This is a genomic window from Thioalkalivibrio sp. ALE10 (assembly GCF_000381385.1).
GTDB lineage: Bacteria > Pseudomonadota > Gammaproteobacteria > Ectothiorhodospirales > Ectothiorhodospiraceae > Thioalkalivibrio.
In genome coordinates, this window is record NZ_KB906453.1 from 52,825 (window position 1) to 110,035 (window position 57,211).

47 protein-coding genes and 1 tRNA gene (2 of these 48 running past the window's edge) are annotated in these 57,211 nt (G+C 67.9%); 20 read left to right on the plus strand and 28 right to left on the minus strand.

Translation table 11 applies throughout. The features are described 5' to 3' along the window. The 3 genes in view from mutM to F788_RS0108410 are tightly spaced (each overlapping or abutting the next) and all read right to left on the minus strand, a layout consistent with a single transcriptional unit that may run on beyond the window. Positions 1 to 509, minus strand: partial view of a bifunctional DNA-formamidopyrimidine glycosylase/DNA-(apurinic or apyrimidinic site) lyase gene (gene mutM, locus F788_RS0108400; protein WP_019589876.1) — the 5' portion only. Its footprint begins 319 nt before the window's first position; 509 of the gene's 828 nt are visible here — the first part of the coding sequence; it begins with the start codon at positions 507 to 509; its stop codon lies off the left edge, out of view. Beyond that, on the minus strand, positions 502 to 1,458 hold the full coding sequence (locus F788_RS0108405; RefSeq protein ID WP_019589877.1) for a hypothetical protein: 957 nt from the start codon (positions 1,456 to 1,458) through the stop codon (positions 502 to 504). The genes mutM and F788_RS0108405 overlap by 8 nt, the downstream gene beginning before the upstream one ends. Continuing rightward, positions 1,455 to 2,678 carry an EAL and HDOD domain-containing protein gene (locus F788_RS0108410; protein ID WP_019570623.1) on the minus strand — a complete coding sequence of 408 codons (1,224 nt, stop codon included), beginning with the start codon at positions 2,676 to 2,678 and terminating at the stop codon, positions 1,455 to 1,457. The genes F788_RS0108405 and F788_RS0108410 overlap by 4 nt, the downstream gene beginning before the upstream one ends. A gap of 71 nt (positions 2,679 to 2,749) precedes the next feature. Between F788_RS0108410 and F788_RS0108415 the strand changes: the two genes are divergently transcribed. Next, on the plus strand, positions 2,750 to 2,956 hold the full coding sequence (locus tag F788_RS0108415) for a hypothetical protein (RefSeq protein WP_019021560.1): 207 nt from the start codon (positions 2,750 to 2,752) through the stop codon (positions 2,954 to 2,956). 75 nt (positions 2,957 to 3,031) lie between these two features. Here F788_RS0108415 and rpmG read toward each other — a convergent pair whose 3' ends face one another. Beyond that, positions 3,032 to 3,205, minus strand: a complete 174-nt coding sequence (rpmG, locus tag F788_RS0108420) for a 50S ribosomal protein L33 (RefSeq protein WP_018869042.1) — start codon at positions 3,203 to 3,205, stop codon at positions 3,032 to 3,034. Between the two features lie 12 nt (positions 3,206 to 3,217). Continuing rightward, positions 3,218 to 3,454: a 50S ribosomal protein L28 gene (gene rpmB / locus F788_RS0108425; protein WP_024329587.1), complete on the minus strand. Its 237-nt coding sequence runs from the start codon at positions 3,452 to 3,454 to the stop codon at positions 3,218 to 3,220. Positions 3,455 to 3,627: 173 nt separating this feature from the next. Here rpmB and F788_RS0108430 point away from each other — a divergent pair, with 173 nt between their 5' ends. Continuing rightward, positions 3,628 to 4,497, plus strand: a complete 870-nt coding sequence (locus F788_RS0108430) for a dienelactone hydrolase family protein (protein WP_019589878.1) — start codon at positions 3,628 to 3,630, stop codon at positions 4,495 to 4,497. A gap of 113 nt (positions 4,498 to 4,610) precedes the next feature. Beyond that, positions 4,611 to 6,731: a TonB-dependent receptor gene (locus tag F788_RS0108435; RefSeq protein WP_019589879.1), complete on the plus strand. Its 2,121-nt coding sequence runs from the start codon at positions 4,611 to 4,613 to the stop codon at positions 6,729 to 6,731. Here F788_RS0108435 and F788_RS0108440 read toward each other — a convergent pair. The 12 genes from F788_RS0108440 to F788_RS0108495 form a co-directional block, all read right to left on the minus strand. Continuing rightward, positions 6,728 to 7,498 carry a rhomboid family intramembrane serine protease gene (locus tag F788_RS0108440; protein ID WP_019589880.1) on the minus strand — a complete coding sequence of 257 codons (771 nt, stop codon included), beginning with the start codon at positions 7,496 to 7,498 and terminating at the stop codon, positions 6,728 to 6,730. The genes F788_RS0108435 and F788_RS0108440 overlap by 4 nt on opposite strands. A gap of 113 nt (positions 7,499 to 7,611) precedes the next feature. After that, a complete protein-coding gene (locus tag F788_RS0108445; protein WP_019589881.1) occupies positions 7,612 to 9,627 on the minus strand; it encodes a methyl-accepting chemotaxis protein in 2,016 nt (671 codons plus the stop codon). Positions 9,628 to 9,839: 212 nt separating this feature from the next. Beyond that, complete coding sequence (locus tag F788_RS0108450) at positions 9,840 to 11,756, minus strand: ATP-binding cassette domain-containing protein (protein WP_019589882.1); 1,917 nt, start codon at positions 11,754 to 11,756, stop codon at positions 9,840 to 9,842. A 19-nt stretch (positions 11,757 to 11,775) separates the two neighbouring features. Beyond that, the gene (locus F788_RS0108455) at positions 11,776 to 13,110 is read right to left on the minus strand and encodes an MFS transporter (RefSeq protein ID WP_019589883.1); all 1,335 of its coding nucleotides are present in this window, start codon (positions 13,108 to 13,110) and stop codon (positions 11,776 to 11,778) included. Positions 13,111 to 13,343: 233 nt separating this feature from the next. Further along, positions 13,344 to 14,414, minus strand: coding sequence for a homoserine O-succinyltransferase (locus tag F788_RS0108460; protein ID WP_018869053.1), 1,071 nt, complete (start codon positions 14,412 to 14,414; stop codon positions 13,344 to 13,346). Next, positions 14,414 to 15,265, minus strand: coding sequence for a hypothetical protein (locus F788_RS0108465; RefSeq protein WP_018869054.1), 852 nt, complete (start codon positions 15,263 to 15,265; stop codon positions 14,414 to 14,416). Before F788_RS0108465 ends, F788_RS0108460 begins: the two co-directional genes overlap by 1 nt. A gap of 15 nt (positions 15,266 to 15,280) precedes the next feature. Further along, positions 15,281 to 15,421: a hypothetical protein gene (locus F788_RS14055; protein ID WP_196800566.1), complete on the minus strand. Its 141-nt coding sequence runs from the start codon at positions 15,419 to 15,421 to the stop codon at positions 15,281 to 15,283. 7 nt (positions 15,422 to 15,428) lie between these two features. Continuing rightward, positions 15,429 to 16,010 (minus strand): isochorismatase family protein, encoded by a 582-nt coding sequence (locus F788_RS0108475; RefSeq protein ID WP_018869056.1) that lies wholly within the window; start codon positions 16,008 to 16,010, stop codon positions 15,429 to 15,431. Next, positions 16,010 to 17,344 carry a TolC family outer membrane protein gene (locus F788_RS0108480; RefSeq protein ID WP_018869057.1) on the minus strand — a complete coding sequence of 445 codons (1,335 nt, stop codon included), beginning with the start codon at positions 17,342 to 17,344 and terminating at the stop codon, positions 16,010 to 16,012. Before F788_RS0108480 ends, F788_RS0108475 begins: the two co-directional genes overlap by 1 nt. A 94-nt stretch (positions 17,345 to 17,438) precedes the next feature. Beyond that, on the minus strand, positions 17,439 to 18,095 hold the full coding sequence (locus F788_RS0108485) for a protein-L-isoaspartate O-methyltransferase (protein ID WP_019021572.1): 657 nt from the start codon (positions 18,093 to 18,095) through the stop codon (positions 17,439 to 17,441). Between the two features lie 73 nt (positions 18,096 to 18,168). Next, positions 18,169 to 19,392 carry a multifunctional CCA addition/repair protein gene (locus F788_RS0108490; RefSeq protein ID WP_019589884.1) on the minus strand — a complete coding sequence of 408 codons (1,224 nt, stop codon included), beginning with the start codon at positions 19,390 to 19,392 and terminating at the stop codon, positions 18,169 to 18,171. Positions 19,393 to 19,408: 16 nt separating this feature from the next. Then, the gene (locus F788_RS0108495; RefSeq protein ID WP_019021574.1) at positions 19,409 to 20,362 is read right to left on the minus strand and encodes a complex I NDUFA9 subunit family protein; all 954 of its coding nucleotides are present in this window, start codon (positions 20,360 to 20,362) and stop codon (positions 19,409 to 19,411) included. A 116-nt stretch (positions 20,363 to 20,478) separates the two neighbouring features. On the opposite strand from F788_RS0108495, the gene F788_RS0108500 reads away from it, so the two are divergent. Continuing rightward, positions 20,479 to 21,846, plus strand: coding sequence for an NAD-dependent succinate-semialdehyde dehydrogenase (locus F788_RS0108500; RefSeq protein ID WP_019589885.1), 1,368 nt, complete (start codon positions 20,479 to 20,481; stop codon positions 21,844 to 21,846). Between the two features lies 1 nt (position 21,847). Here F788_RS0108500 and moaA read toward each other — a convergent pair whose 3' ends face one another. Continuing rightward, entirely contained in the window at positions 21,848 to 22,837 is a 990-nt protein-coding gene (gene moaA, locus F788_RS0108505) for a GTP 3',8-cyclase MoaA (protein WP_019021576.1), read from the minus strand. Between the two features lie 223 nt (positions 22,838 to 23,060). Between moaA and F788_RS0108510 the strand changes: the two genes are divergently transcribed. The 3 genes from F788_RS0108510 to F788_RS0108520 all read left to right on the plus strand — a co-directional run bounded on the left by F788_RS0108510 (position 23,061) and on the right by F788_RS0108520 (position 27,704). Further along, positions 23,061 to 25,970, plus strand: a complete 2,910-nt coding sequence (locus tag F788_RS0108510; protein ID WP_019589886.1) for a molybdopterin oxidoreductase family protein — start codon at positions 23,061 to 23,063, stop codon at positions 25,968 to 25,970. A gap of 73 nt (positions 25,971 to 26,043) precedes the next feature. After that, positions 26,044 to 26,739, plus strand: a complete 696-nt coding sequence (locus tag F788_RS0108515; RefSeq protein WP_018869064.1) for a 4Fe-4S dicluster domain-containing protein — start codon at positions 26,044 to 26,046, stop codon at positions 26,737 to 26,739. A 26-nt stretch (positions 26,740 to 26,765) separates the two neighbouring features. Continuing rightward, positions 26,766 to 27,704 (plus strand): DmsC/YnfH family molybdoenzyme membrane anchor subunit, encoded by a 939-nt coding sequence (locus F788_RS0108520; protein ID WP_019021578.1) that lies wholly within the window; start codon positions 26,766 to 26,768, stop codon positions 27,702 to 27,704. Positions 27,705 to 27,832: 128 nt separating this feature from the next. Here the strand turns inward: F788_RS0108520 and F788_RS14250 are convergent, their stop codons facing one another. The 5 genes from F788_RS14250 to F788_RS0108545 form a co-directional block, all read right to left on the minus strand. Continuing rightward, positions 27,833 to 27,967, minus strand: coding sequence for a hypothetical protein (locus F788_RS14250; protein ID WP_018869066.1), 135 nt, complete (start codon positions 27,965 to 27,967; stop codon positions 27,833 to 27,835). Positions 27,968 to 28,042: 75 nt separating this feature from the next. After that, positions 28,043 to 29,905: a diguanylate cyclase domain-containing protein gene (locus F788_RS0108530; protein WP_019589887.1), complete on the minus strand. Its 1,863-nt coding sequence runs from the start codon at positions 29,903 to 29,905 to the stop codon at positions 28,043 to 28,045. 22 nt (positions 29,906 to 29,927) lie between these two features. Beyond that, a complete protein-coding gene (locus F788_RS0108535) occupies positions 29,928 to 33,800 on the minus strand; it encodes a PAS domain-containing protein (RefSeq protein WP_019589888.1) in 3,873 nt (1,290 codons plus the stop codon). Continuing rightward, positions 33,797 to 34,768 carry an ABC transporter substrate-binding protein gene (locus F788_RS0108540; protein WP_026332749.1) on the minus strand — a complete coding sequence of 324 codons (972 nt, stop codon included), beginning with the start codon at positions 34,766 to 34,768 and terminating at the stop codon, positions 33,797 to 33,799. The genes F788_RS0108535 and F788_RS0108540 overlap by 4 nt, the downstream gene beginning before the upstream one ends. Before the next feature lie 7 nt (positions 34,769 to 34,775). After that, a complete protein-coding gene (locus F788_RS0108545) occupies positions 34,776 to 38,354 on the minus strand; it encodes an EAL domain-containing protein (protein ID WP_019589890.1) in 3,579 nt (1,192 codons plus the stop codon). 398 nt (positions 38,355 to 38,752) lie between these two features. Between F788_RS0108545 and F788_RS0108550 the strand changes: the two genes are divergently transcribed. Beyond that, a complete protein-coding gene (locus F788_RS0108550) occupies positions 38,753 to 39,787 on the plus strand; it encodes an Rpn family recombination-promoting nuclease/putative transposase (RefSeq protein WP_019589891.1) in 1,035 nt (344 codons plus the stop codon). Between the two features lie 193 nt (positions 39,788 to 39,980). Here the strand turns inward: F788_RS0108550 and F788_RS0108555 are convergent. Further along, positions 39,981 to 40,057, minus strand: a tRNA-Arg gene (locus tag F788_RS0108555). Between the two features lie 203 nt (positions 40,058 to 40,260). On the opposite strand from F788_RS0108555, the gene F788_RS0108560 reads away from it, so the two are divergent. Beyond that, positions 40,261 to 41,151 carry a c-type cytochrome gene (locus F788_RS0108560; RefSeq protein WP_018947093.1) on the plus strand — a complete coding sequence of 297 codons (891 nt, stop codon included), beginning with the start codon at positions 40,261 to 40,263 and terminating at the stop codon, positions 41,149 to 41,151. Positions 41,152 to 41,206: 55 nt separating this feature from the next. Here the strand turns inward: F788_RS0108560 and F788_RS0108565 are convergent, their stop codons facing one another. The 3 genes from F788_RS0108565 to F788_RS0108575 form a co-directional block, all read right to left on the minus strand. Continuing rightward, positions 41,207 to 42,718, minus strand: a complete 1,512-nt coding sequence (locus F788_RS0108565) for a YifB family Mg chelatase-like AAA ATPase (RefSeq protein ID WP_019589892.1) — start codon at positions 42,716 to 42,718, stop codon at positions 41,207 to 41,209. Between the two features lie 90 nt (positions 42,719 to 42,808). Continuing rightward, positions 42,809 to 43,078, minus strand: coding sequence for an accessory factor UbiK family protein (locus F788_RS0108570; protein WP_018869073.1), 270 nt, complete (start codon positions 43,076 to 43,078; stop codon positions 42,809 to 42,811). Positions 43,079 to 43,126: 48 nt separating this feature from the next. Next, on the minus strand, positions 43,127 to 43,849 hold the full coding sequence (locus F788_RS0108575) for a pteridine reductase (RefSeq protein ID WP_038037657.1): 723 nt from the start codon (positions 43,847 to 43,849) through the stop codon (positions 43,127 to 43,129). Between the two features lie 93 nt (positions 43,850 to 43,942). Here F788_RS0108575 and F788_RS0108580 point away from each other — a divergent pair, with 93 nt between their 5' ends. Further along, the gene (locus F788_RS0108580; RefSeq protein WP_019589894.1) at positions 43,943 to 45,133 is read left to right on the plus strand and encodes a class I SAM-dependent methyltransferase; all 1,191 of its coding nucleotides are present in this window, start codon (positions 43,943 to 43,945) and stop codon (positions 45,131 to 45,133) included. Positions 45,134 to 45,194: 61 nt separating this feature from the next. Beyond that, positions 45,195 to 46,214, plus strand: coding sequence for a tRNA (adenosine(37)-N6)-threonylcarbamoyltransferase complex transferase subunit TsaD (tsaD, locus tag F788_RS0108585; RefSeq protein ID WP_019589895.1), 1,020 nt, complete (start codon positions 45,195 to 45,197; stop codon positions 46,212 to 46,214). A gap of 18 nt (positions 46,215 to 46,232) precedes the next feature. Here tsaD and plsY read toward each other — a convergent pair whose 3' ends face one another. Then, the gene (gene plsY / locus F788_RS0108590; RefSeq protein ID WP_019589896.1) at positions 46,233 to 46,877 is read right to left on the minus strand and encodes a glycerol-3-phosphate 1-O-acyltransferase PlsY; all 645 of its coding nucleotides are present in this window, start codon (positions 46,875 to 46,877) and stop codon (positions 46,233 to 46,235) included. A gap of 72 nt (positions 46,878 to 46,949) precedes the next feature. On the opposite strand from plsY, the gene F788_RS0108595 reads away from it, so the two are divergent. From F788_RS0108595 to F788_RS0108635, 9 genes are all read left to right on the plus strand, one after another. Then, positions 46,950 to 47,711 carry an alpha/beta fold hydrolase gene (locus tag F788_RS0108595; RefSeq protein WP_019589897.1) on the plus strand — a complete coding sequence of 254 codons (762 nt, stop codon included), beginning with the start codon at positions 46,950 to 46,952 and terminating at the stop codon, positions 47,709 to 47,711. Continuing rightward, positions 47,708 to 48,586, plus strand: a complete 879-nt coding sequence (bioC, locus tag F788_RS0108600) for a malonyl-ACP O-methyltransferase BioC (protein ID WP_019589898.1) — start codon at positions 47,708 to 47,710, stop codon at positions 48,584 to 48,586. The genes F788_RS0108595 and bioC overlap by 4 nt, the downstream gene beginning before the upstream one ends. A gap of 268 nt (positions 48,587 to 48,854) precedes the next feature. After that, on the plus strand, positions 48,855 to 50,342 hold the full coding sequence (gene ccoN, locus F788_RS0108605; protein WP_038037639.1) for a cytochrome-c oxidase, cbb3-type subunit I: 1,488 nt from the start codon (positions 48,855 to 48,857) through the stop codon (positions 50,340 to 50,342). An 18-nt stretch (positions 50,343 to 50,360) separates the two neighbouring features. Further along, positions 50,361 to 51,095, plus strand: a complete 735-nt coding sequence (gene ccoO, locus F788_RS0108610; protein ID WP_019589900.1) for a cytochrome-c oxidase, cbb3-type subunit II — start codon at positions 50,361 to 50,363, stop codon at positions 51,093 to 51,095. 24 nt (positions 51,096 to 51,119) lie between these two features. Next, positions 51,120 to 51,341 (plus strand): cbb3-type cytochrome c oxidase subunit 3, encoded by a 222-nt coding sequence (locus F788_RS0108615; protein WP_019570135.1) that lies wholly within the window; start codon positions 51,120 to 51,122, stop codon positions 51,339 to 51,341. Next, a complete protein-coding gene (gene ccoP / locus F788_RS0108620) occupies positions 51,338 to 52,267 on the plus strand; it encodes a cytochrome-c oxidase, cbb3-type subunit III (protein ID WP_019589901.1) in 930 nt (309 codons plus the stop codon). Before F788_RS0108615 ends, ccoP begins: the two co-directional genes overlap by 4 nt. A 146-nt stretch (positions 52,268 to 52,413) precedes the next feature. After that, positions 52,414 to 53,820 (plus strand): cytochrome c oxidase accessory protein CcoG, encoded by a 1,407-nt coding sequence (gene ccoG, locus F788_RS0108625; RefSeq protein ID WP_019021590.1) that lies wholly within the window; start codon positions 52,414 to 52,416, stop codon positions 53,818 to 53,820. Positions 53,821 to 53,910: 90 nt separating this feature from the next. Beyond that, complete coding sequence (locus F788_RS0108630) at positions 53,911 to 54,738, plus strand: FixH family protein (RefSeq protein ID WP_019570138.1); 828 nt, start codon at positions 53,911 to 53,913, stop codon at positions 54,736 to 54,738. Positions 54,739 to 54,777: 39 nt separating this feature from the next. Then, positions 54,778 to 57,211: the 5' portion of a heavy metal translocating P-type ATPase gene (locus F788_RS0108635; protein ID WP_019589902.1), read on the plus strand. It continues 56 nt past the right edge of the window; the window shows 2,434 of its 2,490 coding nt (coding positions 1–2,434); its start codon is at positions 54,778 to 54,780; the stop codon falls past the right edge of the window.

Genomic DNA, 57,211 nt, shown 5'->3' on the forward strand with positions numbered 1-57,211 from the left:
ACCGTGGCCTGATCCATCAGAAAGGCCTTGACCGGACCGCGGCGGCCGCGGCTGCGCCGGAACAGGTAGTCGCCGTCCATGTCCGCGTCCAGCGGTTCCGGCCCCAGGCCCTCCAGCAGCGGATGGGTGGCGGGGCCGCCGTCCGGCGCGGGATCCAGTGGCAGGCAGCAGCCGAAGCGTCGCGGATCGTGCAGACGGATCTCGCTGCCGCTGTCGAGGACCAGACTCAGGTGATCGTGGCGCCGCAGCGGCGTATCAGGGGCGCAGTGGCGCAGGCTGCCCGACATCCCCAGATGCAGCAGCAGTCCGGTAGCATCGGTATCCAGCAGCAGGTACTTCGCCCGCCGCCGCAGGCTGCGCACGGTGGCGCTGGCGATCCGTGCCGGGAGATCCGCCGGGACCGGCCAGCGCAGGCGCGCGTCGCGAACTTCGAGTTGCAGGATGCGCCGTTCGCGAAGCAGGGGTTCGAGGCCGCGCCGGGTGGTCTCCACCTCCGGCAGCTCAGGCATGCACGCCCTCGATCTCGATCAGCAGCTCCTGGCGGCAGACATCGCCGCGTACCCATTGCACCGGCGGAGTCCGTTCACCGTAGTGCTCGCGCAGGATCGCCTCCACGGTGTCGCGATGCTCCGGGTGGCGCAGGTAGACCCGCAGCCAGCGCAGCCCGGGCAGATCGGTTCCGCCCTCGGCATGCAGGGTGTCCAGGTTGGCCAGGGTCTCGCGGGTCTGCGCGGCGATATCACCCGGGTGCCGGCTCTCGTGCCCGGTGATGCTGGCGGTGCCGGAGATCAGCAGCATCGGGCCGCGCGGCGTCTCGATACGGGTGGCGCGGGCGAAGCTGGGGCTCTTCGGGCTGTAGCGTTCGGGGTAGTGGTACGCGCTGACCTGGCGCGGGTTTTCCACCGGGGTTCCGGGTTCGCGCGCGGCGATGGCGTGCACGAACAGGCCGGCGTGGTCGGATCCGATCGCGGTGGCGGCGGGCATGCCGCCCAGCGGGATTTCCAGGGCCTCCAGGGCCTCGGCGCGCCCGGTGCAGAAGGCCTGATAGCGTTCCAGCCCCTGCTCCGGCTCGTGGATGCGGCCGAAGAAGTTCCACATGCGCAGCAGGTACGGATAACCTGCCTCGCGGCAGGCCGCGACCAGGTCCCGGTATACGTCCCGGGTGCGTTCGCGCAGGTCGTCGTCGGGGCCTTCCCGCGCAAGGAACAGGACGTCGCCGCAGACCATCCGATAGAGGCCCCCTTCTCCGGACGGGGCGCTGCTCGCCGGCCCGGCGAACCAGCGTTCCTCCGGCGGGTCGGGGTCCAGCGAGGCCAGCCCCGGATCGATCGCCAGGGTCGTGCCGTTCGCTCCCGCGCAGCGGATACCCGGATCGTTCGCGGGCCGCAGGCTCAGGCCCGCGGGCTCCGCGGATGCGGTATCCGCGGGCGTCAGGCGTGTGTCCAGATCAATGGTCATGCGCTGCTCGCTCCCTGCATCTCCACCAGCATGCTCTCCGTCCAGCGTACCGCTTCCATGTACAGTCGCCCGGCGACCTGGGGTGACACCGGCGAAACCTCGAACGGGAACCGGCGATCCGGGTCCTCGAAGGTCTCGATGATCCGGGGTACGGCGCCCAGCTCCCCGCTGTGCTCCAGCAGGGCATCCTCCATTGCCGGGCTCAGGTTGAGCTCGCCCAGTACCCGGTGCAGAGGAATGCCCAGCACGCGGTCCAGCCCCGACAGCAGGCCGAGGGTGAAGTAGCGCTCGGACTCGTTCGGCACGCCCGAAGGCGCGGCGAGCAGCGCGGCCATGCGTGCCCGGATCATCACCTGTTCCAGGCCCTGGCGCTGCGGGGTGCTGGTGCGCAGGGCGGCAACCATCGCCAGCGAGCGCACGCGGTCGGTCCCCAGCAGCACGATCGCCTCGCGCAGGGTCTCGATCGGGCGGCGGTGTCGCAGCAACGGGCTGTTGGCCTGGCGCAGCACATGGATGGCCAGATCGGGGTGGGCATTGATCTGTGCGGCCAGCTGCTCGGCCGACATCTCCGGATCCTGCAGTTTCTCGATCAGCTGCAGCAGGCCGACTTCCAGCTGCTCCAGGCGCTGGCCCTCCACCACGTTGGGGTAGGACAGGAAAAAGCCCTGGTAGTACAGGAAGCCCAGCTCGCGGCAGGTCGCGTAGGTAGCGGCGTCCTCGACCTTTTCCGCCAGCAGCTCCACGTTGAAGGGTCGCAGGCGCTCGATCTCGGCGCGCAGGCTGTCGCCATCGAACGCCAGCAGGTCCAGTTTCACGATGTCCGCCAGCTCGATCAGGGGCGAGTCCTGTTCGCGGAACTGGTAATCGTCGAGGGCGATGCGGAAGCCGTGTTCCTTCAGCCGGCGCACGGCGGCGATGACCTCGTCGTCCACCACGATGTCCTCGAGGATCTCGAGCACTACCTGTTCGGGCGGCAGGCTTTGCAGGACCTCGTGATCGAGGAAGCCGCGCGGCAGGTTCACGAACGCGAGGTGTTCCCCGACGAGGTTCTCCATGCCGATGTCGATGAAGGCGCTGTGCAGCAGGTCGGAGGTCGCGAGATCGCCGTCCACCACGTTGGCCTCGCTGGCATTGGCCCCGGCCCGGAACAACAGTTCGAACCCGATGGTGCGTTCCTCGCCATCGAAAATGGGTTGCCGTCCGACAAAAATTGGCTGCATGCTTATTGTCTGCAAACGATGTGGATGGGTCCTTCCTGCGGGACACGGGCCGCAACAAGAGGAAACGCGACATGGATTCCATCAACGCGCCGTTCGGGGAGATCGTGGAGCTGCGCCAGATCCTGCACGACTCCGGGATGCCCCTGCTGCGGGTCATTATCCGCGATGGTGAACGTTACACCAAGATCGAGCTGGATCCGGCCACGGCCCATCGCTGGGGCAGGCTGATGACCCGCTGGGCCGAGGACGTGGTGGAGGCGCAGGGCGGCGACAGCTGACCCCGCCCCGCTCGAAGTCCGGCCACAAAAAAGCCCGGCATGGCCGGGCTTTTTCATGCGCGCGACGGGCCGCGCTTACTTGATCTTGGCTTCCTTGTACATCACGTGCTGGCGGATGACGGGATCGAACTTCTTGATCTCCATCTTTTCGGGCATGTTCCGCTTGTTCTTGGACGTGGTGTAGAAGTGACCCGTGCCGGCGCTGGAGACCAGCCGGATCTTTTCGCGCCCCTGATTCTTGGCTGCCATCGTGCTGCCTCCTTAGACCTTTTCGCCGCGGGCCCGGCAGTCGGCCAGGACTGCCTCGATGCCGCGCTTGTCGATGATGCGCATGCCCTTGCTGCTCAGGCGCAGCTTCACGAACCGCTTTTCGCTTTCCACCCAGAAACGATGGGTGTGCAGGTTCGGCAGGAAGCGACGCCGCGTCTTCCGCTGGGAATGCGAGACATTGTTACCGGTAGCCGGGCGCTTGCCCGTCACCTGACATACTCGGGACATCGGGGCTACTCCAGATGTTCGGGTCGGGACGAAAGATCGCGGATACTAGCGGATACCGGGCCCGGGCGCAAGGGCCGGGCGCCATGGACGGCGAAGGCGGTCCGTTGCGTCTATCTTTTGATGCGAAGTGAACCATGAGCTGCAACCAGCGGGGGAAGAGCATGAAGGGAGCAATGGTACGGGGTATCGCGGGCGCGTTTCTGGCCGGCATGATGGCAGGGCCGCTGGCAGCCAACGAGGCGCAGACCGGCGACGGCCAGTGGTGGTGGGACGATGGCTGGTGGCAGGAAGGCCAGCTGAATCCCGACATCGAGAACCACGAGGTCGAGATCGAGCGCCTGGAATACGAGCGTGACGGCGTGATCGTTCCGGCGATGGTCGCGCGCCCGGCCGACGGCGAGGACTATCCGGCCATCCTGTGGTCGCACGGGCGGCGCGGGCTGGACCATCTGGCCGAGCTGCACGTGAAACGCCTGGCCGCGCGCGGATTCGTGGTGCTGGCGCCGGACCTCTATACCGGTCGTTTCATCGAGACCCACCCGCTGGACCACGACTACGAACTGGAAGGGGATCTGGACCGCGGTCTGGATGAGCTGCTCGCGCGGGAAGACATCCTCGGCGACCGCGCCTGCCTGGTGTCGATCACCCGGGGCGGGTACAAGACCCTCAAGGTCGCGGTGACCCATGAACGCCAGGTGGACGACGTGGCCTGCTGGGCGGGCTATTACCCGCATGTGCAGGACCCCAACCTGGGCGAACCCCACCAGGTGTATCGCTATGCCAGCGAATTCAATCAGCTGGAGATCCCGGTGATGATCCTGATCGGGGACGAGGAGCAGTACCAGCGCCACCGGACCGCAAAGATGGCCGCCGACGGGCTCGAGGATCGTGGTGGCGACGTTACGTGGATCGAATATCCGGGCGTGGGTCGTGGCTTCGACTTCCGCAACGGCGACAACCGCACTTTTGCCGATGACCTGGCCGCGCGCGATGCCATGGTCCGCGTGACCCGCTTCGTCAACGAGCACCTGCGCAAAGAGTGAGCGCAGCGGGGAATGTCCTGCTCCGTGAGAGGCGTTCCGGGTCGGTGTGGCTGACGCGTGATTCTGGAGGCGCGGCGATGACGGAGAGCAGGGTGCGGGGCCTCGCCGAAGTCATGGGGGCCGGCCCGATGGCGCGTTTGTTTTTTCTGATGTTGCCGGCCCTGGGTGTGTCCGGTCTGGCGGTCCCGGCGGCCGCGGCCGGCGACGATGTGCCGGTGCTGGATCCGGTGGAGGTGTCGGCGCCGCGGCTGACGACGCCGCTGGCGGAGCTGCCGGCATCGGTCAGCCGGGTGGACGGGCGTCAGGCCACCGAGGCGCGTCAGGGGCTGCAGCTGGACGAGGCGCTCAACCGGGTGCCCGGGCTGTATGCGCAGAACCGCCACAACTTCGCTCAGGATGTGCGCATCTCCATACGCGGTTTCGGCTCGCGGGCGCCGTTCGGCGTGCGCGGGCTGCGCATCCTGCAGGACGGGATCCCCGAGACCACGCCGGACGGGCAGTCGCAGGTGGATGCGATCGACCTGCTGAACATCCGCGACATCGAGGTGCTGCGCGGGCCCAGCGCGGCGCTGTACGGCAACGCCTCGGGCGGGGTGATCTCGATTCGCACCCGGGACGGCAGCGAGCCCCGCGGGCATGGCGGCGGGGTGCTGGCAGGCTCGCACGGGTTTCGTCGGCTGGAGGCGACCAGCGAGGCGGACCTCGGCGAGCACCGCTACTCGCTGACCGCGCATGATTTCCGCATGGATGGCTACCGCGACCAGTCGCGGGCGGAAAAGCGCTATCTGCGCCTGCATACGGCGAGCGAACTGGGCGCGGGCACGCTGCGCACCCACTTGCGCTACCTCGATGCTCCGCGCACCGACGACCCGGGCGGGCTGACCCGTGACGAGCTGCGCGAGGATCGGCGCCAGGCGGCTCCGAACGCCGAGTTGCTGGACTCGACTCAGGAGGCCGAACAGCTGACCGCCGGGCTGCGCTGGGAACAGCCGGTGGGTGAGCTGGATCTGCGCGTCGGCGGATTCTGGACGCAGCGCGACTACGCCCAGCAGCTGCCGTTCCCGGGGTCGAGCCGGGTGGCCTACGAGCGCGACTTCTACGGGCTGAACGCCCAGCTGGAGGGCGATCTCGGACCGACGCGCTGGCTGGCGGGCGTGGATCTGGAGGAACAGCGGGACGAGCGGACGCGACGCTGTTCCGCCGGACAGCTGTTCGACCGTGATCCCGAGGAAGACGACGAGGCTCCCGGTTGTTCCGCGGACCCGAATGATCCCGTCACCAATCTTGCCCTGGAACAGACCGAACGCGCCCGCACCCGTGGCGCCTTCCTGCATACCGATACCCTGCTGGGCGAGGACTGGAACCTGGTGCTGGGGGCGCGCCACGATCGTATTCGTTTCAGCATCGATGATGACTTTTCCGAGGAGGTCGGCGAGCCGGATCGTTCGGATGGGCGCACCTTCCGCGAGGAGAGCCTGATGGCGGGGCTGGTGTGGCATTTCCGCCCGGGGCAGCGGGCGTGGGTGAACGTGGCCACCAATTTCGAGACCCCGACCTTCACCGAATTCGCCAATCCCGGGGGCGGAGGCGGCTTCAACCCGGACCTCGAGCCGCAGAAGGCTCGCAGCCTGGAACTGGGCTGGCGCGGCGAACAGGGTGCGTTCGGCTGGGAGGCGGTGCTCTGGAGCACACGGGTGCGCGACGAGATCACGCCCTTCCAGATCGAGGGCGAGGGGGACCGGGACTTCTACACCAATGCCGGTCGCACCGCGCGCGACGGGCTGGAACTGGCACTGGACTGGCAGGCGACGCCGCAATGGACCCTGAGCAGCGCCTTCACCCTCAATGATTTCCGCTTCCGTGAATACGAAGACGTCGACGGCGTGCGCCACGACGGCAATCGGCTGCCCGGACTGCCGCGCGAACAACTGTTCCTGGAGGCCGACTGGCGCGACGGTCCCTGGTTCGTCACCGTGGATGCCCTGCACGCCGGGGCGCGCTACGCCGACGACGCCAACGACGAGCGCGTCGGCTCGCAGACCACGGTCAACCTGCGGGCCGGGCGCGAGTGGACGCGCAACGGCGCGAACATTGAGACCTTCGTTGGCGCGAACAATCTTCTGGATGCCGACAACATCGACAACGTTCGCATCAACGCAAACTTCGGACGGCATTACGAGCCCGCCCCGGGGCTGACCCTGCGCGCGGGTCTGCGGGTGACCTTCGGGGATTAATCCCGGCGGTCGGGCGGATCGTCGGGGCCGTCAGGGCCGCCGGGGCCGTGCTGGTCGCGGTGGCGGGGCGGTTCGATCTCGTCCAGGCGGCCCTGCTCGATCTTGCGCAGGGTCTCGGCGTCGGTGGGATCGTCCGGGTCTTCTTCCCAGGCGTAGCGCTGTGCCACCGGGAAGGGGTCGCGGCGGTACAGGAACCAGCCGCAGACCGCGCCCACGGTCGCACCGAACAGGTGCGCCTCGAACGACACGCCGGGGGTGGTCGGAAACACGCCCCAGAACATGCTGCCGTAGAGGAACAGCACGATGATCGTCAGCGCGATGGACAGCGCATCGCGGCGGCGGATGCCGATGACCACGGCAAAGAACATCAGGCCGTGGGTCAGGCCGCTGGCGCCGATGTGCAGGCCCTCGCGGGCGAACAGCCAGACCCCCAGCCCGCCCATGATCCAGATCAGCGGGACCGCGGTGCGCGTGGCCTGCGGGAAGCCGTAGAGCGTGAGGATGCCCAGCACCCACAGGGTGGGGGCGTTGGCCATCAGGTGCCCCCAGGATCCGTGGATCAGGGGCGAGGTGAAGATCCCCAGCGCGCCGACGCCGTCGCGCGGCAGGATGCCCAGACGCGAGAAATCCGCGCCCAGCATTTCCTGCAGGGCGTGGATCAGGACCAGGGCCATCACCCCGAAGAAGGGCCACAGCAACGCTCGCCGGAAGCGTTCGCGATCGGCCGCGGGGTCCGTCGGGGGTGCCGGGCGTCGCAGGTTCAGCATCGAACAAGACTGCCACGGGGGCGTGACGGGGAACAATGCACCGCCCGGGGCAGCGGTTTCGGGTCCGCGCGGGCAGCCCCGGCGGCGGACCCGGCTACCCCCGGGGCCGGCGTTCAGAGGCGGAACTGGGCCAGGGCGCGCTGGATTTCGCTTTCCACCTGCTTGAGCTCGTCCGAGGCCGCACTGACGCGGTCGGCGGTCTCGGCCGACTGGTCGGCCCCGTCGGAGATCTGCACGATGGTGCGGTTGATGTCCTCGACCACGGTGGTCTGCTGGCGCGCCGCGACGGCGATCTGATCCGTCATCTCGGAGATGGTGTCCACCGACTGGCGGATCTGCTGCAGCGCGCCGTTCACTTCGGCGGTGTGTTCCATGGTGGTCTCCGCCTCTTCCTGGCCCTTCTTCATCACCGAGACCGCGTTGTTGGTGGCGCTCTGCAGCCGCGAGATCATGCCCTCGATCTCGTCGGTGGACTCCTGGGTACGGGTGGCGAGCTTGCGCACCTCGTCGGCGACCACCGCGAAGCCGCGGCCATGTTCGCCGGCGCGGGCCGCCTCGATCGCGGCATTCAGCGCCAGCAGGTTGGTCTGCTCGGCCACCCCGCGGATCACCTCGAGGATGGTGCCGATCTGGCGCGAATCCTCGCCCAGGGTCGAGACCGTGTCGGCGGCCTGTTCCACCGTGCCCAGCAGGGAGGACATCGAGGTCACGTTGCGTTCCATCACCTCCATGCCCTGGTGCACGGCGTCTCCGGCCTCCTGGCCCGTCTGCGAGGTGGCGTCGGTGTTGCGCGCGATCTCCTCGGCGCTGCTCTGCAGCTCGTTGATGGCGGTGGCCACGCGTTCGGTCTCGTCGCGCTGGCGCGAAACCGCCTCGCGCGCCCCGTAGGCCTCCTGGTTCAGGTTGTCGGTGGCCTGACGCAGGGTCTCGGTGCTGCCACGGGCCTTGCCCACGGCACTGGCGATCTTGTCGGTGAAGCGGTTGAAGGCGCGCCCCAGCGCGGCAGTCTCCTTCAGTCCGTGCTCCTCCAGCCGGCGGGTCAGGTCGCCGTCGCCGTCGGCGATCTCCTCCAGCGCGGTGGACGAGCGGTTCATGGCCCGGCGGATGGTGATGATGATGGTGGCCGCGCCGGCCAGTCCGAGGATGATGCCCGCGATGGCCAGCACCATCTGCGCCACCTGGGTGTTGCGCATGGTGGTGGTCAGTTCACCGGCCCGGGTCTCCGCACGCCGGGTGATGGCCTCGCTGAGCCCATCCAGTTCCGCGCGGGCTTCCATCAGCAGCGGGCCGATTTCGGTGCGGATCATGTCGGCATCCTGGAATGCCTCGGGCGAGCCGTGGACCTCGAAGATGTCGTCCAGCGCACCCCGCAGGGTTTCCAGTGATCCGGCGAAATCTTCCAGCGCGATTTCCTGTTCGAAGTCCAGGGTGGCGGATTGCCCTTCGAGATCCTCCACGATGCCTTCCAGCTGGCCGCGATAGAGATTCACGTTCTGGACGAAGGCGTCGTCGCGGAAGGCGAGAAAGCCGCGCAGGTTCGAGGTGACCTGCAGTGCGCTCATGCGCAGGTTATGGAACTGCTGCAGACGTTCCAGGGAACGCTGGAACTCCGGCAGGTTGGTCTCGGCGTCGATCATCGTGGACGCCTGCTGCGCCATGGCGCGGGTGGCGGGATTGGCCCGCTGGTTGGCGATCTCCAGCGCGGGCATGTTGGCGGCGTCGTCGGTGGCCAGTTCGGTCAGACGGTCGACGTGGCCGTGGAAGCGGTCGACGTGTTCGCGGACCGCTTCGGCCGAGCGGGCCATGTCGCGGTCGGCCGCCACCACCGGGTCGTTGTTGAGCTCCCGTGCCGCGGCCTTCAGGGCGTCCATGGATTCCAGCCAGGCGTCATGGTGGCCCTGCTCGTCGCTCATCAGGTAAAAGCCCAGGAAGGCCGCGCTTTCCTGCAGCCGCTGCTGGACTTCGTTGACCCGGGCGACGGCCGGGTAATCTTCTCCGGTCAGGTTCTGTACGTCCCGGGCGCCGGTCTGCAGCGCATGCAGGGCCATGACCGAATTGATGACGAGGATCAGGACCACCAGACCGAAACCGGCCGTCAGCAGTCCGCGGATCGAAAACTTGTCCAGCATGAGTTGCTCCTCCGCCGGCGCCTCTGCGGGCGCTTGCTACCACCGCGTACGGGCGTACACGGAAAGGGTGACCCGCGGGTCGTGTCGTTTCTCCTGCTTTTACGGCAAAGATGCCCCGGAGTTGAGTGTTTTGTTGGCGGGCATCGGTTGCCGGGCCCGGGCAGCGGATGACTCGGCCCGGCGCTCGGAGAGGAGAGACGCGGGCGAGAGCTTCAGGATTCCAGTTCTTCCCAGCGCTGGTAGGCTTCTTCCAGCTCCTGTTCCACTTCGGCCAGGCGTGCCTGCAGTTCGCGCACGCGCTCGCCGTCGCGCTGGGTTTCGGGGTCGCAGAGGGATTGACTGATCGACTCCTGTTCCGTCTCCAGCGCCTCGATGCGGCCCGGGAGGGCCTCCAGTTCGCGCGCGTCCTTGTAGGAGAGCTTGCGCGGACGTTCCGAGTGGCCCGAGGCCGTCGACGGGCTTGAGGGCTCGGTTGCCGGGGCCGCGGGTCGCGCGGCGGCCCCGGAATCCGGCTCCGGATCGCCTTCGATCAGGCGCCGGGTCACGCGCTCGGGCAGATCCGACCAGCCGCCGACGAACTCCTCGATGCTGCCATCGCCGGGGACCACCAGGGTGCTGGTGGCCACGTTGTCGAGAAACGCGCGGTCGTGGGTGACCACGATGGCGCTGCCCTTGTATTCGATCAGCAGCGACTCCAGCAGCTCCAGGGTCTCCACGTCGAGGTCGTTGGTGGGTTCGTCGAGCACCAGCAGGTTGGCCGGACGCAGGAACAGCTTCGCCAGCAACAGGCGGTTGCGTTCGCCGCCGGACAGCGCGGAGACGGGCTGGCGGGCGCGCGCCGGCGGGAACAGGAAATCGCCCAGATAGCTCAGCACATGGCGCGTCTCGCCGTTGACCGTCACCTGTTCGCGGCCCTCGCCCACGGCATCCTGCACCGTGGTCTGTTCGTCCAGGTGCGCCCGGGTCTGGTCGAAATACGCGATGGTCAGCTGGGTGCCCAGCTTGACGGTGCCGGCCAGCGGCGGCAGATCGCCCAGCAGGCCGCGCAGCAGGGTGGTCTTGCCGGCGCCGTTGGGGCCGATCACGCCCAGGGTGTCGCCGCGCTGGAGCAGCAGGTTCACGTCGCGCAGCACCGGCTTGCCGGAGTGCCCGAAACTGGCGTGTTCGGCCTCGATCACCCGCTTGCCGGAGCGCTGTTCGGGGCTCAGCTGCATGCGCACCTGCCCCGCGCGTTCGCGGCGTTCCGCGCGTTTCTGACGCAGCTGCTGCAATGCGCGAACGCGGCCCTCGTTGCGCGTACGCCGGGCCTTGATCCCCTGGCGGATCCAGGCCTCCTCCTGTGCCAGCTTGCGGTCGAATTCCGCCTGCTGGCGGGCTTCGACCTCCAGCCGCTCGGCCTGACGCTCGCGGAACGCGGCGATGGACGGCGGGTGTTCGTACAGCTGGCCCCGGTCCAGCTCCAGGATGCGGGTGGCCACGTTCTCCATGAACTGGCGGTCGTGGCTGATGAACGCCACGGTCATGCGGCTGCCGGTCAGAAAGCCCTCGAGCCAGCGGATCGCGGCCACGTCCAGATGGTTGGTGGGCTCGTCCAGCAGCAGGATGTCGGGGTCGCGCACCAGTTCGCGGGCCAGCCAGACCCGGCGCCGGAGCCCGCCGGACAGGGTGGCGAATTCCGCCTCGGGGTCCAGCTCCAGCCGTGACAGGGTCGTTTCGACCCGGTTCTGCAGGCTCCAGCCGTCGATCGCATCGAGTTGCGCCTGCACCGGTCCCATCTTTTCCAGGGCCTCGGCGTCGCCGCTGGCGGCCGCCTGGCTCAGGTGGTGAAAGCGTTCCAGCAGCCGCCCGGACTCGCCCAGGCCTTCGGCGACCACGTCGAACACGCTCCCCTCGATGCCCGGCGGCAGCTCCTGGGTCAGCCAGGCGACGGTCAGCCCGTCGCGGCGGGTGATGTCGCCGGCATCCGGTTCCACCTCGCCGGCGAGGATGCGCAGCAGGGTCGACTTGCCCTCGCCATTGCGTCCGGCGATCGCCACCCGCTCGCCCGGTTCCAGGCTCAGGCCGGTGCCGTCCAGCAGCGAGGCCATGCCATAGGCCAGGTGGATGTCGCGCAGGGTGATCAGGGCCATGGTTCAGCGTCTCTCATGTTCAGACCTCCTTCATGCGCCAGGCGCTCAGGGCCCCGGCCAGACTCATCAGCGCCAGTACGAAGATGGCGAATTCGGTGCCGGCCAGCTGGGCCACCAGGCCGAACAGGCCCCCGACCAGCAGCAGCACGCCGATGACGGTGTTGCTGACCGCGGTGAAGGCCGCGCGGGTCTCCTGCGTGGCCATGTCGACCAGATAGGTCTTGCGCCCCAGCCGCACGCCCGCGTGGCTGATGCCCAGCAGGAAGAACAGCACCGCATGCACCCAGCCCATGTCCAGCAGGGCGGCTCCGGCCGGGGCGAACCAGCTGCCCAGGGCGACGACGAAGCCCAGCAGCGTGGCCAGTCCGCCGGACAGCACGAGGACCCCGCGCGAGGAACGGTCGGACATCCGGCCCCACACCGGCGCGCTGAGCGCGGAGGCGAGCCCGCTGGCGAGGATCAGCAGGCCCAGGGTTGCCAGTGCCCCCTCGGTCGCATCCTCGGCCAGCAGCACGTAGAACGGCAGCGCCAGCGCGGTGCTCATCAGCAGTGCGCGGGTCAGCACGAAGTGGCCGAAGGCGCGGTCGCTCCACAGCAGGCGCAGCGAGCGCAGGGCCTCCCCGAATCCGTTGACGCCCCCTTCGGTGGCACCCGGGTCCTCGTGCAAGCGGGCGAACACCGCCGCCGCGATCCACCAGGCGCCCGCTGACGCCGCCAGCAGGGCCACGAACAGGCCGACACCGGCATCGTCCAGGCTGGCCAGCGTCAGGTACCCGCCCAGGGCCAGGGTGAAGAAGCCGGCGGCCGAGGCGGCGTAGCCCATCACCGTGCCGCGGCGCTGCTTGGCGATGGTCTTGCCCAGCACGTCCTTGGACGCCACCGAGTTGATGCCGCGGGACAGCGCAAACACGATCAGCAGGGCGATGATGGCCCAGCCCGCGGCGGCCCCCTCCAGGGTCAGGGCGGTGATGGCCATGCCCGCGACCGCAAACCCGGACAGCGCGCTGCCCAGCATCCAGAACCCCTTGCGGATGGCGCGGCGGCGGATCGAGGCGGCCACGAACAGCTGCGGCAGCAGCGAGCCCGATTCACGGATGGGGACCAGGAAACCGGCGAACGCGGCCGGGGCCCCCAGCGCGCTCAGCAGCCAGGCGAGGACTAGGCGCGCGGAGGCCAGTTCGTCGCCGATCTTGGACAGGGTATTGGCGACCAGGTGGACGAAAAAATTGCGTGGCTGCGCGTTGCACGCCCCCTCGGGGATGTCCTTGCAGGCACGGGCATCCTCGTCGCCGGCGATGGTCTCGTACAGGCTGACGAGGGGGCGTCGGCGTTTGTCGCGATCGGTCTCGGTCATGCAGTCCTTCCGTTGTGTCGCCCGTCATTGCGGGGCGCCGAGGGCGCCGTGACAATCTCCGGACACCGACAGGGCGTTCGGCTCGGGTGCCTCCGCAGAAAAGATTGCCACGGCGCCTGCGGCGCCTCGCAATGACCGGGGTCGGGTTCCGGCGTAACGTTTGCTTTGCCGCGCTTGCCGCCGTTCGGAATCGCAAACTCGCAATGACCGGGGTCGGGTTCCGGCGTAACGTTCTACCGCCGCCCGGCCAGTGGGTCGTCGGGGTCGACGCTGTCGCGGAAGGGCTTGCGGCGGTCGAGGTTCGTCAGCTGGTAGACGTTGCCCAGCCAGTTGTTGATGACCGCCAGCGCGGTGTCGTGCCAGGTGTTGTCCAGGCGGTCCAGCAGCAGGGCCTCGGGCAGGGCCGGGATCTCGGTGCAGTGCTCCAGCGCCGCCTCCACGTGCTCGCGGTGTTCATCGAGGATCGCGGCCGCCTGCGGCATCAGGTAGTTCTCCGGCAGCGGCGGGTAGGCCTTGCGGTCGCCCTCGATGTAGCGCACCACTTCGCGCTTGTATTCCTTGAGCAGGCTGATCGAGTCGTACTCCGGATGGCCCTGGAAGAAGACCATGCGGAAACCGTCCGGCGAGGCGCCCAGATGGATGCCGGCTTCCTCGCTTTCCACCAGCACGCGCAGGCCGTGACGTTCGAACTGCTCGCGGGTGACCTTGTTGTAACGCGAGTGCGGCACGTCGAAACGGGTGTTCACCCCGGTGACCAGCGGGTGCCCGCGGTCCACCACCCGGTGCGGGAATACGCCCCACAGTTTCTCGCCCATGTGCTGGCGGTGTTCGTCGTAGTGCGATTGCAGCACCGCATGGGTCGCGAGGCAGGAGCACAGCGTGGAGGTCACGTTCTGCCAGGCCCAGTCCACCACCTCGGCCAGCGGTTCCCAGAACGGCTCCAGGGCCAGATCCGGCTGGGTCACGTTGGCCCCGGTGATGATCAGCGCGTCCAGGCCTTCTTCCTTGAGCTTCTCGAAGTCCTCGTAGTAGTTCTCGACGTGCTCGCGCCCCTTCCGGCCGCGCTTGAGCTGCGGCAGCGTGAACGGATGGATGTAGAACTGCGCGATCTGGTTGCTCTCGCCGATCAGGCGAAAGAACTGACGCTCGGTGGCCGCCAGTGCGGCATCCGGCATCATGTTCAGCAGCCCGATGTGCAGCGCGCGAATCTCCTGCTGGCGGGCGAAGTCATTCGGCAGGACCGACTCGCCCTCGCTGCGCAGGCGTTCGAAGGTGGGGAGTCCGGAGTGTGCAACCAGGGGCATTACAGTCGCCTCTCGCGTTCCAGGGCCATGCAGACCAGCTCGTCAAAGTCGGCCGCGTTGCGCACCCGGGCCACCTCGGTGGTGCTGACGGTGTAGCCCCAGGTCTCGGCGATCTGTTCGTAGCGCGGCAGCCGCGCCCGGAACAGGCGCGAGAATACCCAGCGCACGAAGGCATTGGGGTCGATCTGGGCGACGTACTCCAGCTCCTCAATGCGCATGTATTCGGCCAGCTGCTGGTCGAGGAAGGCCTCGCGGTAGTACAGCGGCTTGGGGTTGGCCTCGGCGCGTTCGATCAGCTCCCGCTCGTCCTCGTCCGTGGCCTGGATATAGAGGATGATGGTGTGTTCGGCCAGGGTCTCGAGCACGCCGGGGCTGTCCAGCTCGCACACCGAACCGCCGGCATCGTTGACAAAATGCGGGTAGCCGAACAGGGTGCGCGCCTTGTGGATGAAGTCCGGCACGTCCAGCATCGCCTGCACTTCGGCCTCGTGGTGCAGGGCCTGGCGGCGCTTGAATTCGGTCAGCGGCAGCCCGCCCAGCTCCGGGTTGCCCAGCTTGCCGAGGAAGCTGGACACCGGGTGCAGGTTGTCGACGGTGATGTTGTTGATGATCTGGATGGAGTCCGAACGCAGCAGCTCGCGCAGGAACGGCACCTGCATCGCCTGGGACTTGATGTTGTCCAGGATCGGTTCGTTCAGGTAGCGCGTGCCGATGCGATAGTCGCCGGAGTAATGAAACCAGTCCTCCTGGCGCAGCATGTTGGACAGCCGCGTCTTGCCGACGCCCGACATCCCCAGCAGGGTGATGCGGCGGCCGTCCAGTTCGCGGTATTCGTCCGGGGTAAGACGCATGCGATCGGTGTCTCTCTATCGGCGCAGGATGAAGAGCACGCCGGCGGTCAGTGCCAGGGCGCTCATGACGTAGTGATCGTACTGGAACTGCAGTCCGAGCAGCCCGCGCAGGCCGTACAGCACGAGCCAGATGCCCAGCAGGATATTGCCGACCACGCGCATCTCAGACCTCGCGCAGCAGCTGGCTGACCGACTTGAACTCGGCGGCGCGGGCATCGCCCAGCCATTCAAAAAGCACGGATTCGTGATTGGTGATGATCGCCCCCGCCGCGCGCAGGCGCTCGAGGCCGTTGCCGCGCAGCTCGGGGTTGCGCGAGCACACCGCATCGGCCGCCACGAACACCGTGACCCCGGCATCCAGCAGGTCCAGCGCGGTCTGGGTCACGCACACGTGGGTCTCGGCACCGCCGATGACCACGCTGTGGCAACCCGCCAGGCGCTGCTCCAGGGCCGCCTCGCCGCAGCAGGAGAAGGCGGTCTTGTCGGTCACGGTGGCCAGGTCGCCGAGATCCTCGAGCGCGGAGCGCAGTGGTTCAACGGTGTCGCCCAGCCCCTGCGGATACTGGCGCGACACCTCCACCGGAATACCCAGCTGGCGCGCGGCTTCCACCAGCCGCCCGGCGTTGCGCACGGTGCGTTCACGATCGGTTTCCGGCATCGCCGCCATCAGCCGCTCCTGCAGGTCGACCAGCAGCAGCGGCGAGCGTTCGGAACGCTCGCAGCGAGCCCGCGCAGCCCCGCTCATCACTCCAGCATGGCGTCGATGGATTCGAGGTCTTCCTCGGCCAGCTGACCCGCCGCGCGTTCCAGGCGCAGGGTGTTGGCGAGGAACTCGTAACGCGCCTCGGCGAAGTCGCGCTCGGCGCCGAACACTTCGCGCAGGGCCAGCAGGACATCCACCTGAGTGCGGGTGCCGACCTCGAAGCCGGCCTCGGCCGCCTCGAACGCGGCCTGGGTCGATTCCAGTGCCCGGTTCAGTGCTCGCACGCGGGATTCGGCGGCCACCGAGGCGAGATAGGCGTTGCGGGTGTCGCGCCGGGTCATGCGCTCGACCTGCGTCTGCCCCTGCTGCGCGGCCTGGAAGTCCTCGCGTGCCTGACGGGTCAGGGCGGTCACCCGGCCGCCGGTGTACAGCGGGATCTCCAGACGGATGCCGATCTGAGCTTCGGTGGAGTCGTTGAACTGGGAGCTCTGGCCGGGAGGCATGGCTGGTTCGTCCACCGAATGAAAGCGGTTTTCGCTGACTGAGGCGTTGAGGCCGAGACGAGGAAGACCTTCGGCCCGCTGGCGGTCGATCTGCTCGCGCGCGGTCTCGGTGGCGAGGCGCTGCGCGGCCAGCTCCAGGTTGTTCTCCAGGGCACGCTGCACCCACGCCTCGGCATCCCGCGGCTGCGGCAGCTGGAGTTCGGCATCGGGGGCCAGGGTATCGAGTTCGTCCCAGTAGCGGTTGGTGATCAATGCCAGCTGTTCGCGGGCCACGTCCAGTTCGTTTTCGGCGCCGATGCGCTGGGCCTCGGCCAGGTCGCGCTGGGCGCGGGCTTCCTTTACGTCGGTGCTGGCGATCAGGCCGACGTCGAAGCGGCGTTCGGTCTGCTCCAGCTGGCGCTCGATGGCCTCCAGTTCGGCGACGCTGAATTCCAGGCCTTCCTGGGCCACGAGCACGTCAAAATAGGCTTCGGACACCCGCAGCATCAGGTCCTGGCGCGCGGCATCGCGTTCCGCCTCGGCCCGGGCGATCTCCAGGTCGGCCTGGCTCAGTTCCACGTAGTTGCGCCGGTCGTAGATGCTCTGGTCCAGCAACAGCGCAAAACGGCTCTGCCGCCCATCGGTGCTGTCGCGTCCGTCCGGGTCGTTGTAGAACGCACCGCCTTCGATCTCGCCGCGCAGCTGGGGCAGGAGACCGGAGCGGGCGGCCGGGCGATTCTGCAGGGCACTGCGGTATTCCGCCTCGGCGATCTGCAGTTCGGCGTCTTCTTGCGCGGCCTGTTCGTAGACTTCCATCAGGCTCGCGCCCTGGGCGGGGGCGGCCGTGAACAGGGCGAGACCGGCGGCGGCGATCAGGGGATGCAGTCGTTTCATGGCGATTCGATTCCGGGCTGGCGAAGTTCTCGATACTAGCAAAGCCCGCCGCCGAAGGCGGGCGGGCCCGGTGGATCCGCGGGTTTCGCGGGATCTAGAACTCGAAGGCCGGACGCGGCTCGAACCCGGCCAGCGGCGGCACGCGGGTTTCGAAAAGGTCCTCGTGCCGGGTGTTGTCCTCGGTGGTGCGGGTGATCAGGCGCGCTTCCATGATCGGCGGTTCCCCGGTGATCACGAACAGGCGGCCGCCCAGGGCGAGGAATTGTTCGAGGAAATCGTCGTATTCGGTCATCGCCCCGTTAAGCGCGATGACGTCGTAGCGTTCGCGCGGGGGGCGCCAGCCCGGGGTCACCGTTCCGGTGCGCGGGGCGGCATTGGTGAGCCCCAGGTCGTGCAGGCGGTTGCGCGCGGCCAGACGCAGGTCGTCATGGCGATCCACGCTGTCTACATGCGCAGCCAGGCTCGCGAGGCAGGCGGTGGCATAGCCGGAACCGGTGCCGATCTCCAGCACGGTGTCGGTGGGCTGCGGGGCGACCGCCTGCAGCATGCGTCCGATGACGCGCGGCGGCAGGGTCTCCTCGCCGTGGCCCAGGGGGATCTCCGTGTCGGCGTAGGCCAGGGCCTGGTAGGGCTCGGGCATGAAGCGCTCGCGCGGCAGCGTCTCCATCACCCCCAGCACGCGCATGTCCAGCACGTCCCAGGGACGTACCTGCTGTTCCACCATGTTCATCCGGGCCTTGGCGAAATCCATTGCGGGATCCTCTGTGCGGCAACGAACCGTGAAGAGTACGGCCGCTGCGCGTTGCAGGCAAGTGGTGCCGGTTTCAGTCTTTGGCCAGCGCGTCGGCGATTGCGCGGATGCGCTCGTGGCGCAGAGCCTCGCCCAGCTGCGGGCCCTGGTGGCCGGCCTCGATCAGGGGTTGCGGGCTGACGGCCGCGGCGGCCTCCACGGCGCGGCGCAGAGCGTCGGCCTGGGGGTAGGGGCGCTCCTCCCAGCCGGTGCGCCCGCGGAAGTCGGCCTCGACCGCCAGCAGGAAGGGCTCGACGTTTTCCGGGCGGCGCAGGGCATCCAGGCCCTCGATCAGTTTCATCACGGTCTTCGGGCGCAGTTCGAACAGGCGATGCGCGAGGCCGTGATGGCGCGCCACCCGGATCGCGAGGTCGCGGTAGCGCCGGGGAATGCGCAGGCGTTCGGCGAGCGCCTTGATGTGGGTGACGCTGCGTTCCTCGTGCCCGTGGTGCGCGGGCAGGATGTCCTCCTGGGTATCCGCCTTGCCCAGATCATGAGTCAGCGCGGCGAAGCGGACCTCGGGCGCGTCGCTCAGGCGCGTGGCCTGGTCCAGCACCATCAGGGTGTGTACGCCGGTGTCGATCTCGGGATGGTATTTCGCTGGCTGGGGTACGCCGAACAGCCGTTCCAGTTCCGGCAGCAGTACCTCCAGCGCCCCGCATTCGCGCAGCACCTCGATGAACCGGCGCGGAGCGGGGCTGGCCAGGGCCTTTTCGAACTCGGCCCAGACGCGTTCCGGTACCAGGGCGTCAACTTCCCCCGAGGCGACCAGCTCGCGCAGCAGGGCGCGGGTCTCGTCGGCGATCTCGAACCCCCAGGGGGCCAGCTGGGCGGCGAAGCGTGCCAGACGCAGCAGGCGTACCGGGTCTTCGGCGAAGGCCGGGGAGACATGCCGCAGGATGCGGTTTTCCAGGTCGGTACGGCCGCCGAACGGGTCGATCAGCTCGCCGCCGTCGTCCTCGGCCATGGCGTTGATGGTGAGGTCGCGCCGTTCCAGGTCCTGTTCCAGCGGGACATCGGGGGCGGCGTTGAACTGGAAGCCGTGGTAGCCGCGCGCGGTCTTGCGCTCGGTGCGGGCGAGGGCGTATTCCTCCTGCGTCCGCGGATGGAGGAACACCGGAAAGTCGCGCCCCACGGCACGATAGCCGGCCGCTTCCATGGCCTCGGGCGTGGCGCCCACCACTACGTAATCGCGTTCACTGACCGGGCGGCCCAGGAGCCGGTCGCGGACCGCGCCACCGACCAGATAGATTTGCATCCCGGACGCGGGCGCCTCAGTCGCGCTCGTAGCTGGTGCGCAGCTGCTGCATGCGCGCCTCGCGGCCGCCCTTGCCCAGATAGGTGGGCGCAATGCTCTCCAGCCGTGTGGGGCAGTGCAGGGTCTGTCCGGCGCATACGCTGTCGATCGACAGCGAGGCGAGGTTGTCGCGCGACAGCGGCTTGCCCGGCACGTACTCCAGGACGTTCGCCTGCAGGCGGCCCGCCCAGTCCGGCAGGCCGAGGACCGGGCGCCGGTGGCCGGAGACCCGGCCGACGTAGCGCACCAGTTCGCCCAGGCCGTATTCCCGCGGGCCGCACAGTTCGAACCCCTGACCGAAAGTCCCCGGATCGTTCAGGGCCGCGGCGAAGTGGTCGGCCACGTCGCCCACGAACACCGGGGCGAAGCGTGCTTCGGCGCGGGCCAGCGGCATCATCGGGGAGAAGCGCAGCAGGGTGGCGAAGCGGTTGAGGAAGCTGTCCTCCGGGCCGAAGATTACCGACGGGCGGAACACCGTGACCGGGAAGGCCGTGGCCGCGAACACGGCCTGTTCGGCCTCGCTCTTGGTCCGCAGGTAGTGGCTGGGCGGGTCCGGCATGTCGGCCTTCAGCGCGCTCATCTGCAGAAAGCGGCGCACGCCCTGGCGCTCGGCGGCGGCCAGGGCCTTTTCCGTCAGCTCGGTGTGAGCGCGGCGGAAGCCGGAGCCGTCGTGGCCGCGCTCGTTGAGGATCCCGACCAGGTTGATCACGGCATCCTGGTCGCGCAGGACCCGGTCGAGATCCTCCGGGTCGTGGACGTTGCCGGCGATCAGGTCGACCTCGGGGTTCACCATGAGCTCGCGGTGACGGTGCGGGTGGCGCGTCACCACGCGTACATTCAGTCCACGGTCGATCAGCCGCGCCACGATGTGGTGCCCGACGAAGCCCGTTCCGCCCAGCAGGCAGACGTTGCGAATCGAGAGAGTCGACATGATTGCGAAGGCCCTTACCGAATACGGATGTGTGCGTCTTATACTCGGCTGTGGGCGCGTGATCAATCCACCCGGGCGGGCGCTGGCCCGGCGAGTCCCGAGAGAGAGGCCCGAAGATGACTGAACTGACTGCCGTCAATCCGGCCACCGGCAAGGTGCTGGCGAGTTACCCGCGGTTGGATGCCGCCGGCGTGGAGGCCGCGCTGCAGGGCGCGGTGGACGCCCGCGCGGCCTGGGCCCTGCAGCCGGTGCACGAACGGGCCGCCCTGCTGCGCGAGCTGGCCGCGGTCCTGCGCGGGCGCCGGGAGGAGCTGGCGGTGACCGCGACCCGCGAGATGGGCAAGCGGCGGGTCGAGGCGCTGGCCGAGGTGGAGAAATGCGCGGTGGCCTGCGAATACTACGCCGAGCACGGGCCGGGCTTCCTGCTGGACGTCCCGGTGGCCACCGAGGCGGCCCGCTCGTACGTGGCCTGGCAGCCGCTCGGCACCGTGCTGCTGGTCATGCCGTGGAATTTTCCCTACTGGCAGGCCTTCCGCCAGGCCATTCCGGCGACCCTGGCCGGCAACACCGTGCTGCTCAAGCATGCCTCCAATGTGCCCGGCTGCGCGCAGGCGCTGGAGGAGGTGTTCCGCGCGGCCGGGTTCCCCGACGGGGTCTTCCGCAACCTGGCGGTGGGCTCCGATGCGGTCGAGGATCTGATCGCCGATCCGCGGGTGCAGGGCGTGAGCCTGACGGGTTCGGAGCGCGCCGGGCGTGCAGTGGGTGCGGCCGCGGGCAAGGCCCTGAAGACCTCGGTGCTGGAGCTGGGCGGTTCGGACGCCTTCATCGTCCTGCATGATGCGGACCTGGACACCGTGGTGCGCGAGGCCCTGCGCGGGCGGTTCCAGAACAACGGCGAGACCTGCATCGCGGCCAAGCGGTTCATCGTCGAGGAATCGATCGCCGAGGCCTTTGCGGAGCGTCTGAGCCGGGCGGTGGCGGACCTGCGCACGGGTGATCCGATGGAAGACGGGACGGATCTGGGCCCGCTGGCGCGCGGCGATCTGCGCGACGAACTGCACGACCAGGTGCAGCGCAGTGTCGCGGCCGGCGCGGTGTGCCGCACCGGCGGTCAGCCGCTGGAGGGCGAAGGCTTCTACTATGCGCCGACCGTGCTGGACCACGTCGAGCCGGGGATGGCGGCGTTCGACGAGGAGACCTTCGGGCCGGTCGCCGCGATCACGCGGGCCGCGGATGCCGCGGCGGCGGTGGAGCTGGCCAACCGCTCGCGCTTTGGTCTTGGCGGGTCGGTGTGGACCGCCGACGGCGCTCGCGGCGAGGCGCTGGCGCGGCAGCTGGAATGCGGCTGTGCGTTCGTGAACGCGGTGGTGAAAAGCGACCCGCGTCTGCCTTTCGGCGGGGTAAAGGATTCCGGCTACGGGCGCGAACTCGCGGATCTGGGGATCCGCGAGTTCGTGAATGCGAAGACGGTCTGGGTGGCCTGAGTCAGCCGCCGGTCATGGACATGAAGCGCATGACCTTCTCCGGGCGCTCGTTGAATTCGTGGCGCTCGGGTTTTAGCGCAATCGCCTCGAGGATCGCCTCTTCCAGCTCGGCATCGCTGCAGCCGTCGCGCAGCCGCGGACGCAGCGCCAGGCTGTGCTCGTTGCCCAGGCAGGTGTGGATGGTGCCGTCCACCGACAGCCGCACGCGGTTGCAGGTGTCGCAGAAATGCTGGGAGATCGGGGTGATGAAGCCGATCCGGATGTCCGTGCCCGCCACCTGTACATAGCGCGCCGGGCCGCCGCCGGGCATCACCCCGGGGATCAGCTCGAAACGCTGCTCCAGGTCGCGGCGCACGTCCTGCAGGTTCACGTAGTGGCCTTCGTTCGCCGCGCGCCCGGTGTCGCCCACCGGCATGGTCTCGATGAAGCGCAGGGTGAAGCCGTGCTCGATGCAGAAGTCGACCATGTCGCCGACCTCCGTATCGTTGATGCCGCCCATCACCACCATGTTGATCTTGATCGGATCGAGCCCGGCGCGCTTCGCCGCCATCAGCCCGTCCAGCACCTTCTCCAGCTTGCCGCCGGTCACGTCCTTGAAGACCTCCGGGCGCAGGGTATCCAGGCTGACGTTGATGCGCCCGACCCCGCCCGCGGCCAGCGCGTCGGCGTGCTTCGCCAGGCGCACCGCATTGGTCGACAGCGAGATGTCGTCGATCCCCGGCAGGGCGTTCAGGCGTGCGGCCAGGTCCGGGAGTTCGTGACGCACCAGCGGCTCGCCGCCGGTCAGGCGCACCCGCCGGGTGCCGAGGCGCCCGAAGGCCGCCATCACCCGCTCGATCTCGTCGAAGGTCAGCCAGTGCTCGGGCACTTCGAAATCGCGAAAGCCCTCCGGCATGCAGTAAAAGCAGCGCAGGTCGCAGCGGTCGGTGACCGATACGCGCACGTATTCGATCTTCCGGCCAAAGGGATCCACCAGTCCGCGGTCGTTCATCCAGGCCCCCGGCCTCGGGCGAGGCGTTATGTTTGCGAGGGAACATCGTAGCCCATGCGGCGGGTCGCGCGGAAAATGCCCAGTTCCGGCGCGAGAATAAATAAATTCTTTCTGGGATTAATATGGGTTATCCGAGCATAAGTACTTCTCGTTGGCCAAGCCTTCCGGCGGGGTCCACAATACGCCGTGGACAACTGAACCGACAGTCAACGAGGTCGCGCCCATGAGTGCCCTGCCCGAATTCGAAGATCACGGCAAGCAGGAGATCAAGTACACCACCTGTTACATGTGTGCCTGTCGCTGTGGCATCAAGGTCACCGTGGAGGACAACAAGGTCCGCTACATCCAGGGGAACCGGCATCATCCGATCAACAAGGGCGTGCTCTGTGCCAAGGGCAACGCCGGGATCATGAAGCAGCAGTCCCCGGCCCGCCTGCATCAGCCGATGCGCCGCAAGCCGGGCACCGAGCGCGGCGCCGGCGAGTTCGAGCCGATCTCCTGGGACGAGGCCATCGACACCCTGTCCGAGCGCCTGAAGAAGATCCGCGAGACCGATCCGCGCAAGCTGGCGTTCTTTACCGGCCGTGACCAGATGCAGGCCCTGACCGGCCTGTGGGCGACCCAGTTCGGCACCTACAACTGGGCGGCCCACGGCGGCTTCTGTTCGGTGAACATGGCCGCCGGCGGCCTGTACACCACGGGCTTTGCCTTCTGGGAATTCGGCGACCCCGACTGGGACCGCACCAAGTACCACATGCTGTGGGGCGTGGCCGAGGACCATGCCTCCAACCCGATCAAGATCGGGCTGGAGAAGCTCAAGCGCAACGGCGGCAAGTTCGTGGCCATCAACCCGGTGCGCACCGGCTATCAGGCGATCGCCGACGAATGGGTGGGCATCAAGCCCGGCACCGACGGCCTGTTCGCGCTGTCGATGCTGCACGTGCTGCTGAAGAACAGCCAGTTCGACTGGGACTTCCTGGTGCGCTACACCAATGCCACCCAGCTGGTGGTGCATACCCCGGGGCAGCAGGGCGACGGCCTGATCCTGCGCGACGACAACGACAACCCGCTGGTCTGGGAGCTGGAGAAGGAAGACTTCGTCGACGGCAGCCAGGTGGACATCAAGCCGGCGCTGTTCGGCGAGTACACCGCCCCGGACGGCCGCCCGGTCAAGACCGTGATGACCCTGCTGGCCGAGCGCTACCTGAGCGACGAGTACTCCCCGGAGAACACCGCCGAGATCACCGGCGTGCCGGCCGAGCAGACCGAGCGTCTGGCGCTGGAAATGGCCCACGTCGCGTTCAAGGAGACCATCGAGCTGGACGTCGAGTGGACCGACTCCTGGGGCCGCAAGCACGACAAGGTGTTCGGGCGTCCGGTGTCCATGCACGCGATGCGCGGCATCTCGGCGCACTCCAACGGCTTCCAGACCTGCCGCGCGATCCACTTCCTGCAGATCATGCTGGGTTCGGTGGACTGCCCCGGCGGTCACCTGGCCAAGCCGCCGTATCCCAAGCACGTCCCGCCGGGCATCAAGCCGGCGAAGGAATGCGCGCCGAACACCCCGCTGAAGAGCCCGCCGCTGGGGTTCCCGACCGCGCCGGAAGACCTGGTGATCGATGACGACGGCAACCCGCTGCGCATCGACAAGGCCTTCTCCTGGGATGCGCCGATCTCCAACCACGGCATGATGCACATGGTCGTGACCAACGCGGTCAAGGGCGACCCGTACCCGATCGACACGCTCATCTTCTTCATGGCGAACATGTCGTGGAACTCCACGATGAACACCGATGAAGTGATGGACATGCTGCGGGCCAAGGACGAGAACGGCGAGTACAAGATCCCGTATCTCGTGGTCTCGGACGCGTTCAACTCCGAGATGGTCAGCTTTGCCGACCTGGTGCTGCCGGATACCACCTATCTGGAGCGCTACGACACCATCTCCATGCTCGACCGCCCGATCTCCGAGCCGGCCGCGGCGGCGGACTCCATCCGCCACCCGATCCTGGAGCCGGATCGCGACGTGCGTCCGTGGCAGGAGGTGATGGTCGAGCTGGCCAGCCGCCTGAAGTTCCCGGCATTCACGAAGGACGACGGCAGCCGCAAGTTCGAGGACTACAAGGACTTCATCGTCAACTTCGAGAAGGAGCCGGGCATCGGCTTCCTGTCGGGCTATCGTGGCAAGGACGGCCAGAGCCATCTGCGCGGCGAGCCGAACCCGAAGCAGTGGGAGGCGTACATCGAGAACCAGGGGTTCTTCATGTATCACCTGCCGGAGAGCCAGCAGTTCTACCGCTACGCCAACCAGGAGTACCTGGAGTTGGCGAAGCACGCCGGCTGGGTGGGCAAGACCGACCCGATCACCATCGAGCTCTACTCCGAGACCCAGCAGCGCTTCAAGCTGGCCGGCCAGGGCCTGTATGACGGCCCGCAGCCGACCAAGCAGGAGCACAAGGATCGTCTGGCCGAGTTCTTCGATCCGCTGCCGATCTGGCACAAGCCGCTGGAGCAGACCCGGATCGACGAGGACGAGTACCCGTTCTACGCGGTCAACCAGCGCCCGATGTTCATGTACCACTCCTGGGATTCGCAGAACGCCTGGCTGCGTCAGATCTGCGCCCAGAACTACCTGTACATGAACCGCCAGAAGGCCGAGTCCATGGGCATCGCCGACATGTCCTGGGTGTGGCTGGAGTCGCACAACGGCAAGATCCGCGTGCAGGTGAAGCTGATCGAGGGTTGCGAACCCAACACTGTCTGGACCTGGAACGCGATCGGCAAGCAGAAGGGCGCCTGGGGTCTGAAGGACGACGCCAACGAGTCGCAGAAGGGCTTCCTGATGAATCACCTCATCAGCGAGCTGCTGCCGGAGAAGGGCGACCCGGTGGACGACATCACCAACTCCGACCCTGTCACAGGCCAGGCCGCGTGGTACGACCTGAAGGTCAGGATCACGCCGGCCGAGCCGGAGGAGCAGGGCTCCTGGCCGCAGTTCGACAAGGTCAAGGCCACGCCGGGCATGTCCGAATCGCCGGACCAGCTGCGCTACCACGCGCACAAGCCCGTGCACCTGAACCGCGACATCCGCGACGTGCTGACCCGCGGTTCGCTGGACGACGACAAGAACTGAGCCGGCCCGCCCCGTGACGGCCCGGCGCCGTCACGGGGTTCGCCCGCACGAACGATTTGAGGGAGTACCAACCATGCGTCTTGGACTCGTGATCGACATGGATACCTGCGTGGGCTGCCATGCCTGCGCGGTAGCCTGCAAGCAGTGGAATACCAGCGGCACCACCGGGCCGCTGACCGACTATCAGCCCTACGGCGAAGACCCCAGCGGCGTGTGGTTCAACCGCATCCGCCACTACGAGGTCGGGGACTACCCCAACAACAAGACCGTCAACATCCCCATGTCCTGCATGCACTGCGAGCATGCCGACTGCGTGAACGTCTGTCCGACCGGCGCCTCCTACAAGCGCCCGGAAGACGGCATCGTGCTGGTCGACCAGGACAAGTGCATGGGCTGCAACTACTGCGCCTGGGCCTGCCCCTACGGTGCCCGCGAGCTGGACCGCGAAGACGGCGTGATGAAGAAGTGCACCCTGTGCGTGGACCGCATCTACGACGAGGCCCTGCCGCCGGAAGAGCGCCAGCCGGCCTGCGTGATCACCTGCCCTGCGCATGCGCGCTTCTTCGGTGACTTCGACGACGAAGAATCCGAGGTGAGCCGTCTGGTGCGCGAACGCGGCGGGGTGAAGCAGATGCCCGAGCTGGGCTACAAGCCGGTCAATACGTATCTGCCGCCGCGAGTCACCCGCCCCATCCCCACCGACGACGTGCGTGCCAATACGCTGATCAGCTCGGTGAAGGACTGGGTCAACAAGATGGTGGCGCGCTAAGGCGCCGCATCCGGGGAGAAAACACCATGCATCCTGCACTTTCCGTCATCCTGTTCACGGTCACTTCGGGCGCCGGCTATGGTCTGTTCGTCCTGCTGGTAATCTTTCATCTGGCCGGCATCGGTCCGGCGATGAGCCACGGTGAACTGATCGCCCACGGCGTTGCCGCGCTGGGCCTGATTACCTTCGGCCTGCTCCTTTCCACCGGCCACCTGGCGAACAAGAAGAACGCCTGGCGTTCGTTCATGCGCTTCAGGACCTCCTGGCTCTCGCGCGAGGCGGTGTTTGCCGTGCTGTTCTATCCGTTTGCGCTGGTCTATGGCCTCTGCGTGTTGCTGTTCGGTCCGGAGATCGGCCCGCTGGGCATGGTGGCCGGCCTGGTGGCCGCGATCCTCGCCGTGATCACGCTGTTCTCGACCGGCATGATCTACGGCTGCCTGAAGACCATCCGCCAGTGGAACACCGCGCTGACCCCGGCCAACTACATCATGCTGGGCGTGGCCACCGGCGCGGTCGCCTATGCAGCCATTGCCAGCGCCTTTGACAACGCCACCGCGATGCACGCGGGCGTGGCCATCGTGATGCTGCTCATCGCCGCGGTCCTCAAGGGGATCTACTACTTCTGGATCTCGCGCGTGAGCGGCCCGACCATCAATACCGCCACCACCTTTAACCGCGCCACCGTCCGGCTGCTGGATACCGGCCACACCGCTGGCACCTTCCTGACCGACGAGTTCGGCTACGACCCGGGCAAGAACACCACCGACACGCTGAAGATGGCCGTGTTCCTGCTGGGCTTCATCGTGCCGGCCCTGGTGTTCGCCGCGGTCCTGACGGGGGCCCCGGCAGCGACCGCCTGGCTGGCGGTGGTCTCGTCCCTGATCGGCGTCGGAATGGAGCGCTGGCTGTTCTTCGCCGAGGCGAAGCACGTGGTGCGTCTGTACCACGGCGATCAGCACACCTGACCCGTCTGACCCGCCGAGCGGCCGTGGTGCCGCAGCAAAAGGCCCCGCATCCGGGTTCCCGGATGCGGGGCCTTTTCGTTCAGGGGAATCCGACGCCGATGCCCGTCGGGGCGTTCGGGGATGCCGGGTTACTTGTTCTTGCCGGCCTCGCGCACGTTGTGCACGACCACATAGCCCACCCAGCCGAGGAAGACAACGATGCCGAGCAGGGTCGCAATGGTCAGGATGCCGATCGGGGACTGAAACAGGATTTCGGTAATCATGGCGCTCTCCCTGTGGTAAATGCCGCACCTGCTACAAAAATAGACCGGTTCCCCACAGGGCTGCCATGACCTGTCTCAATCTTTCGGAGGCTCTTCCTCTCGGGTGCTGCCGTTCATGACCACGCAGTTGCGTCCCCGGGATTTGGCCGCGTAGAGGGCGTCATCGGCCCGCCGTAGCGCATCGTCGGCGCCCCTGTCGTCCGCGCGAAGGATGGTCACCCCGATGCTGGTCGTCACCCCGGTGGTGTTCGGGCGGTCGGGCTGCGGCTCCATCGCCTCCACCCGCGCCCGTACGCGCTCCGCGGTGTGCTCGGTGTCTTCCGGCGAGGTCCCGTGGAGCAGGATTGCGAATTCCTCGCCGCCCAGGCGTGCGGCGCGGTCGCCGGCCCGCAGCGACGAGGCGATGCAGTCGGCGAATTGGACCAGCACCTGATCTCCGATCTCGTGACCGTAACGGTCGTTGAAACGCTTGAAGTGGTCGATGTCCAGCATCAGCAGGCCGGCGGCATAGCCCGGTTCCCGGCGCATCCGCGCGTATTCGCGCTCCAATTCGTCCATGAACAGCCGACGGTTGGCCAGCCCGGTCAGGGGGTCGGTGCTCGCCAGCGTTTCCAGTCGCTGCTCCATTCGTTTGTGTTCGGTGATGTCCTGGACCACGCCCACAATTCGCCGGGCGCGCTGGTCACGGTCGCGTTCGATCACTTGCCCGGCATCCTGTAGCCAGGCCTCGGAGCCGGACGGGCGACGTACACGGAACTCCGTCGAATAGCGTGGGGTTTCGCCTTTCAGGTGTCGTTGCAGGGCGGTGTCCCGCCGCTCGCGGTCATCCGGATGCACCGCCCCGTCCCACAGCGCTACGGACCCCGTACCTTCCGTCTCCGCCAGACCGGTGAGCTCGCCCCAGCGACGGTCGAAAAACATCAAATCCTCGTCGATCCGCCAGTCCCACAGGCCCAGATGGGCCCCTTCGAGTGCGGCGGCCATGCGCGCCTCGGATTCGCGGACACGTCCCTCCAGACTCGCGCGGCTGCGGGCATAGCGGATCGCGCGCACCAGGGCGGAGGTCTCGATACGACCCTTGACCAAGTAGTCCGCCGCCCCGGCTTCCAGTGTCCTGAGAGCGAAATCCTCGTCGTCGTAACCGGTCAGCACGATGATTGGCGTGTCCCGGAACCACTCGCGTGCGGCGCGCACGGTGTCCACCCCGGTGCTGTCAGGCAGTGACAGGTCGAGCAGAACGATGGCGGGCGAAACCTTGTCCAGGGCCTGCGGCACCGCCGACAACCGGTCGACCCAGGTCACCTCGAAGTGTTCGCGGGCCGAGCCGCGCAGGCCGAAGCGCACCAGATCCGCGTCCCCGGGGTCGTCTTCCACCAGCAGCACTGGCACGCCCTCCCCGCGGGTGTCCGCCGGGGCCGTTGCATGGTCGCCGCCTTTTCGGGGCACTTCCGGCGAGGCGTCGCGATGCCCGGTCGGGGAAGGGGCGGGCGTCGGAGACGGGGCGTGCTCCACCAGCGGCAGGTTCCAGTCCTTCGCCAGGCGCTGAACACGGTCGCAGAACTGTTCCATGTCCAGCGGCTTGACCATGTAGTCGGCCGCCCCGTTTTGCCGGCTCGCGCGGATGTCGCGTTCCAGATCCGAGGTGGACAGGACGACCACCGGGATCGCGTCGGCCTGGTCGGTCTCGCGCAGGCGCTGCAGGAACTCCAGGCCGCCCATGTGCGGCATGTTCAGGTCCAGCAGGATCAGCCCCGGCTGCGGGGCTTCGTCGTACGGTGGCTCGCCGGCCAGGAACCGCAGGGCCTCGCGCCCGTCGTTCACGTGATGCAGGCGCGCGGTGACCCCGGCTTCCTCGAAGGCCATGCGCGTCAGGTGGACGTCCGCCGGTTCGTCTTCCACCAGCAGGACGTCGGTGACCGGTTCGGCGGTCTCGTTCATCGGGTGTTCTCCACGGGCCCCTTCATGCGCCTGCGTTGTCTTCAGTCCGCTCGTCTTCCGGAGTCCGGCGGGGTATCCGGAACCAGAAGGTGCTGCCGTGTCCCGGTCCGTCCGATTCGGCGCCGATGCGGCCGCCGTGATGTTCCACGATTCGGCGGCACAGCGCCAGACCGATGCCGCTGCCTTCATATTCCCCGTGACCGTGCAGCCGCGAGAAGACCCGGAACAGGCGATCCTTCTGGTCCTGCGGGATCCCGACCCCGTTGTCCCGCACGCGGACCTCCCAGTGGTCGTCGTCGATGCGTCCGTCGACGCGGACCTCGGGGCGTGTGTCGCCCGGCACATACTTCAGTGCATTGTCGATCAGGTTCTGCAGCAGGCGTACCAGCTCGTCCTGGCTGGCAACCAGGCGCGGCCAGTCGCCCTCGACGTCGATGCGCGCCGATGTTTCGGACACCGCCGGCTGCAGGAACGCCAGAGCGGTGTCCAGGGCCTCGCGGGTGTCCACTGGCGCCATGGGGTCGGTCTTGCGTCCCACCCGGGAATATTCCAGCAGGCCCACGATCATGCGGTCCATGCGTCGGGCGCCCTCGGTGGCGTAACCGAGGAAACGTTGCTGATCCGCATCCAGCCGTTCGCCCAGGCTGCGCTCCAGCAGCTGCAGGTAGCTGCTGACCATGCGCAGCGGCTGTCGCAGGTCGTGGGACACCCCGTAGGCGAACTGCTCCAGCTCCTCGTTGGAGCGGCGCAGCTCCAGGTTCAGCCCTTCCAGGGCCTGCTGCACCCGGTGACGTTCCAGTACGTTGCCCAGCAGGTCGGCCACGTGCCGCAGGGTCTCGGCGTCCTCCGGCCCCCAGGATGCCGTTCCGTGTACGTCTACCACACCCAGCAGCCCCTGGGGTTCGCCGGCCAACTGCAGCGGAGCGGCCATCATCGCCTGGACGCCCAGAGCCCGCACAAGCTTGTGTTCGGTGGAGGAGCTCTCACCGCCGTGAGTGTCGTCCGGCATTTGTATCAGCTCTCCCTGCTCCATCCGTTGCCGCCACGCCGGCAGTTCGTCCAGGTTCAGCGCCTGCAGTTCATCCTTTTTCCGCGGGATGCCCGGGGCCGCCCATTCGTGGGTGTTGTCCATCAGCGACCCGTCGCGCCGCAGCAGCAGGACCGCGGACCGGCTGGCCCCCAGCAGTTCCCCCAGCACCGCCAGCGATTCCTCGGTCGCCCGGTCCACGTCGCGTCGGGTCACCAGACGAGTGGCGATGTCGGAGGTCGCGCGGTCGGCGGCCTGGCGCCGGGCCAGGGCTTCTTCCGTGGCCTTGCGTTCGGTGATGTCGAACACCGTCCCGAGCATCCACAGAGGCGTGCCCTCGTCGTCGAATTCGACCTCGCCCTGCTGGTAGACCGTGCGGACCTCGCCGTCCGGGCGCAGGATCCGGTGTTCCACTTGATAGGGCACACCCGGGCCGCTCACCGAGGCATCGATGGCCGCGCGAACCGTGTCGCGGTCGTCGGGGTGGACCCGTTCCATGAAGGCCGCCTCGGTTGCGCCCCATTGGTCGTGGTCCAGTCCGAAGATGCGGTAGACCTCCTCCGACCAGCGGATCTCGCCGGAGCGGAAATCGGATATCCAGTTGCCCATGTGCGCGATGCGCTGGGCCTCGGCCAGCTCGTTCTCGCGCTGGCGCAACTCGGCCTCGGTTTCCTTGAGCCGCTGGATGTCGACGTGGATGCCCGTCATCCGCCGCGGTTCGCCTTGCGCACTCCACCCGATGACCTGCCCCCGGCCGAGGGTCCACAGCCAGCCGCCGTCCGCCAGGCGATAGCGGAACTCGATGGAGAACTTCCCGCCCTCGGCCAGCTGGCGCTGTACTTCCGCTTCCGCCTGGACAAGATCCTCCCGGTGGATCCGGTTGCGCCAGTCCTCGTAGGCCAGCAACCGGCCCTCCGCCGGGTCCTCGCCCAGCATCCGCCAGCACTGTGCATCCCAGTGGATCCGGTCTTCCGCCAGATCCCATTCCCAGATACCGAAGCGTGCGGCCTCCTGGGCCAGACGGAAGCGGGCCTCGCTGTCGGCCAGGGCCCGCTCCATCGCCTTGCGTATCGAAATGTCCTGGAACGACACCACCACGCCGCTCAACTCACCGGCGTCGTCCCGCATGGGCGAGGCGTAGACCAGTACCGGGAAGGCTTCGCCGTCCTGACGCCAGAAATGGTCCTCCCAGCCTTCCACCATCTCGCCGCTGACCAGGACTCCGTGGATCGGGCATTCTTCCGCAGGATAATGGGAGCCGTCCGGGTGGCTGTGATGCGCCGTCTGGTGGGAATCCCGTCCCAGGGCCTCGTTCTGATCGGCGAACCCCAGCAGGCGGCATCCGGTGGGGTTGATGAACGTGAAACGGCCCTCCCGGTCGATGCCAAACACGCCTACGCCGAGGCTGGCCAGCAGGTTCTCGCGGAAGCGGCGTTCCTCGCTGCGCGCAGCCTCCATCGCGAAACGCTGGCTGACGTCGCGCACGATCATCAGCACTTCGCGGTCGTTCAGCGGGACCACCCGGGCCTCGAAAGGGCCGGGCATGCCCAGTGCGGTCGTGTCGTATTCGAAGTCGCGGACCTCGCCGCTGTTCAGCGCCTCGCGGATCGCCCGGGTGCCCGGTTCGGCATAGGCGGGCGGGAACAGTTCGTCCAGGCGCCGCCCGAGAAACTCCTCGGGTGGCATCAGCAGCATCTCTTCCGAGACGGCCTCGCATTCGATGAAGGTGCCGTCGCGGTCCATCCGGAACAGGCTGTCCGGCAGGGCCCGCATCAGTGCGCGCGCGTGGGTCTCGCTGCGCTCCAGCGCCGCCGCCTTGTCTTCCAGTTCCCGGCGCACTGTGGTCAGGCGACGGTTCACCAGCACCAGGCCGAGGATCAACACGAGCATCAGACTGGCGACCACCAGTACCAGGGTCACCTGGCGGCCGTAGGTTTCCAGGAATTCCTGCACCGTGAGCTCCGGGGTCGCGTCGTACGGCGGCAGCCGGAGTTCGCGCGCCAGCTCTTCCACCGGCTCGTAGTCCATGGGGACGGTGAAACCGTCGATGCCTGCGGCCTGCGCGGGTCCCGGGTGGCCGTCCAGCTCCAGCAGGGCGATCAGCATGCGGTGGCTGAGATCGCGCGGGACCTGCTCGAGGGCCACGAACGGCCACTCCGGATAGACGCGCGTGGACAGGACCAGCGGGAAATCCACCATGTCCTGCCGTCCGATGACACGGAGTTCTTCAGGCTCGATCTGGCCGGTCTCCAGCAGGTGTTCCAGGATCCCGATCCGCACGAATCCAACGTCCGCCTCGCCGTCCAGGACCCGCTCCACCACCCGGTCATGCGGCATGCCGGTGAACTCGATGTCCTCATCACGCGGTGTCGCGCCGAGTTCGCGCAGTTCCCGGGCCTGGGCCTGGTAGCCGCCCAGCGAGTCCTGGAGGACGGCTGCGATCCGCTGCCCGGGGACGTCGTCCCAGTCGCGGATATGATCGTTCTCGGCACGGGTGAAGGCGACCCCGCCAAAGCCGCGTACCGGTGTCCCTTCGTGCAGCGGGACCAGGGTCGCCAGAGCACCCGAAAGATGGCTGTCGCTGCGGATGCGAATGTAGTGGCTGGGGTTGGTCAGCAGGAAATCCAGCCGGTTGTTGCGCAGATTCTCCTCCAGGGCCGAGTAATCGGCGATCACCGCGTCCACGGTCACGTCTTTCAGTTGCGCGTCCAGGTGTTCGATCAGTGGCTCCCAGCGCTCGCGGGCCATATCCTCCGGTTCGAAGGCCAGGATCCCCACGGTCACGCTGCGTTCGGCCACCGCCGGCGTCGCTGCAAGCATCAGCAGGGCGACCAGCAGGGGGGCTGCGATCCCGATCGCGTATCTCATCGGGGCTCCTCGCGCGGCAGCAGATCGGGGCGTACCAGTTCATCCCCGAAGTCGCGGTCCAGCGGCGCGTCCGCATCTCCCATCAGGCCGGCGATCTCCCGTGCCGCCTGCAGGACCCGGGAATCGGCACCGGCCAGCAGACGGCGATTGCTGGCCGGATCCGGCAGCACCAGTCCGCGGAAGGTTTCCATGGCGCGGTGGCCGGGGACCCCCAGGCGTTCCGCCATGCGGTAGCCCGCGTCCACCGGGTTGGCGCGCAGGTGATGCAGGGCACGGAAATGCGCCGCGATCAGGTGGCGGGTCGAGCGTTCGAGCCGTTCCAGGTGGCCGGCCTCGATCGCGAGGACATCGAAGATCGTGTCCGGCATCGCCCGGCTGTCGAACAGGACGTGCGCGCCGTCGTCCAGCAGGCGCTCGGCGACGGGCTGATAGGTCACCACGGCATCCACCTCATCCTGCTCCCAGGCGGCCTCCTGCGCGTCGATGGTCAGCGACACCGTTTCCACATCGTCGCGGGCGAGGCCTGCCGCGTCCAGGGTGTGGTGGAGCATCAGGGCCCCCGGGGCCGAGTCTTCCACGCCGACCCGGCGCCCGGCCAGATCTTCCAGGCTTTCGATCGCGGGGCGCGCCAGCACCATGTCGGCACCCGCGGAGATGTTGAAGACCAGCACGATGCGAAGATCCGTACCCCCGGCGCGCACCCGCAGCACCTCGTCCAGGGTCAGCGCCGCACCATGGACCTCTCCGGTGGCCAGCCGGCGCATGGATTCGCTGGCGGAAGCGGTCTCGCGCAGCCGGACCCGCTCGGGGTCCAGCCAGCCCATGGCCCGGGCCAGGAACATCGGCTCGTAGCCGGGCCATACGTGGCCGGCAATCTCCAGTGGCGGCTCCGGCCGGCCACAGGCCCCCAGCAGGGCGGGGAGGGTGGCGCCAGCGGCGACCAGAAAGCTGCGTCGATCCATGTGCATGTCCGCTTCATTCTTCCGGCCGGGGCGCATGCGCGCCGATCAGGCCACGGATCGCGCCGGTCATCTGGTGGCTCAGCGCCTCCATCTCGCCAAACCGGGCGAGGGCCCGTGCGGCGTGGCTCTCGTGTTTGAGCCGGACCAGTTCATCGCCCAGCTGATGGACCTGATCGTGCAGGGCGTGGATCGACGGCATTCGGTCGCCGTCGGGGTCATGGGCATGCAGCCAGCGACCGAACGGACACCGTCGCGGATCCGGCTCGGGCGGCCATTCCGTCCGGTCCTGCAGCAACTCCTGCAGCGAGTTGACCCAGGCGCGGTGGGCGACGATGCCGAACAGCATCGGGCGCAGCTCGTTCGCGACCGGCGTGGCCTGCGTCCAGCTGGCGTGCGGCTGCCACTGCGCCTGCCACGACAGCAGCTGGTCGGCGGGCATGGGGCGGGCGATGGCATAGCCCTGGGCCATCTCGCAGCCCAGCTGCAGCAGCATCTCGCCGTGCAGTTCGGTCTCCACTCCCTCGGCGAGCACCTCGCGCTGGAAGCTCCCGGCCAGGCCGATGATCCCGTGCAGGATGGACAGATCGTCCGGGTCGTACAGCATGTCGCGCACGAAGGACTGGTCGATCTTGAGGGTCTCGACCGGCAGGCGCTTGAGATAGGACAGCGAGGAATAGCCGGTACCGAAATCGTCCAGCGAGAAACGTACGCCCAGCTCCCGGCACTCCTCGATCAGGGACGACACGTGGGTGATGTCGTGCAGGGCGCTGGTCTCGACCACTTCCAGTTCCAGGTCCCCGGGCAGTACCCCGGGATGGCGGGCGAGGGCGGCGCGCAGCCCGGCAATGAAACCGGGGTCGCTCAGCTGCAGCGCATCCACGTTGACGCTGACCGTCAGCGGGCGGCCCTGTTCGCGCCACTGTTCGATCTGCGCGAGCCCCATCTCGATCACCCGGTTGCCCAGCTCCACCATCAGCGGATGGCCTTCCAGCTGCGGCAGGAATGCGCCCGGGGGCCGCAGGCCGTGCTGCGGATGCTGCCACCGGATCAGGGCTTCGGCCCCCACCAGTTCGCCGCTGCGCATCGACACCTTGGGCTGGTAGAAGAGCACGAACTCGTCGTTCGCCAGGCCCTGACGGATGGCCTCCAGGGCCTCGTGCTGATCGCGCAGGTTGCGGTCGGATGCCACATCGAACAGGTGGTAGCGGTCCCCGCCGGCCAGCTTGGCCTGGTACATCGCCTGGTCCGCCTGGCGCAGCAGCTGGTCGGCGTCCACGGGTTCGGCCTGGGGATACAGGCTGACCCCGAGGCTGCCGGTGACCTGCAGGTGGTGCCTGCCGTCGTGCACCGGGCGGGATGCGGTCTCGCGCAGGCGCTGCAGCAGCGGCTGGGCGGATTCAATGTCCGGCAGGTCCAGCAGCACCGCGACGAACTCGTCGCCGCCCAGCCGCGCCAGCGTATCGCCTTCGCGCAGGCATCCCTTCAGACGCTCCGCCAGTGCCACCAGCATGTGATCGCCCACCTCGTGGCCGTGACCGTCGTTGATCTCCTTGAAGCGGTCCAGGTCGAGGTAGACCAGCGCCAGTTGTTGTCCACGCCGCGCCTCCTCGGCCATGGCCTGATGCAGACGATCCGCCAGCAGCACCCGGTTGGGCAGCTCGGTGAGCGCGTCGAAATGGGCCATGTATTCAAGCTGTCGCTGCTGCTCCTTCAGCGGGGTGATGTCCGAGAACAGCCCCACATAGCGCTGCACCGCACCCTCGCCATCGCGGACCGCGCTGATGGTCAGCATCTCGGCGTACAGTTCGCCGTCCTTGCGGCGGTTCCATACCTCGCCCGACCAGCTTCCCTCGGCCTCGAGGGTCTGCCACAGGTCCGCGTAGAAGGCCTCGTCGTGCTTGCCGGACTGCAGCATGCTCGGATTACGGCCCAGCACCTCCTCGCGCCGGTAGCCGGTGATGCGCGAGAAGGCGGCATTCACGTCGAGGATGCGGCCCTGCGGATCCGTGATCAGGATCCCCTCGTTGGCATGATGGAAGACGCTGGCGGCCTGCATCAGCCGGTCTTCGGCCTCGCTGCGCTGCATCTCGGAGGCGACGCGGTCGACGAACAGCCCGAGCATCGCGGGGGCCAGTTCGTGCAGGCGCTCTTTCAGCGGGTGGCGACTCAGGGTCACCAGGATCCCCAGCGCCCGGCCCTGCCGATCCATCAGGTTGTGGCCGACATAGGCCTCGATGTCCATCTCCTCGAGCAGGTGGTCCTGCGGGAACAGGCTCCGGATGTTCTCCGGGTAACAGGCGGTACCGTCTTTCGTCACGTTGGCACAGGGGGGGCCCGCCAGATCGTAGCGGAAGGGTGTCAGAGGCTGACCGTCGGCCCAGCCGGCAAACGCCTCAACCCGATGCTGCCCCTCCTCCAGGCGGCCAACGAAGGCAATCTCGGTCCCCAACGATTCGCACAGCAGGCGGCAGGCACGCTGGAAGAACTCCTCGCCGCCCAGCCGGGCCAGTTCACCGTTGAGCGTGGAGAGGATCTGTTCGATGAGCTTGTGTTCGGTGATGTCGCGGCTGATGCCGAACACGCCGCGCACTCGCCCCTGGGGGTCGAACAGCGGCCAATTGTGGGTCTGCACGTAACCCGGGCGGCCATCGGCATCGTAGAACGGGTCGACCCGATTGAGTATCGGCCGGCCCTCGGCAAAGATGGCTTTCTCTTCCTCCTCGTAGATCCGCGCGGTATCCGCGGGGAAGATCTCGCGATCATGCTTGCCCACCATCTCGCGCCAGTCATCGTGCTCGGTAATGCGTGCCAGAGGCTGGCTGCAGAAGCGGATGCGGCTTTGCGCGTCCTTGAAATAGATGAAATCGGTGGTCTGGTCGAGGAAGGTGTGAAAGTCCTCGCTGAAGGTCCGCAGGCGCTCTTCGATACGGCGGCGCCGGCGGATGTTCAGCGCCAGGGCGACGACCAGCACGGACAGTACCACCAGGCCGCCGATCAGCCAGTACCGCAGCTGGCGCTCCCGGGCGACGATCTCGGTGGACTGCAGCTCGACCATTTCCTCCAGGCGTTCCTGATAATGCCAGAGGCCCTGCTGGAGGTTGCGGCCGGGGGTGATGTCCTGAATCACCGACAGCAGCAGGGTACGGTCGCCGAAGGGGAACGGGTGAGAATGCACTTCAACGGTGCGGATCTCGCCATCGGCCAGGCGGTGGCGGAAGATGAAATAGTTGCGCCCCTCGAGTGCAGCCAGCTCGCGTTCCTCGGCGACCTGCTCCGGGGTGAAGGTGTTGATCTGCTGGATCGGCATGCCACGCAGTTCTTCCCGCGAGTAGCCGTAGAAGGACGCCGCGGCGGGGTTGGCATCGACGATCTCGCCGGACTCCGGCTCGATCCACAGCATCACCACCCCGTGCTGATCGAAGACCTCCTCGAACTCGGGCGCCCCGGCGAGCGCCGGGCTCCCGGGGGCCGCCAGGCTCAGCAGCACCAGCAGCCAGGCGGCCCGCAGCCACCGGATCGCGCCCGAACGCCTCATGCGCCCCCGAACGCGGTACACCCGTGTGCGCCCGGGCAGCGGGTCGCGGGACTGCATCGCGGGTGGTGCCGGTTGCCGGACATCATGCGCTACCGACCGTGGCGGAAAGGGTGGCCAATGTACTGCACGACCGGCCTTATTTTCAAGGCCTCGTGCGCCGAGACCGCAACGGGAAGACCCGTTGAGAAACCGGGGGACGGCAGCGCCATGGGAGCCTGCCACGATTCCGCGTGCATGAGCCAGTGGAGTCGTTCCGTCAATGCCTGCCCGTTTCGGAACGTCCCCGCAGCGCATGCACAGGAACGTCCGCTGCCAGTGCTCGAATGCGGGGCGCCAGTTTGGCGCGGGGGGTGCGCGGGCCCCGGGCGCCGCCGGTGATCTCGGCGGCGATTCTGGTTCGGTGTCGCGAGCGGGGATAGAGTTGTGAGCCACGCACAATCAGGGAGGACCCAGGGATGGGGCAGGACAAGGACGCTGCGGGCCGGGCCCGTGGGCACGATTACGGGTACAAGCTGCTGTTCAGTCACCCGGAGATGGTGGCGGATCTCATTCGCGGGTATGTCCGCGAGCCATGGGTGGAGCGGCTGGATTTTTCCACGCTGAGCCGGGTGAGTGACGGCTACGTCAGCGAGGACCTGCGCGAGCGCGAGGACGACATGGTCTGGCGCGTGCGTTGGGCGGGGGACGGGCAGTGGCTGTATGTGTATCTGCTGCTGGAGTTCCAGTCCTCGCCGGAGCGGTTCATGGCGCTGCGGCTGATGACCTATCTGGGGCTGCTGTACGAGGATCTGCGCAAGGGCGCTCAATTGACGACTTCCGGTCGATTGCCGCCGGTGTTGCCGGTGGTGCTCTACAGCGGTTCGCGCCGCTGGCAGGCGCCGGAGGAGGTTGCAGAGCTGATCGAGACGGTTCCGGGCGGTCTGGAACGCTATCGCCCGCAGTTGCGTTATCTGCTGCTGGACGAAAGCCGTTTTCGGGACGACGGGCTGCCGGAGGTGCGCAATCTTGCGGCGGCGCTGTTTGCGCTGGAGAACAGCCGTCGTCCGGAGGACATGGAACGGGTCCTGGAGAGGCTGGTGGCGTGGTTGCGCCGTCCGGAACAGACGGGACTGCGGCGGAGTTTTACGGTGTGGATCAAGCGCGTGTTGCTGCCGGCGCGCGTGCCGGGTGTAGACTTGGAACAGGTAGCGGACTTGCAGGAGGTACGCAGCATGCTTGCGGAACGTGTGGAGGAATGGACTCGGGACTGGAAGCAGCAGGGGATCGAGGAGGGGCGAAGGGAAGGACGCGAACTGGGCCGTGAAGAGGGTCGTGAAGAGGGCCGCAAGGAAGGCGGGGAAGCCGTGCTGCTGCGCCTGGTGGAGATGCGTTTCGGCGCCGAGGCGGCCGAAACGCATCGTGCCCGAATCGAACAGGCGGATTCGGAGACGTTGCTGCGCTGGTCCGAGCGGATTCTGACGGCAAAACGTCCGGAAGATCTCTTCGCCTGACGGCCGGCCGTCAGGCCAGCCGGATGGCCTTCCGTCTGCGTGCTCCGTACGCTCGCCGAGCACCGGTTCCGGCACAAAAGCTCGGAGCCGTGCATCCTGCCTGCCCCGTCTTCAATGTCGTCATCGGCCGTCGTGGGAGGTTCACCAATGCCCCCACCCGAATCGGATGGCAGGGCCTGGGTCTTGCGGGAAATGGCGCGCCCGAGAGGATTCGAACCTCTGACTTCCACCTCCGGAGGGTGGCGCTCTATCCAGCTGAGCTACGGGCGCTACGAAGCGAAATGGTACGCGGCGCGGCTTTTTTCGTCCAGTGATTTTTGAGTGCTGTACTTGGTTTGTGGTCTGGTTGCGCCGGATGCCCTATACTCTCGCCCCTCGTGCGCGCCCGTGCGCCGCAGCTTTCAGGGCCGCGCCCGGATTCCAGGGGAAACCAAAATCAAGGCCGCATTCGGCCGGATCTCGGAGGGAGAGAAGTGGCGAATCAACCGATCAAGATGGATGCCGGGAACAAGGTGCTGCTGTTCGTCTCGGCAATCGCGCTGGCGGGCGCGGTCATTTTCCTGGTGGCCCAGCTGGTGAACTGGCTCGGCCAGATGGGCACGGCGGAACGCACCACCATTACCGAGGAACAGCTGACGGAACGCCTGACTCCGGCGGGACGGGTCGAGGCCGGTCCGGTGGACGTGGCGGACGAGGAAGCGGCCGATCTGAGTCCGGGGGATATTTACCAGAATGTCTGCGCGGCGTGTCACGACACGGGGGCTTCGGGTGCGCCCATCGTGGACGACACCGACGAATGGTCCTCGCGCTTCAGTGACAAGGGCATGGATACCCTCTTTGATCACTCCATCAACGGCTTCAATGCGATGCCGGCGAAGGGCGGGGACCCGAGCCTGAGCGACGACGAGGTTCGCCAGGCGGTCGCCTACATGCTGGATCAGGCGGACGTGGATCACGGCTGGTCGCCGGACAACGGTGCCGCGGAGAACGGCAACGGTGAGGAAGCCGCGAGCGAGGAAGAAGAGGCCGCCGCCGAGGAGGAGGCCGCTGCGGAGGAAGCCGCCACGAATGGCAATGGTGAAACCGTCAACGGCATCGATCTGGCTGCGGGTGACGCCACGCGCGCGGAAAACCAGCTGTACGGCACGTGCGTCGCCTGCCACGGCGCCCGGGGCCAGGGCGTGGGCATCTTCCCGGCCATCGCCGGGAATACGGCGGAGTTCATTGCCGGTCGTCTGGTGGCGTACCGCGCCGGCGAGACCGTGGGGGATGACACCCACCTGATGGCGCCGAACGCGCGCAATCTGTCGGATCAGGATATCGCCGATCTGTCTGCCTATATCGCTACGTTCGACGAGTCCTGAGGCCGGGCTGCGAAAAGCCCCGCCACGAACGCGTCGTGGCGGGGCTTTTTCGTGTCTACTCCACGCGCCAGTGGTCCAGGGCGCGGAAGCTGAGGGCCTCGGTCAGCTGGGCGCGGCCGATCGTCGGTGCCCCGGCCAGGTCGGCGAGGCTGCGGGCCACGCGCAGGATCCGGTGGTAGGCCCGGGCCGACAGGCGAAAACGTTCCGCGGCGGCATCCAGCAGCGCCCGTTCTTCCTCGGGCAGGCGGGCGTGCTGCTGCAGGGCGCGGCCTTCCAGCATCCGGTTCAGACAGCCCTGGCGTTCCAGCTGGAGCCGGCGCGCCGCGGCCACGCGGCGGGCGACCGTGGTGCTGTCCTCGGCGTCCGGATCGGGGGTGTCGCGGCCGAGTTCCGCCGGCGGGATGCGCGGTACGTCGATTGCGAGGTCGATCCGGTCCAGCAGGGGCGCCGACAGCCGCTTGCGATGGCGCCCGCGCTGCTCCGGGGTGCACTGGCACGCGTTCCCCAGGTCACAGTCGAAGCCCTGCGGGCAGGGATTCATGGCGCCGACCAGCTGGAAATGCGCCGGGAATTCGGCCTGGTGGGCGGCGCGGGAGATGTGGATGACGCCGGTCTCCAGGGGCTCGCGCAGCACGTCCAGCACCCGCCGGTCGAACTCGGTCAGCTCGTCCAGGAACAGCACTCCATTGTGGGCCAGCGAGATCTCTCCCGGGCGGGGTGTCCCGCCGCCCCCCACCAGGGCCACGCCCGAGGCCGTGTGGTGCGGCTGGCGGAACGGGCGGCTGCGCCAGTCCTCGTGCAGGTGCCGGGTACCGCGCAGGCTGTGGATCGCGGCGGTTTCCAGGGCTTCGGCGTCATCCATGGGCGGCAGGAGCCCGGGCATGCGGGCGGCCAGCATGGACTTGCCGCTGCCCGGCGGTCCGACCATCAGCAGGTGATGCCCGCCGGCGGCGGCGATCTCCAGCGCGCGGCGTGCGCGATGCTGGCCGCGTACGTCGGCCAGATCGGGGTAGGCCGGCGGACACGCTGCCGGAGGTTCGGCGGCGGGCAGGGCGGGGCCACCGTTGAGGGCCGTGCAGACCTCGCCCAGGTGGCGCGCGGTTACGATGTCGGCACGTCCGGTCAGGGCGGCCTCGCGACCGTCATCGGGGCTCAGGACCAGTTGGTGCCGTGCCTCGCCGGCGGCCAGTCCGGCCGGCAGGGCGCCGCCCACCGGACGGATGTGCCCGTCGAGGCTCAGTTCGCCGAGGAATTCGCGGGTATCCAGGGCGCTCTGCGGGACCTGTTCACTGGCCGCCAGGATCCCCAGTGCAATCCCCAGATCGAAGCGCCCGCCCTCCTTGGGCAGGTCGGCGGGCGCCAGGTTGACGGTGATGCGCCGACGCGGAAATTCGAAGCCTGCGGTCTGAATGGCCGCGCGCACGCGGTCGCGGCTTTCGCGCACCGCGGCCTCGGGCAGGCCGACGATCTGGAACGCCGGCAGGCCGTTGGCCAGGTGGGTCTCGATGGTGACGGCCGGTGCGCGGATCCCGTCGGTCGCGCGCGCGGTGACAATGGCGATGGGCATCCCTGCCTCTCCCTGTTCGGGCCGGGCGTTCCGGGCCCGGCGGCAACTGGTTGGTGATGGCGCGGCCGCGGGCGGCGCCACATGCGGCGGTCAGTTGTCGGAATCGGTGTCCTGCGGCCGGGCGGCCTGCTCGAGCGCTTCCACCCGGGCCTCCAGTTCGGCGAGGCGCTCGCGGGTGCGCTCCAGCAGGGCGACCTGGACGTCGAAGTCCTCGCGGGTCACCACGTCCATGCGCTCCAGACCGGCCTGCAGCGAGCTGCGCACCTGGCGGTGGACGTCTTCCTGCACGCTGCGCACCGATTCCGGCAGGCTTTCGGTGATGCGTCGGGCGAGGTCATCGAAATGTTTCGGGTCAAGCATGCCTGCGGTCTCCGGGTTTCGGTTCTTCCAGTCTAACGCGTTCCGGTGTCATTGCGAGGCCGACCGGCCGCCATCCACCGGGATCACCTGGCCGGTGATGTAGGGGGACTCCAGCAGCAGGAAGCGCACGGTGCGGGCGATATCCGCCGGGTCGCCGGGCCGCTTGAGGGCCGTGCGCTCCACCATTGCCTCGTGGGGGGCGACGTTGGCCGGGTCCTCGGGACTGAGGATCGCCCCCGGTGCCACGCCGTTGACGCGCACCTCCGGGCCCAGCTCGCGTGCCAGCGACTGGGTCAGGGCATGCAGCCCGGCCTTGGCCGCGGAATACACCGGGTAGCCGCTCAGCGGTCGCAGGGCGTGGATGTCGACGATGTTCACCACCGCACCGCCACTCGCCCGCAGGGCGGGGGTGCAGGCCTGGGTCAGGAACAGCGGGGCGCGCACGTTGGAGCCCATCAGATCGTCCCATTGCGCCATGGTGATCTCGCCCACTGGCGTGGGGTAGAAGGTGGAGGCGTTGTTGACCAGGAAGTCCAGCCGGCCGCGCCAGACATGCGCTTCCCGGGCCAGGGCCTCCGGGGCCTGCGGGTCGAGCAGGTCGGCCTGCAGCGGCCGGGCACTGTCGGGACGCCGGGCGTTCAGTTCGTCGGTCAGCGCTTCGGCTTCGGCGCGCGAGCGCCGACAGTGCACGATGACGTCCAGTCCGGCGGCGTGCAGTTCGCGCGCGATGGCCGCGCCGATGCGCCGCGCGCCGCCGGTGATCAGGACCACGCGGCGTTCGCCGGCGTCCTCCGGGGGTTTCGGTGAATCCTTGCCTGGGGCACTCTCTGCCACTGCCAACTCCCTGCATGGAACGAATGACCAATGCCGCCGGCAGAATCTAGCACAGGCCCCGGGGACCCGGCCGCGGACCTTTCCGCGCGGCTGGTGGACTCCCTGCAACAGAGCATCCGCGAGGCCGGAGGGTTCCTGCCCTTCGTCGAATACATGGACCGGGCGCTTTACGCACCGGGTCTGGGATATTACGTCAACGGGGCGCACAAGCTGGGCGCGGGCGGGGATTTCGTGACCGCGCCGGAGATCTCGCCGTTGTTCGGCGAGACCCTGGCGGCATGGCTGGCGCCGGTGCTGCAGCAGGACCTCGGCGGCGAGGGCGTGATCCTGGAATTCGGCGGAGGCACCGGGAGGCTGGCGGGCGACGTGCTGGACACCCTGCGCGAGGCGGGCGTGCCGTGGGCGGGGTACTGGATCCTGGAGGTCAGTCCGGACCTGCGCGAGCGTCAGCGCGAGTATCTGCAGGGCGTGCTGCCGGCGGAAGACTTCGCGCGGGTGACCTGGCTGGATGCCCTGCCGCGGGAGGCCTGGCGCGGCGTGGTGCTGGCCAACGAGGTGCTGGATGCCCTGCCGGTGGAGCTGTTCCGCTGGCGCGACGGGGCGGTGGGGCAGATGGGCGTGTCCGCGGACGAGGGCGGTCTGGTGCTGGCCGAACGCCTGGCCCCGGAGCCGCTGCGCAGCGCAGTGTACGAGCTGCACGCGCGCTGCGGGCCGTGGCCCGAGGGTTACACCTCGGAGTGGCGTCCGGCCCAGAACGCCTGGGTCGCGGCCGCGGCGGAGCATCTGGAGCGCGGCGCGGTGGTGATCGTCGACTACGGCTTCCCGCGCGACGCCTTCTACGCCCCGGAGCGGCATCAGGGGACGCTGGTGGGCTACCACCGTCAGCAGATGGTGCTGGATCCACTGGCGCAGCCGGGGCTGATGGATCTGACCGCCAGCGTGGATTTTACCGCCGTGGCCGAGGCGGCGGATGCCGCCGGGCTGGAGGTCGCGGTGTACGCCGCGCAGGGCGAGTTCCTGCTGGCGGCCGGATTGCCCGCGCGCTTCGATGCGCGGGTAGGCGACGCCAGTGACGCCGAGACCACCCTGCGTGCGGCGCAGGCGGTGCGCATGCTGACGCTGCCGGGAGAGATGGGCGAGCGATTTCAGGTGATGGCCCTGACCCGCGACTGCCCGTCGCTGCCGCGGGCCGGCCTTCCCGACCGCCGGGGGCGGCTGTGACGGAGACACGGGGCCGGTGCGGGCACTTTCCCGCCGGGGCGCCGCGGGGCATGATTCCCGGATGAACGTACTCGGCATCGAAACCTCCTGCGACGAGACCGGCGTGGCGCTGATCAGCGACCGCGAGGGTCTGCTCGCGCACCGGCTCTACAGCCAGACCGATCTGCACGCGGTCTACGGCGGCGTGGTGCCCGAGCTGGCCTCGCGTGACCACGTGCGGCGCCTGCTGCCGCTGGTGCGCGCAGTGCTGGACGAGGCCGGCATGCGCGGGGAAGAGCTGGATGCCATCGCCTACACCGGCGGTCCGGGGCTGCTGGGGGCGCTGCTCACCGGCGCCGCCGTGGCGCGTTCGCTCGCCTGGGGCTGGGGTGTGCCGGCCCTGCCGGTGCATCACCTCGAGGGACATCTGCTGGCGCCGATGCTGGAGGGCGAGTTCGAATTCCCGTTTCTGGTGCTGCTGGTGTCCGGCGGGCACACCCAGCTGATCCATGCCCGTGCGCTCGGCGATTACGAGCTGCTGGGCGAGAGCATCGACGATGCCGCCGGCGAGGCCTTCGACAAGACCGCGAAGCTCCTGGGGCTGGGCTATCCGGGCGGGCCGGCGCTGGCGCGGCTGGCGGCCGACGGACAGGCGGATGCGCTGCGCCTGCCGCGGCCGATGCTCGACCGGCCCGGTCTGGACATGAGCTTCTCCGGGCTGAAGACCGCGGTGCTGACGGCCGTGCGCAAGGGCGGACACGCCCCGGCGGATGTCGCGCGGGCGTTCGAGGAGGCGGTCAGCGAGACCCTGGTGGAGAAGACCCGGCGTGCGCTGAAGCAGAGCCGTGCGCCGGCGCTGGTGGTGGCCGGCGGGGTGGCCGCGAACGCGACCCTGCGCGCGGGTCTGGAGCGCATGGCGCGCGAGAGCGGCGTGCCGGTGCATTTTCCGCGGGCGGAATTCTGCACCGACAACGGAGCGATGATCGCGCTGGCCGGCCTGCGCCGGCTGCAGACCGGGCGCGCCGCCGAGGCGGTGGACGACGCCGGCACCCCGGTCATCCATGCCCGGGCGCGCTGGCCGCTGGCGGAGCTGACCGGCTGAAGCCGTGCCGCAGCCGCCCTACGCGGTGCCGTCGCCTCCGGTGTCGTCTTCCCCGGAGGCGGGCTTTTTCTTCTCGCCGATGCGGGATTCCTCGCCGCGCATCAGCCGCCGGATGTTTTCGTCATGGCGGATGAACAGGATCAGGGCCATCACCGCGACCAGCGTGACGATCCAGAAATCCGGCTCGCCCGGGGCGAAGGCCAGGTACAGCGGCGCCGCGCCGGCGGCCACCAGCGCCGCCAGCGAGGAATAGCGCCAGATCGCCGCGACCGCCAGCCAGGTCAGCGCGCTCAGCAGGGCGACCAGCGGGTTCAGCGCCAGCAGGACCCCCAGCGCGGTGGCGACACCCTTGCCGCCCTGAAAGCGGTAGTACACTGGCAGGACGTGGCCGAGGAAGGCCGCCAGGCCCACGGCGCCCGCGGCCCAGCCCGGCAGGTCCGTCCACTGCAGGACGATGAAGACCGGCAGCCAGCCCTTGGCCACGTCGCCCAGCAGGGTGATCAGGGCCGCCGTGCGGCCGCCGGTGCGCAGCACGTTGGTGGCGCCGGGGTTGCGCGAGCCGCTGGTGCGCGGATCGGGCAGCCGCAGCGCATGGCTGACCAGGATCGCGCTGGATACGGACCCGAGCAGATAGGCGAGGACGATGGCAATGGCGCTGAGCATGGTGGAGCGGTTCCGGTTGGCGAATGCGGGCCCATCATACGCAACGGGACGTGGCCGGGGCAGGGGGCGCTCGTGAGCGACGGGAGCGCCCCCGCGCTGGTTCTGCTGCATGGCTGGGGTTTCTCCGGCGCGGTCTGGGAGCCCGTGATCCGTGCGCTGCGGGCGCGGGGGTACGCGGGGAGGATCCATGCCCCGGACCTGCCCGGCCATGGCGCCGCCGGCGGCGGTGACGAGCTGGCCGATCCGGATGCCGTCGCCGCGCAGCTGGTGGCGGGGTTGCCCGACGACCTCGAGAGTCCCGTGTGGGCCGGCTGGTCGCTGGGCGCACTGCCCGCGCTGGCCGTCCGGGGCGCGCATGCGCGGGGACGCATCCTGGTGGCGGGAAGTCCGCGCTTCGTGCGCGCGGCGGACTGGCCGGAGGCAATGGATCCCCGCGAGCTGGACGGTTTTGCCCGTCTGCTCGGCGGCGACACCGGACGCCTGCGCCGCCAGTTTGCTGCGCTGTGCGCGCGGGGCGCGCAGGAGCCCGCCGCGCTCGCGCGTTCCCTGCGCGGCGGGCTGGAAGCGGCGGCGGCGCGACCCGAGGCCCTGGTGGCGGGGCTCGCCGCGCTGCGTGATGCGGACCGGCGTGGCGATCTGGGCGCCGGGTTGCCGCTGGCCGCGCTGCTGGCCGAAGACGACGCCCTGATCCCGCCGGGTCTGGAACGGCATCTGGCGACCCGGGTGCCCGGGGCGCGCATTCGGCGGGTGCCCGGTCCGCACGCCCTGCCGCTGGCGGCGCCCGATACGGTCGCCGAATTCATCCATGCAACGCTGGCGGAGATCCCCGCATGAGCGACATCGACCCTTCCGGCTTCGAACTCGACAAGGCACGGGTGCGTGAAGGCTTTGCCCGCGCCGCTGCCGACTACGAAACGCACGCGGCAGTGCAGCGCGAGGTTCAGGGGCGCCTGCTCGAACGCCTGGACCTGATCCGCATGCAGCCGGAACGCGTGATCGATCTGGGCTGCGGGATCGGCGAATCGTTCGACGACCTGGCCCGCCGTTATCGCAGCGCCCGTCTGACCGGGGTCGACTTCGCGCCGCCCATGCTGCAGCGGGCCCGCCGGCGCGGGCGCTGGCTGCGGCGCCCGCGGGTGCTGTGTGCCGACATGGAGGCCCTGCCGCTGGCCGACGCCTCGCAGGATCTGGCGATCTCCAGCGCCGCACTGCAGTGGTGCAGCAGTCTGGATCGCGCGTTTGCCGAGGTCCGCCGGATCCTGGCGCCCGGTGGCCTGTGGATGTTCACCACCTTCGGCCCGGCCACCCTGAGCGAGCTGCGCGAGGCGTTCGCCGCGGTGGACGGCGGTGCGGCCGCCCACGTGAATGCCTTCATCGACATGCACGACATCGGCGATGCCCTGGTGCGCGCAGGCTTCGCCGACCCGGTGATGGATCAGGAAACCCTGACCCTGACCTATCCCGATCTCACCCGACTGATGCGCGATCTGCGGGGTGTGGGGGTGCGCAACGCCCTGGCCGGGCGTGGCCGCGGGCTTACCGGCCCCCGGCGCCTGGTGGCCGTGGCCGAGGCCTACGCCGAGCGATTCGGCGTGGAAGGCCGCCTGCCGGCGACCTGGGAGGTCGTGTACGGGCACGCCTGGGTGCCGGATGCGCCCCCGCCGCGCGCGCCGGAAGGGCGCACCATCCCGATTCGGCCGGTCTCCTGACGTCCGCCCCTCGCACTCCCTCGAAAATCCCGCGAAAAATCGCGGGTGCGTGATTTGCCTCAACACCGAGTGGAATCACTCGGTGCACTCTCGCGTCAGGGGTATCCGCCGGTGTATCCTTCAGCGGCCAGAAAGTTCCCCTGCTCTCGAACGAATGTCCGACTGCAGGGGGTGGTCTTGGTTTTTTTTGTCGACCGGTAATGGGGTAGAGTTCTGAGCCCCCGATCCATCGGGACCTTCGTGTTCCCCGCAGCAAGGTGGAAAAGTCATGTCACAAGCAGCCACTACCGCGGGTGCCGCACCCGCAGCGTCAGTCGCTTCAACCGAGCAGTACAATTACGCGATCGTCAAGAAGTTCGCGGTTGCCGCCGTCCTCTGGGGCGTGTTCGGCATGGCCGCCGGGGTCTGGATTGCCTCGCAGCTCGCGTGGCCGTTCCTGAACTTCGACATCGCACAGATCACCTTCGGGCGCTTCCGCCCGGTGCACACCACGGCGGTGATCTTCGGCTTCGGGGGTAACGCCCTGTTCGCCACGTCCTATTACGTCGTTCAGCGCACCTGTCACGCGCGACTGTGGAACGACTCCCTGGCCAGTTTCACGTTCTATGGCTGGAACCTCGCGCTCATCCTGGGCGTGATCAGCTACATGGCCGGGATCACGCAGGGTCGCGAATACGCCGAGTTCAACTGGCAGATCGACCTGATCATCCTGGTGACCTGGGTGGTGTACTTCCTGGTCTTCACCATGACGCTGCTGCGCCGGAACCAGCCGCACATCTACGTGGCGAACTGGTTCTTCATGTCGTTCATCCTCGCGACCGCGCTGCTGCACATCTTCAACAACATCGAAGTGCCGGTGGGTCTGTTCAATCCGCAGTCCTACCCGATGTTCTCCGGTGTGCAGGACGCGATGCGTCAGTGGTGGTACGGCCATAACGCGGTGGGCTTCTTCCTGACGGCCGCGTTCCTCGGGATGATGTACTACTTCGTGCCGAAGCAGGCCGGCCGTCCGATCTACTCGTACAAGCTGTCGATCATCCACTTCTGGGCGCTGATCTTCCTGTACATGTGGGTGGGTGCGCACCATCTGCACTGGACGGCCCTGCCGGACTGGGTCTCCACCCTGGCGGCGACCTTCTCCATCCTGCTGCTGCTGCCGTCCTGGGGCGGCATGATCAACGGGATCATGACCCTGTCCGGTGCCTGGGACAAACTGCGTACCGACCCGATCATGCTGTTCCTGATCACCGCGCTGGCGTTCTACGGCATGTCGACCTTCGAAGGTCCGATGATGTCGCTGAAGAGCGTGAACGCCCTGTCCCACTACACCGACTGGACGGTGGGCCACGTGCACTCCGGTGCCCTGGGCTGGGTGGCGATGATCAGCTTCGGCTCGCTCTATCACCTGATCCCGCGGCTGTGGAACGTGAACCTCTACAGCCTGAAGCTGGTGTACGTGCACTTCTTCCTCGCCACGGTGGGCATCGTGCTGTACATCACCGCGATGTGGGTGGCCGGTATCGGTCAGGGGCTGATGCTGCGTGCCTTTGACCAGTACGGGAACCTGGCCTACACCTTCACCGAGTCCGTGGTGTTCCTGCATCAGCCGTACGTGGTCCGTGCCATCGGCGGCGGTCTGTTCCTCCTGGGCATGGTGATCATGGCGTTCAACATCTTCATGACGGTCCGCTCGGGCATCAAGGCGGAAGCCCGTGCCCGTCAGGAAGCCATCGAAGCCGAAGCCCGTACGGCCTGATCAGGGAGAATAGGAACCATGAAGCACGAAAGCGTAGAGACTAACAGCGGACTCCTGATCGTCCTGATCCTGGCCGTCATCAGTGTCGGCGGCCTGGTCGAGATCGTCCCGCTGTTCTACATCGACGACACCGTCGAAGAGGTGGATGGCGTCCGGCCCTATACCCCGCTGGAGCAGCGGGGGCGCGACATCTACATCCGGGAAGGCTGCTACGCCTGCCATTCGCAGATGGTGCGGCCCTTCCGTGACGAGATGCTGCGTTACGGCAATTACTCGCTGGCGGCCGAGTCGCAGTACGACTATCCGTTCCAGTGGGGGTCCAAGCGGACCGGCCCGGACCTTGCCCGGGTGGGCGGAAAGTACTCCAACGAGTGGCAGGTCCAGCACCTGATCGACCCGCAGTCGCTGGTGCCGGAATCCATCATGCCGGGTTACCCGTGGCTGGCGGAGACGCCTCTGGACATGTCCGACCTCGAGGACCGGATGATTGCCCTGAAGCGCGTGGGCGTTCCTTACTCCCTTACGGAAGAGGAGTACGAGCGTAACGTCGAGAAGTACGGCGAAGAACACGCCCGCATGTTCGACATCAACCGGGCGGAGGAAAACCTGATCGAACAGGCCCAGGCCGAGAACTTTGACGGCAACAGCGCCACCATTACCGAAATGGACGCCATTGTTGCCTACATGCAGGTTCTGGGAACCATGGTCGATTTCAGTGAATACGATGACGGCCACTTTGCCGAGTTCCGGTAAGCCGTCAGGGAGCTCGATTCCGTCATGCTGAGTTTGTGGGAATGGATCCAGGACATGGGCAACAGCAAGACCCTGGCCCTGATCCTGTTCATGAGCACGTTCGTCGGGGTGGTGATCTACCTGTTCGCCAGCCCCCGGCGTGCACGGAAATTCGAGACGTATCGCTACATTCCTCTGGATGATGATGATTCACATCGGGAGCCGACGACGTCCCGGCGTGACAAAACCGAGAGTGACGAGCAATGAGCACACAGGACAATCGCAAACCGGGTCAGGGTGAGGTGGAAACCACCGGTCACGTCTGGGACCAGGACCTCGCCGAATACAACAATCCGCTGCCGCGCTGGTGGCTGTGGGGCTTTTACGCCACGGTGGTGTTCGCCCTGGTCTACTGGGTCCTCTACCCGGCCTGGCCGATCGGCGACGACTTCACCAAGGGACTGGCCTCGGTGACCTACGAGCAGGACGGCGAGGAGGTCACCACGCACTGGAACACCCGTGCGCTGTTCTACCGGGACATGCAGACCGGTGAGTACGCCGTGCGCCAGCGCGACATGCTGGAACAGGTGGCGGGCATGGAGTACGCCGAAATCCTGCAGGACGCGGATGCCATGAGCTTCGTGAACGCCTACGCCCAGGGTTCCTTCGGGACCTGGTGCGCGGCCTGCCATCAGGTGGGCGGTGCCGGCGTGATCGGCCAGTATCCCAACCTGCGGAACGACCACTGGAAGTGGGGCGGCACGGTCGAGCAGATCGAAGAAACCCTGGTTCAGGGGCGCCTGGGTTACATGCCCGGTTACCGGGGCAGGCTTTCGGACGAGCAGCTGGATGACGTCTCCGCTTTCGTCCTGTCGATGAACGGCTACGACATGGATCCGGCCGCGGTCGAGGCGGGCGAGCGGGTCTTCACCGGCTATGACGGCGGCTGCTTCCAGTGCCACGGTACCGGGGGCGAGGGGATCGAATCCCAGGGCGCGCCCAACCTGACCAATGACATCTGGGGTCTGGTGGACGTCCACGGTGCCGCCGACGATGGCGAGCGTCAGCGTCAGGTCGCGCGTTTCATCCGCAACGGGGCCCAGCGCGAGATGCCGGCCTTCGCGGATCGGCTGTCGGATGAAGAGATCAAGATCCTGACGGCCTACGTGCACTCCCTCGGTGGCGGGCAGTAAGCCCGCTGCCTCTGCCGCGTCGATATCCGACCGCATGGGTGCGAGGTTCTTGACCTCGCACCCGCATTAGCTGTTAATGATTCAAATCCCATGGGGCACCGGACCTGCGGCGTCCCCGATCCGGGGCCGTTCCCCGGGAGGCATTGATGGCGGAACAGCAGCCGATGTACGAAGCCCGTATTCCGATCCATCCGCGTTCGGTTAAAGGGCGGTTCCGCAACCTCAAGACCGGTATCCTGCTCGTCGCCTACAGCGTCTATTTCCTGCTTCCGTGGATCCGCTGGGAGCGCGAGTACGGCCCCAACCAGGCCATCCTCTTCGATATCCCGGGTCGCCAGTTCTTCCTGTTCGATCTCGTGGTATATCCCCAGGATATTTTCTGGCTGGCCGGTTTCCTGATGCTGGCGGCCGTCACTCTGTTCTTTGTGACCGGCCTGGCCGGTCGCGTGTTCTGCGGCTATTTCTGTTTCCAGACCCTGTGGACCGACGTGTACATGTACCTGGAGCGGAAGATCCAGGGCGAGCGGCCGGCGCGGATCCGGCTGTCGAAGCAGCCATGGAACGGCGAAAAGATCCTGAAATATGCCGCGACGCATGCCTCCTGGCTGCTGGTTGCGTTCGCGACCGGGCTGGGGTTTGTCCTCTACTGGGGGGATGCGCCCACCATCGTGCAGCAGTTCTTCGTCGGCGAGGCCGTCTTCGCGGCCTATGTGACAGCGGGTATCCTCACGGCCACCACCTACACGGCCGCGGGGCTGGCACGCGAGCAGGTCTGCACCTTTATCTGCCCGTACGCGCGGTTCCAGAGCGTGATGTTCGACAAGGACACCATGATCGTGTCCTACGACGAGGACCGCGGCGAAGGTTCGGCAGGGCGGGCGAAACCGGTCAAGGGGCTTCAGACGCGCGAGGAGCGCCAGGCGGCGGGCGTCGGCGACTGCATTGATTGCGGCTATTGCGTGCAGGTGTGTCCCACCGGGATCGACATCCGGGACGGTCTCCAGTATCAGTGCATCCACTGCGCGCTGTGCGTGGACGCCTGCGACACGATCATGGACAAGCAGGGCTGGCCCCGCGGCCTGATCCGCTACACCTCGGAACGCGAGCTGGAAGGTGGCAAGACGCACCCGATCCGCCTGAAGACCGTGGGTTACGGGGCGGTGATGCTGGTCATCCTGGGGGCCCTGGTGGCGAGCATCCTGGATCGTCCGCCGATGGATGCCAACGTGAATCAGGTCCGCCAGCCCCTCTACGTCCAGATGTCGGACGGCCAGATCCAGAACTCCTACGAGATCCGCCTGAACAATACGAGTCAGGAAGTGCTCGACTTTGAACTGGGAATCGCTGGTCTGGACGATGCCACGCTGGATCTGGGGCAGGTGTCGGACATCCGCCTGGAGCCGGGCGAACGCCTGACGGTGCTGGCGCGAGTGCGCTACGATGTCCCGGCGGATGCCTCCGGATCCCGGATCCCGTTCGACTTCGTGATTACGGATCGTCAGGGTCGGATCGACCCCTACACGATCGGCTCCCAGTTCAGCTACGCACGCTGACCGGAGGGCGGACCTCTACCCCGGCAAACGGATGCGCCGGGGTTTGCAAACACCGGACGCAACCCCGTCCCCGTGGACGTTGAAGGCATCATGAGCAACCTGGTTATTACCCTTGGCCTGGGCAGTGCCGCCCTGGCGCTGCTGTTCTTCCTGATCTACCGCTTCACGCGCCTGCGCGCCTATCATGCGGCTGCCGTCGTGGTGGCGGTCATGCTGTTCGTGTTCATCCCGGCTTCCATCCTTACCTGGCAGGGGGCCGATGTCTTCGCCATCCATCTGGCGCTGTACGTGATCGTGCCTTACGGGCTCGGGATCGTGTTCAGCCAGAAGGAGGCCGAGGCAGCCGCCGGCAAGGCCCACGTGGGTCGTTTGCACTGGGCCCCGATGGTGATCGTCGGGTTCTTTACCATCATCGCGACGGTTCAGGCCGTGCTGATTACCCTCGCCCACAACGGCATGCCGGACCGTTTCATCGGTACCCTGCTGCCCGAGCCGGACGCCCCCGTGGAGCGTGTGACCTCGGCGTTCCCGGGGCTGGTCGACGGCTTCGAGGACCGCGACCAGGCGCTGGCGGTACATCGCATGAGCGAACTGGAGGAACAGGCCTCGCGTGGCTGGGAGATCCGGCAGGGGTGGCTGGGAGAGCCCCGCAAGGGGGAGACCGAGACCCTGCGGGTCGAGGTCCGCGACGCCGAGGGCCGGCCTCTGGAAGGGGCAGAGGTCACGGGTACTTTCCTCTGGCTCGCCGACCATCGCAAGGATCAGCCCTTCGCCATGCGCGAACGCGGTGACGGATTCTACGAGGTCGACGTGGCACTTCCCGAGGCCGGGCGCTGGGATCTGCGCTTCTTCGTCGAACGCGACGGGGCGCAGGTCGAACAGCAGGCGAACACGCGCGTTCACGGTCACTCCGGCTGACGGCTGGGGTCCCGATGAGGCCATGCGTCTGACCCTGTCGTGAGCCAGCATGCGGTGAACGAACCGGCCCCGTCGGAGGCGGCGCCGGAGGGGCGCTGTTTTCACTGCGGTCTCGAGGTGCCCCCCGGTGCCGACTACCCGGTGGAGTTCGAGGGCACCTGGCGCCCCACCTGCTGCCCCGGCTGCCAGGCCGTTGCGGGCGCGATCATCGAGCGCGGCCTCGGGTCATATTATCATCATCGCACCGCGCCGCCGGCCGCATCGGGCGACAGCATCGTCCCCGACGAGCTGCGCGAACTCGAACTGTTTGACGCCCCGGCGGTTCAGCGCCAGTTCGTGACGGCGCGCGAGGCCGCCTCCGGTGAACGTCGCGAGGCGTCGCTGATCCTCGAGGGCATCACCTGTGCGGCCTGCGTCTGGCTGAACGAGCGCCATGTGCAGGCACTGGACGGCGTCGAGGAATTTCGCGTCAATTACTCCACGCATCGGGCCCGGGTGGTCTGGGACCCCGAGCGTCTGGCGCTGTCCGATATCCTGCGTGCGATCCGGGACATCGGTTATCGCGCCCATCCCTACGACCCCGGCACGCGCGAACAGGCTCTGGCGCGCGAACGCGGGCTCGCCCTGCGTCGTCTGGGGGTTGCCGCGCTCGGCATGATGCAGGTGATGATGCTCGCCGTGGCCCTGTGGCTGGGGGAGGGAGATCCGCAGCACGAATCGATCATCGATTTCATGCGCCTGGTGGCCGCGATCTTCGCCACACCGGTGGTGCTGTACTCCGCGATTCCGTTCTATCAGAGCGCGTGGCGGGACCTGCGCCACCGACAACTGGGCATGGACGTCCCGGTCAGTATCGCGATCATCGCGACCTACCTGGCCAGCGTGTGGGCGGTGTTCTCCGGCACCGGCGAGCATGTCTATTTCGAGTCGGTGGTGATGTTCGTCTTCTTCCTGCTGACCTCGCGTTACCTCGAGCTGATGGCGCGCCAGCATGCGAGCGAAGCGGTGGATCGCATGGACCGTCTGGTACCGGCGATCGCACGTCGGGTCACCGACCATGGCGAAACCGAGTCGGTGCCGGTCGCCGAGCTCGAGCCCGGCGATCGGGTGCAGGTGCGGCCGGGTGAATCGGTGCCTGCGGATGGGGTGGTGGTGGATGGGCGATCGACGGTGAACCGGGCCCTGCTGACCGGGGAACCCGAGCCGCGCCCGGCCAGTGCCGGTACCGATGTGGTCGGAGGCACGGTGAACGTCGAGAGCCCGCTGGTGGTGGAGGTGCGCCGGGTCGGAGCGGAGACCACCCTGGCGGCGATCCAGCGGCTGCTGGATCGGGCGCAGACCGAAAAGCCCCGGGTCGCGCGCATGGCCGAGGCCGGTACCGGGTGGTTCGTCGCCGCGGTGCTGGTCCTCACGCTGCTGGCCGGGCTTGTCTGGTATTTCCTGATCGACCCGGGCCGCGCCCTGTGGGTGATGGTCGCCATGCTGGTCGCGACCTGCCCGTGCGCCCTCGCCCTGGCGACGCCGGTGGCGCTCACCGCGACCACGGGGACCCTGACGCGCGACGGCGTTCTGCTGACCCGGGGCTCCGCGCTGGAGGCCCTGCCCGGTGTCACCACCGTGTGCCTGGACAAGACGGGAACGCTCACAGAAGGCCGGCCCCGCCGGGTGACGACCGAGATACATGACCCCGCTTTCGATCCCGGGCGCGCGCTGGCCTGGGCCGCGGCTCTGGAGCGGCATTCCGAACACCCGCTGGCACGCGCGCTGGTCGCCGAGGCGGGCGGGCAGCCGGTCGCGGTCGGGGTCGAGAATCACCCCGGCGAGGGTCTGACCGGCACGATCGACGGGCATCCGGTCGCTGTCGGCGGCGCGTCGCTGATGCCCGTCGCCCCGCCAACCGGCCCGAACACCACGCCCGACCCGCTGGCCTCGCCGGTGTGGCTGGCGGTGGACGGCCGGGTGGTGGCGACCTTCTGGCTGGCGGATACCCCGCGCGCCGAGGCCGCGGACACGGTCCGGGCCCTGCAGGACCGCGGCCTGCGGGTCGTCCTGCTGACCGGTGACCGGCCCGAGGCGGCGGCGAGTTTCGCCGAGCGGCTCGGGATCGCGGAAGCCCACGGGGGGTTGTCGCCGGACGACAAGCTGGCCCATGTGCGCGAACGTCAGGCACGTGGCGAGTGCGTGCTGATGGCGGGCGAGGGGGTCAACGATGCTCCGGTGCTGGCCGGGGCCGACGTATCCCTGGCGATGGGCGGTGGCAGCAGCCTGGCGCGCACCCGCGCGGACCTGGTCCTGCTGTCGGATCGCCTCGACCGTCTGCCCGGCGTGTTCGAGCGGGCCGGGGCGACACGGCACGTGATTCGGCAGAACATCATCTGGGCCATCGGCTACAACGTCGTGGCCCTGCCCGTGGCCGCCTCCGGCATCCTGACCCCGTGGCTGGCCGCGCTGGGGATGTCGCTCAGTTCGCTGC

Bases quoted from the DNA above. Each gene is read 5' to 3' on its own strand.
- F788_RS0108405 (WP_019589877.1), bottom strand. From the start codon at position 1,458: ATGACCATTGATCTGGACACACGCCTGACGCCCGCGGATACCGCATCC.
- F788_RS0108410 (WP_019570623.1), bottom strand. From the start codon at position 2,678: ATGCAGCCAATTTTTGTCGGACGGCAACCCATTTTCGATGGCGAGGAA.
- F788_RS0108415 (WP_019021560.1), top strand. From the start codon at position 2,750: ATGGATTCCATCAACGCGCCGTTCGGGGAGATCGTGGAGCTGCGCCAG.
- rpmG (WP_018869042.1), bottom strand. From the start codon at position 3,205: ATGGCAGCCAAGAATCAGGGGCGCGAAAAGATCCGGCTGGTCTCCAGC.
- rpmB (WP_024329587.1), bottom strand. From the start codon at position 3,454: ATGTCCCGAGTATGTCAGGTGACGGGCAAGCGCCCGGCTACCGGTAAC.
- F788_RS0108430 (WP_019589878.1), top strand. From the start codon at position 3,628: ATGGTACGGGGTATCGCGGGCGCGTTTCTGGCCGGCATGATGGCAGGG.
- F788_RS0108435 (WP_019589879.1), top strand. From the start codon at position 4,611: ATGGGGGCCGGCCCGATGGCGCGTTTGTTTTTTCTGATGTTGCCGGCC.
- F788_RS0108440 (WP_019589880.1), bottom strand. From the start codon at position 7,498: ATGCTGAACCTGCGACGCCCGGCACCCCCGACGGACCCCGCGGCCGAT.
- F788_RS0108445 (WP_019589881.1), bottom strand. From the start codon at position 9,627: ATGCTGGACAAGTTTTCGATCCGCGGACTGCTGACGGCCGGTTTCGGT.
- F788_RS0108450 (WP_019589882.1), bottom strand. From the start codon at position 11,756: ATGGCCCTGATCACCCTGCGCGACATCCACCTGGCCTATGGCATGGCC.
- F788_RS0108455 (WP_019589883.1), bottom strand. From the start codon at position 13,110: ATGACCGAGACCGATCGCGACAAACGCCGACGCCCCCTCGTCAGCCTG.
- F788_RS0108460 (WP_018869053.1), bottom strand. From the start codon at position 14,414: ATGCCCCTGGTTGCACACTCCGGACTCCCCACCTTCGAACGCCTGCGC.
- F788_RS0108465 (WP_018869054.1), bottom strand. From the start codon at position 15,265: ATGCGTCTTACCCCGGACGAATACCGCGAACTGGACGGCCGCCGCATC.
- F788_RS0108475 (WP_018869056.1), bottom strand. From the start codon at position 16,010: ATGAGCGGGGCTGCGCGGGCTCGCTGCGAGCGTTCCGAACGCTCGCCG.
- F788_RS0108480 (WP_018869057.1), bottom strand. From the start codon at position 17,344: ATGAAACGACTGCATCCCCTGATCGCCGCCGCCGGTCTCGCCCTGTTC.
- F788_RS0108485 (WP_019021572.1), bottom strand. From the start codon at position 18,095: ATGGATTTCGCCAAGGCCCGGATGAACATGGTGGAACAGCAGGTACGT.
- F788_RS0108490 (WP_019589884.1), bottom strand. From the start codon at position 19,392: ATGCAAATCTATCTGGTCGGTGGCGCGGTCCGCGACCGGCTCCTGGGC.
- F788_RS0108495 (WP_019021574.1), bottom strand. From the start codon at position 20,362: ATGTCGACTCTCTCGATTCGCAACGTCTGCCTGCTGGGCGGAACGGGC.
- F788_RS0108500 (WP_019589885.1), top strand. From the start codon at position 20,479: ATGACTGAACTGACTGCCGTCAATCCGGCCACCGGCAAGGTGCTGGCG.
- moaA (WP_019021576.1), bottom strand. From the start codon at position 22,837: ATGAACGACCGCGGACTGGTGGATCCCTTTGGCCGGAAGATCGAATAC.
- F788_RS0108510 (WP_019589886.1), top strand. From the start codon at position 23,061: ATGAGTGCCCTGCCCGAATTCGAAGATCACGGCAAGCAGGAGATCAAG.
- F788_RS0108515 (WP_018869064.1), top strand. From the start codon at position 26,044: ATGCGTCTTGGACTCGTGATCGACATGGATACCTGCGTGGGCTGCCAT.
- F788_RS0108520 (WP_019021578.1), top strand. From the start codon at position 26,766: ATGCATCCTGCACTTTCCGTCATCCTGTTCACGGTCACTTCGGGCGCC.
- F788_RS14250 (WP_018869066.1), bottom strand. From the start codon at position 27,967: ATGATTACCGAAATCCTGTTTCAGTCCCCGATCGGCATCCTGACCATT.
- F788_RS0108530 (WP_019589887.1), bottom strand. From the start codon at position 29,905: ATGAACGAGACCGCCGAACCGGTCACCGACGTCCTGCTGGTGGAAGAC.
- F788_RS0108535 (WP_019589888.1), bottom strand. From the start codon at position 33,800: ATGAGATACGCGATCGGGATCGCAGCCCCCCTGCTGGTCGCCCTGCTG.
- F788_RS0108540 (WP_026332749.1), bottom strand. From the start codon at position 34,768: ATGCACATGGATCGACGCAGCTTTCTGGTCGCCGCTGGCGCCACCCTC.
- F788_RS0108545 (WP_019589890.1), bottom strand. From the start codon at position 38,354: ATGCAGTCCCGCGACCCGCTGCCCGGGCGCACACGGGTGTACCGCGTT.
- F788_RS0108550 (WP_019589891.1), top strand. From the start codon at position 38,753: ATGGGGCAGGACAAGGACGCTGCGGGCCGGGCCCGTGGGCACGATTAC.
- F788_RS0108565 (WP_019589892.1), bottom strand. From the start codon at position 42,718: ATGCCCATCGCCATTGTCACCGCGCGCGCGACCGACGGGATCCGCGCA.
- F788_RS0108570 (WP_018869073.1), bottom strand. From the start codon at position 43,078: ATGCTTGACCCGAAACATTTCGATGACCTCGCCCGACGCATCACCGAA.
- F788_RS0108580 (WP_019589894.1), top strand. From the start codon at position 43,943: ATGCCGCCGGCAGAATCTAGCACAGGCCCCGGGGACCCGGCCGCGGAC.
- tsaD (WP_019589895.1), top strand. From the start codon at position 45,195: ATGAACGTACTCGGCATCGAAACCTCCTGCGACGAGACCGGCGTGGCG.
- plsY (WP_019589896.1), bottom strand. From the start codon at position 46,877: ATGCTCAGCGCCATTGCCATCGTCCTCGCCTATCTGCTCGGGTCCGTA.
- bioC (WP_019589898.1), top strand. From the start codon at position 47,708: ATGAGCGACATCGACCCTTCCGGCTTCGAACTCGACAAGGCACGGGTG.
- ccoN (WP_038037639.1), top strand. From the start codon at position 48,855: ATGTCACAAGCAGCCACTACCGCGGGTGCCGCACCCGCAGCGTCAGTC.
- ccoO (WP_019589900.1), top strand. From the start codon at position 50,361: ATGAAGCACGAAAGCGTAGAGACTAACAGCGGACTCCTGATCGTCCTG.
- F788_RS0108615 (WP_019570135.1), top strand. From the start codon at position 51,120: ATGCTGAGTTTGTGGGAATGGATCCAGGACATGGGCAACAGCAAGACC.
- ccoP (WP_019589901.1), top strand. From the start codon at position 51,338: ATGAGCACACAGGACAATCGCAAACCGGGTCAGGGTGAGGTGGAAACC.
- ccoG (WP_019021590.1), top strand. From the start codon at position 52,414: ATGGCGGAACAGCAGCCGATGTACGAAGCCCGTATTCCGATCCATCCG.
- F788_RS0108630 (WP_019570138.1), top strand. From the start codon at position 53,911: ATGAGCAACCTGGTTATTACCCTTGGCCTGGGCAGTGCCGCCCTGGCG.